The sequence below is a fragment of the Shinella sp. NM-101 genome, assembly GCF_021401195.1.
Lineage (GTDB): Bacteria > Pseudomonadota > Alphaproteobacteria > Rhizobiales > Rhizobiaceae > Shinella.
Genome location: NZ_JACBFT010000001.1, coordinates 111,645 through 166,931, shown reverse-complemented (window position 1 = coordinate 166,931; position 55,287 = coordinate 111,645). Strand labels below are relative to the sequence as shown.

Here is a 55,287-nt window from a genome sequence, read left to right as displayed (position 1 = left end):
CCGCTCGCCGTTCCCGCCGCTCTCGCGCGCGCCGCCGCCGCCGTCCTGGCGTCGAGCCGGGCGCTGGAGGTGAAGCCCTTCACGGCCCATCGCGTCGGCCTCGTCGCCACTGTTCTGCCGACCCTCAAGGTTTCCGTCATGGACAAGACGCGGCGGCTCCTCGAACAGCGCCTGTCGGCGTCCGGCAGCCGGCTGGCGGGCGAGATGCGCGTGCCGCACCGGGCGGACGCCGTCGCCGATGCCGTCCGGCGCTCCGCCGAAGAGAACGACCTTGTCGTCGTCTTCGGCGCTTCGGCCGTGACCGATACGAACGACGTGATCCCCGCCGCGATCCGCGCGGCCGGCGGCGTGGTCGAGCATGTCGGCATGCCGGTGGACCCGGGCAACCTGCTGGTGCTGGGGCGGATCGGAACGGTGCGGGTGCTCGGTGCGCCGGGCTGCGCGCGCAGCCCGAAGGAAAACGGCTTCGATTGGGTTCTCGCGCGCATCTTCGCCGGAGAGAGGCCGGGGGCGCGGGAGATCACCGGCATGGGCGTCGGCGGTCTTCTTGCAGAAATTCCGGGCCGGCCGCAGCCGCGCGACATGCGTATGCCGGAGCGGGCGCTCTCCGTCGCGGTGCTGGTCCTGGCGGCCGGCCGCGCCAGCCGCATGCAGGGCAGCCACAAGCTGCTCGCCGCCTTCGACGGCAAGGCGCTTGTCCGCCGCTCGACGGAGGCGGCGCTGGCGGCAAGGCCCGCGCGGGTCCTCGTCGTGACCGGGCACCGCGCCGGGGAGGTCGAGGCGGAGCTTGCCGGGCTCGGCTTGGAGGTGGTGCGCAATCCCGATCATGCGCAGGGCATGTCGACCTCGCTGCGGGCCGGCATCTCGGCGCTCGGGCCGGGCTGCGACGGGGTCATGGTGATGCTGGCGGACATGCCCCATGTCACCGCGGCGGACATGCGCCGCCTGCTCGATGCCTTTGTCGCGGCCGGCGGGCATGCCATCGTGCGTGCGGTCTCGGGCGGCAAGCGGGGCAATCCCGTCGTGCTGCCGCGCTCCACGTTTCCGGCCGTCCTCCAGCTCGAAGGCGATGTCGGCGCGCGGCATATCGTCGAGAGCGCCGGACTTGACGTGGTGGACGTGGAGATCGGCGATGCGGCGCATATCGACGTGGATACGCCGGAGGCGGTCGTCGCCGCCGGCGGCGTGCTGAGGGGGTAGGCATGGATCGGGACGCGATCGAGGAGATGTTTCAGGCGCTGGGGCCGGTCACGATCAGGCGCATGTTCGGCGGCAAGGGCATCTATCACCAGGGCCGCATCCTGGCGCTCGAACTGCACGGCGAAATCCTCTTGAAGGCCGACGCGCAAAGCGGACCGGCTTTCGAAGCCGCCGGCAGCCGGCAATGGTGCTATGAGGGCCGGAACGGGAAGCCGGTGAAGATGCCCTACTGGTCGATCCCGGACGAGGCCTTCGACGATCCGGACGAGATGGGCGTCTGGGTGCGGCGGGCCTACGAGGCGGCGTTGCGGGCCAAGTGACGCGCGCCAAGGGCACGCACGGCATCGGCGGCGAATCGCGAGAGCGGCGAGGGCAGGGCACCGAGCGGGAACCAGCCGAATTCCGGCAGCTTTTCCGGCTCCATCACGCGCGGTTCGCCGGCAAAATCCTCGGTCACGTAGATGAGCGAGAGCCAATGCTGGCGCTCCTCCTCGATGATCTGTTCGGAAACGCACAGCAGATCGACGGCGCCGATGGCGAGGCCCGATTCTTCCTCCGCCTCGCGTCGGGCGGAGTGGGCGGCGCGCTCCATATGGTCGACCTTGCCGCCGACGATGTTCCAGGAGCCGGCTTCCGGCGCGCGCAGGCGCCGGTAGAGCAGAAGCCTGCCCTCACGCAAAATGGCCAGGCCGCAACCGAGGCCTGGCACGTCGATGCCGGGAATGGACACGGATGCGGATCAGGCCTTGCCGGCGATCAGCATGAAAGCCGGGACCTCGTCGCCGAAGCCGAGCGGCGTCGGGCCGTCATCGTCGTCGCGGCGGTAGCGGTTGCGACGGTCGCGGCTGTCGTCGTTGGCCGGACGCGGCGCGGCATGGTTTGCGGCGCGCGAATTGCGGGCGGGAGTCTGCGGCCGCCCTTCCGCCTTGCGTTCAGCTTTCACGGCTTCCACCTTCTCTTCGGTCTCGCTGGTCTCGATGCGGGGTTCTGGCGCACGGGTCTCGCTCTTGCGGCCGCGGGAACGATCGCGGTCGCGGTCACGACCGCCGCGATCGCGGCCGCCGCGCGGGCGTTCGCGCTCTTCGCTCTCGGCCTGCTGCGGCAGGTCCTCGATACCGCCGTTCAGCCATTCGATCTTCATATCGATCAGCTTCTCGATGGCATCGACGAATTTTCCGTCGCGCTTGGATACCAGGGTGAAGGCGGCGCCCGAGCGGCCGGCACGGCCGGTGCGGCCGATGCGGTGGACATAGTCCTCGGCATGGATCGGGACGTCGAAGTTGAAGACGTGGCTCACGTCCGGGATGTCGAGCCCGCGGGCGGCGACGTCGGATGCCACGAGGAGCGTCAGCTTGTTTTCCTTGAAGTTGGCCAGCATCGTCGTGCGGGCCCGCTGGTCCATGTCGCCATGCAGCGCGCCGACGGAGAAGCCGTGGCGGTCGAGCGAGCGGAAGAGATCGGCGACGTCGACCTTGCGGTTGCAGAAGATGATGGCGTTCTTCAGGTCGTCCTGCGCGCGGATGAGGTCGCGCAGCGTCGCGCGCTTCTCGTAGTCCTTGCCGTGCGTGGCGACGAAGCGCTGCGTCACGGTCTTGGCGGTGGAGGAGGGCGGTGCCACCTCGATCCGCTCCGGGTTCTGCAGGAAGCGGTCGGCCAGCTTCTGGATTTCCGGCGGCATGGTGGCCGAGAAGAAGAGCGTCTGGCGCGTGAAGGGGATGAGCTTGGCGATGCGCTCGATGTCGGGAATGAAGCCCATGTCGAGCATGCGGTCGGCTTCGTCGATGACGAGGATTTCCACGCCGGTCATCAGCAGCTTGCCGCGCTCGGTGTGGTCGAGCAGGCGGCCGGGGGTGCAGATCAAGACGTCGGCGCCGCGCTCCAGCTTGCGGTCCTGCTCGTCGAAGGAAACGCCGCCGATGAGCAGCGCCACGTTGAGCTTGTGGTTCTTGCCGTATTTCTCGAAGTTCTCCGCGACCTGCGCGGCCAGTTCCCGCGTCGGCTCGAGGATCAGCGTGCGCGGCATGCGGGCGCGGGCACGGCCCTTTTCGAGCAGCGTGAGCATCGGCAGCACGAAGGAGGCGGTCTTGCCGGTGCCCGTCTGGGCGATGCCGAGGATGTCGCGCCGGGCGAGCGCCGACGGGATGGCGCCAGCCTGGATGGGAGTCGGGATCGTGTATCCCGCATCGGTGACGGCGGACAGGACTTTCGGGCTCAGGCCAAGATCAGCAAAAGTGGTCAAAGGGGAAACAGTTTCCGTTCCGGTTCTTGCGAACGCAATGGGTTGCAACGGCCAGATCGCCGCCAGGATGCAGCGCACATATGCCGAAAGTGCCGGAAAGTCAAGGAAATCAGCGAATTTGGTAAAACGGCAAACGATTTGAAGCGCCTGGCGGGCAAATTTGCCGCACCGGGGGCATCGTCCTTGCGTTGCGTCAATCCATGTAGGTCGTCAGCTTCATGCCGGCGGTGAGGAAGCGCATGGGGTCGATCGCCTTGCCGTTCCGGCGCACTTCGTAGTGCAGGTGCGGGCCGGTGGAGCGGCCCGTCGTGCCGGAAAGGCCGACCGGATCGTTGATCTCCACATGGTCGCCGGGCTTGACGAGCACCTGCGAGAGGTGGGCGTAGCGCGTCGTCACGCCGTCGCCGTGGTCGATCTCAACCATGTTGCCATAGCCGCCGGTGCGGCCCGCGACCAGCACCGTGCCGGCGCCCGTGGAGCGGATCTGCGTTCCGGAACTCGCGCGGAAATCGATGCCCGCATGCAGCGCGAGACGGCCGAGGAACGGATCGGTGCGGTTGCCGAAGCGGCTCGTGATGCTGCTGCCGGGCAGGGGATTGCCGAAGGGCAGCTTGCGCGCCGTCCGGCGCGCACTGTCGAGGCGCTCCAGCGCGAAATCGAGGTCGTTGATCGATTCCTCGAAGGCATTCGTGGCGCTCATCGGCTCCACGAACGGGCCGCCGATCGCGCTGTCCGAATCGTTTTCGGGCGGTGCGTTCTCGGCGACCTCGAAACCGGTGCGGCGCAGGATGGTCTGGATCGCATCCGCCGTTTCCGAGGCGCCGGCGGTCAGCGACTGGATGCGGTCGAGCTGCTCGTGCTCGAGGTCCTTCAGCGAGAGCGTGACCTTGGAGAACAGCCGGTCGGCGCGGTCGGCGACCGATTCGCCGGTCGAGGCATAGGCAAGCCCGGTCGTCTTGCGCGGTGCGATGCCCATGATGGCGTCGATCGCGCCGGCCGCATCGGCACGCCGGCCGTCCACGACAGGCTTTTCGCCGGGCAGGGGCACGCCGTCGGCGCCTTCGATGCCGCTGTCTTCCGCGCGGTTGAGCAGCGCATCCAGCTTGCCGTGGCGCTCGGAAAGGGCGAGCTGCTGCTGCATCAGCTTCTCCACCTTCTCCTCCACGACCTGCTGGTCGAGAAGCTGGCGGCTGGTGACGCGGTCGACCTGGGCGCGAAGGGCGGAGATGCGGTCTTCGTAATCGTGCTGCATGCGGGCCTGGCGCGCCATGGTGGCGCCGATCAGGTCGTCGCGCAGCACGAGGTAGGAAGTGGCGGCGAGGTAGCCGACCGTGAACATGCCGGCAAAACAGAACGTGACGGCGGCCATCCAGGGACGGATGGTCATGTGGCGGATCTTGTCGCCGCTCGCCAGGATCACGACATGCTGCTGCGCGCGCTTTCCGAAGATGCGGTTTTCAGGACGCTCCGCCACTTAAGACTCCCCGACCGATTCTGTGGTCTCGTATGGGAGCAATTACACATTGTTAGGGTTAACAAAGCCTTTCGGCGGGCGGGTTTTTCGCCCGAATATCAGCTCTGGCTCACGGAAACCAGCGAGCGGTAGAAGGACGGCGTCAGCCCGGCTTCGGCACGCGCGATGTCGTTGAAGGGCGGCTTCAGCGGCGAGCGGAAGTTGGTGCGCACCAGTTCCCTGAAGGTTGCGGACGGGTCCTTCTTCTCGCGGGCGCACAGGAAGCGGAACCACTTGGCGCCCACCGCCACATGGCCCTTCTCGTCGTTGTAGATGATATCGAGGATGTCGGCGCTCGCATGATCGCCCGTCTCGCGCATCTTCGCCTGCAGCGTCGGCGTCACGTCGAGGCCGCGTGCCTCGAGGATGAGCGGCACGACCGCAAGCCGGGCCGTCAGGTCGTTGCGGGTATCGTGCGCGGCCTGCCAGAGCCCGTCATGCGCCGGCAGGTCGCCGTATTCCGCACCGAGATCGCGCAGGCGATCGCGGATGAGGCGGAAGTGCCTGGCTTCCTCGAACGCCACCTGCATCCACCCGTCGAAGAAGGAATGCGGTACGCGCTCGGTCGTGAAGCGGGCGACGATGTCGAGCGCGAGGTCGATGGCGTTGAGCTCGATATGGGCGAGCGCGTGGAGGAGGGCGATGCGGCCCTTCTGCGTATGCAGCGAGCGCTTTTCCATGTGTTTCGGCGGAATGAGCTCCGGCTTTTGCGGTCGCCCGGGCCGGGCCGGCAGCGCCGGATCGCGGGGCGAGCGCATCGAAAGCGTGCGGGCGAACCAGCGCCGGGCCGTCTCCTGCGCCAGCGCGGTCTTCAGGTCGAGGTCGGCGGCGGCGATTGCCGCCGTGGTGCCGCCGCGCAGGCTTTCGATATGGGGAAGTTCCGTCATTCCAATGCCTTGCTGTTGAAATCTAAAGCTTCTTCGCGGCTTCGAGAACAGCCTCGACATGGCCTTTGACCTTCACCTTCGGCCAGATTTCGGCAATCCTGCCCGCCGCGTCGACGAGCACGGTCGTCCGCTCGACGCCCATATAGGTGCGGCCGTACATGCTCTTTTCCTTCCATACGCCATAGGCTTCCAGCGTCGTGAGCGCCTCGTCGGAGGCGAGCGGGACGGCGAGATCATGCTTCTGGACGAACTTGTCGTGCTTCTTGACCGGGTCGGGCGACAGGCCGATGAGCGCGACGCCGGCTGCATCGAAATCGGGTCTGGCGGCTGTGAAATCCTTGGCTTCCATGGTGCAGCCCTCCGTATCGTCCTTCGGATAGAAGAAGAGGACGACGGGCCGCCCGCGGAACTGCGAGAGCGAAATGGTGCCGCCTCCGTCGCGCGGGAGGGTGAAATCGGGCGCTTCGGCACCAGGAACCAGTTCTGCCATGGGATTTCCTTTCTTTGGCCGGCTTTTTGAGTCAGGGACACGGCTTCCCGATATATAGTGACAGGCAGAATCGTCCAGCGTCGAGCGGGCGATGCGCGGCAATTGCGTGGGATAACGCGGCGCAAGGGGCAGAGGAAAAAGACGCGAGATGGGAGAGATCCGCGGCGAGAAAGTCGTGTTCCGCAAGCAGGACATCGTTCCGCTGCACGAACTGCCGTCCGCGCAGGCGCATGACCCGATCCTCCTGCATGCGGTCTCGGCGAGCCGCACCGGCATTCTCTGCCGCATCGCCGCTGCCGCCGTCGCCCTCGTGCTGTTCCTCGGCGCCGTGGCGGTCGGCCTCGTCGAGGCCGGGGTGTTCGACAGCACGCTGAACGCCCGCGCCGTCACCGCGCTCAACCAGGCGCTTGGGCCGCGCTACCGGGCCTCCGTCGACCATACGGTCGTGCGCCTTGCCGGTTTCAGCGGCTTTGCGCTGAAGGCGGAGGACGCGCGCATCATCGAGGTCGAATCGGGCAAGGAGCTGGCCAGCACCCAGGCCGTCGGCATCGTGCTCGATCCCTGGGCGCTCGCCACCGGCCATATCGCCGTCTCGCGGCTCGACGTGGACGGGGTGACGTTCAACGCGGCGCTCCTGCCGAAGAGCAAGCCGCTCGATCTCGCGGGCCTGCGCATTTCCGACGTGCCCGACTATCTGCGGACGACCTTCGAGCGACTCGACGGCGTTAATCGCCTGATCGACGTCAACGGGATGCAGACGGTCAGCATCTCCGATCTCGGGGCAACCTTCGAGGGGCCGGCCGGCCGGCCCCTGGTGCTGTCGATCGCAAGCCTGAAGTTCTCCCGCGACGATGCGGGTACGATGTCCATCGCGGGAACCTTCGAGCTCGACGGCAAGGAGGGCCAGATCGACCTGAAGGCGGCGACCGGCGGCGGTTCGGTGCATTCCCTCGAAGGGGCGATCCGCGACATCGCGCTCGGCGACCATTTCCTCAGCCACACGCCCGAAGGCGAGGTGCATGCGGGCCTCGACACGACGGTGGACGTCGCCGTCCGGGCGCGCCGGGAGGACGAGGGCGTGAAGCCGGAACTCGCGCTCGACGTGAAGTTCGCCGCCGGCGCGATCTATGGCGACGGCGAAGCGGCCGAACTGCGCCCGTCCTCGATGCAGGCGGTCTACAATTTCGACAAGGGATCCATCGAGCTCGCCTCGAAGGACGCCAGCGTGGGCGTTTCGCACTTTCCCTTCACGGGCGGGCTCATCGATCTCGACCGCGTGTCCGACAAGCCGGACAAGGGCTTTGCCATCGACCTCGTCTTCAGCAACGCCGTCAGCCGGCCCGTGGACTCCAGCGAGGAGCCGATCCGCTTCGACGCCAAGGTCAGCGGCTACTACCTGCCGGCGGCCCGGAAGCTTCTCTTCGAGGAGATGGCGGTGTCGAGCGAGAAGGGCAACGTCGCCGGCTCGCTCGCCATGAAATTCGGCGATCGCGAACCGGAGGTCAGCTTCGTCATGCTGGCCAGCGAGCTGCAGTCCTCGGCGGTCAAGCAGTTCTGGCCGTTCTGGATGGGCAAGACGGCGCGTAGCTGGGTTATGAAGAACATCTTCGGCGGCACCATCACCAACGGCCGCATCGAATTCTACCTTGCCGAGGGCCGCCCGCGCGAGCCGGGCGTGCCCATGCACCTGGCGGCGGACGAGCTGAAGATCGATTTCGACATCGAGGGCGCGCGGATGAATGTCGCGGGGGAAATCCCGCCGCTGCGCGATACATCGGGAACGTTCCGCCTGCGCGGACCGCGCACGGAAATCGCGATTACCGGCGGCACGGCCTATTTCCCGTCGGGCCGCGGCGTGGCGCTGACCGGCGGCACCTTCGTCCTGCCCGACAACTACACCAAGCCGCTGATGGCGGACATGGACATCGACGTTTCGGGCAATGCCGATGCCATCGCCGAGCTCGTCACCTACAAGCCGATCCGCGCGCTGCCGGCCACCGGTTTCGTGCCGGAGGATTTCAGCGGGCTCGTGAAGGCCAAGGTGAAGGCGCATTTCGGCGTCATCGCCACCCACAATCCGCCGCCGCCCGAATGGACCGCCGCATTGACCCTCGATAACGTGGACGTGCGCAAGCCGGTCGCCGGCCGCACCGTCACCGGGCTGCGCGGCCTCCTTGCCATCGACCCGCAGGTCGCCGACCTCGACGCCAAGGCCAGCATCGACGGGGTGGCGCTCAACCTTCAATTGACCGAGCCGGTGAGCAAGACGGCGAGCCTTTCGCGCAAGACCGTGCTTTCCGGCACGCTCGGCAACAAGGACCGTCGCAAGCTTCTTCCGGGCCTCGACGACGTGCTGGAGGGCGAGGTCGCCGTGCGCCTGGAGCAGGAGGGCGACGGACCGCAGCGGGTCGAGGCCGACCTTGGCGCGGCGGCCGTTTCCGTGCCGTGGCTCGGCTGGACGAAGGGGGCCGGCATCGGCGCCAAGGTGACGCTGACGGCCGAGAAATCCGAGGGGACGACGCGCATCTCCGATTTCCGATTCGCCGGAGAGGGGTTCAGCGTCTCGGGTGACCTTGCGTTCCGGGGCGCCGCGCTGGATTCGGCGACCTTCTCCACGGTCCGCCTGTCGGCGGACGACCGGTTCCGGCTGAAGGTCGACCGCGGCAAGTCCGGCTACCGGGTGGTGGCCGACGGCGAGGCGGCGGACCTGCGCCAGGTGCTGGCGCGGCTGAAGAATGCCACCGGCAATGGCGGCGGGGGTGGCGGCGGCGAAAAGCAGAACGTGAGCGTGGAGGCCAACCTGTCGCGGGCGGTCGGTTTCAACGGCGAGAGCCTTTCAGGCGTGAACTTCCGTTATTCCGCCACGGGGGAGCGCATATCGTCCGTGGATCTCTCCGCCGTGACGAGCGGCGGGGCGCCCGTCGTGGCGAAGCTTGCCAACAACGGCGCGGTCGACGTCATCCAGTTGACGAGCGGCGATGCGGGCGCGATCGCGCGCTTTGCGGACGTCTACCGCCACATGCGCGGCGGCCTCCTGAATGTCCGCCTCAGCCAGAGGGCGAACGGCGGCTGGCTCGGTTCGGTCGACATCCGCAACTTCTCGCTGGTCGGGGAGGAGCGGCTGCGCTCGCTGGTCTCCACGCCGGCCGGCGACGGCGGCCGCAGCCTCAACGACGCCGTCCGCCGCGAGATCGACGTGAGCGCCGTCAAGTTCTATCGCGGGTTTGCCCAGGTGCGCGTCGGCAACGGGGCGCTGGCCCTCGAAAACGGCGTGGTGCGCGGCGAGATGGTCGGGGCGACCTTCCAGGGCACCGTGCGCGACGCCAACGGCCAGACAGACATGACCGGGACGTTCATGCCGGCCTACGGCCTCAACCGGCTGTTCGCCGAACTGCCGATCATTGGCATCATCCTCGGCAACGGCAACGACCGGGGCCTGATCGGCATCACCTTCAAGCTGTCCGGCGCCTTCGACCGGCCGAACCTCACCATCAACCCGCTGTCGATCATCGCGCCGGGCGTCTTCCGCAACATCTTCGAGTTCCAATGAAAAAGGCCGCCCGGAGGCGGCCTTGATCTTGGAGCGCGTCCGGCCGCTCAGGCCTGGCGGACGAGGATGTGCTTCTTCTTGCCGAGCGAGAGCTTGATCACGCCGTCGGCGGAGACGTCGGACGTGCCGATGGCGCGGCGTTCGTCCGAGACGGCGACATCGTTGATGCGCACCGCGCCGCCCTGGACGTGGCGGCGTGCCTCGCCGTTCGAGGCGGCAAGGCCGGCCTTCACGACGAGCGTCAGGAGACCGATTCCGGCTTCGAGCTCACCCGCGGCGACATCGATCGACGGCAGGTTATCGGCAATCGCGCCTTCCTCGAAGGTCTTGCGCGCGGTTTCGGCGGCCTGTTCAGCCGCCTCGCGGCCGTGCAGCATCGCCGTCACTTCCGTGGCGAGGATCTTCTTCACCTCGTTGATCTCGGCGCCGCCAAGTGCGGAGAGGCGGGCGATCTCGTCCATCGGCAGCGTCGTGTAGAGCTTCAGGAAGCGCGAGACGTCGGCGTCCTCGGTGTTGCGCCAGTACTGCCAGAAATCATAGGCCGAGAGCATTTCCGGATTCAGCCACACCGCGCCGGAGAGCGACTTGCCCATCTTGGCGCCCGAGGCGGTGGTCAGCAGCGGCGAGGTGAGGGCGTAGAGCTGCGGCGTGCCCATGCGGTGGCCGAGGTCGATGCCGTTGATGATGTTGCCCCACTGGTCCGAGCCGCCCATCTGGAGACGGCAGCCGTAGCGCTTCGACAGTTCGACGAAGTCGTATGCCTGGAGAATCATGTAGTTGAATTCGAGGAACGACAGGGAGTGTTCCCGGTCGAGCCGCGTCTTGACGCTGTCGAAGGCGAGCATGCGGTTGACCGAGAAATGCCGGCCGACATCGCGCAGGAATTCGAGGTAGTTGATGCCGAGCAGCCAGTCGGCATTGTTGATCATCAGCGCGTCCCTGGGGCCTTCTCCGTAGGTCAGGTAATTTGAGAAGACCTTCTTGATGCCGGCGATGTTGGTGCCGAGCGTTTCCGGCGTCAGGAGCTGGCGCGCCTCGTCCTTGAAGGACGGGTCGCCCACCATGCCGGTGCCGCCGCCCATCAGCGAGATCGGCCGGTGGCCGGTTTTCTGGAACCAGTGCAGCATCATGATCTGGATGAGCCCGCCGGCGTGGAGACTGGGCGCCGTCGGGTCGAAGCCGATATAGGCCGTCACGGTTTCCTTGGCGAGGAGGTCGTCGAGGCCGGTTTCATCGGAGATCTGGTGGATGAAGCCGCGCTCTTTCAGCGTGCGAAGGAAATCGGATTTGAATTCGGACATGGCCTGTCTCTCTGGTGGGATCATGCTGGATCGGGAAGATTTTCCCGCGGACCGCCGGGCGTTTAGCATCGTTTGCGCGCATAATCACTTCAAAAGTGATTCTGGAGTTGCGGCATGGCGGGGATGTTGACGGCGATTGGCCTGATGAGCGGCACGAGCCTCGACGGCATCGACGTGGCGCTGCTGCGCACGGACGGCGAGGCGGTCGTCGAGCGCGGCCCGTCGATGGCGTCGCCCTACGACGCCGCCTTCCGCCGCCGGCTGCAGGGCGCGCTGGAGACCGCCAAATCCATCGGCGAGCGCAGCGAGCGGCCCGGCGATCTTGCGCAGATCGAGCGGGAACTGACGCTGCGCCACGGCGAGGCGGTCCGCGCTTTCCTCGCGGAGAACGGCCTCGAACCTTCCGGGATCGATGTGATCGGCTTCCACGGCCAGACGGTGCTGCACCGGCCGGACCAGGCGCTGACCGTGCAACTGGGCGATGGAAGGCTTCTCGCCGGCGCAACCGGCATCGACGTCGTCTGCGACATGCGGGCGAACGACATGGCGCATGGCGGGCAGGGCGCGCCGCTCATCCCGGCCTATCACGCAGCGCTCGCCGCCGGCCTCTCCCGCGCCTCCGGCAAGGCCGTCGTCTTCGTCAATATCGGCGGCATCTCCAACATCACCTTCATCGGCAGCGGCGGCGAGATCGTCGCCTTCGACAGCGGCCCGGGCAATACGCTGATCGACCAGTGGGTCGAGGCCCATGCCGGCATTCCCTATGACCAGGGCGGCATGATCGCCTCGGAGGGGAGGGTCGATGCCGGGCTTGCCGGGCGTTACCTCGACCAGGCCTTCTTTACCGATCCCGTGCGCCGCTCGCTCGACCGCAACGATTTCCGCCCGCCGGAGGGGAGGGATGCGAGCCTGGAGGACGGCGCGCGCACGCTGGCGCATGTCACCGCCGCGGCCGTGCTGCGCTCGGCGCGCCACCTGCCGGAGCGGCCGAAACTCTATGTCGTGAGCGGCGGCGGCCGGCTCAACCGGGTGATCATGAACGACCTTGCCGCTCTCGCCGGGACGGAGGGCGCGGAGGTCGTCGCGGCGGAGGCGGTGGGCCTCGACGGCGACAGCATGGAGGCCGAGGCCTGGGCCTATCTCGCCGTGCGCGCCCTGCGCGGCCTGCCGCTCACCTTTCCGGGAACCACCGGCGTCAAGGCGCCCGTCACGGGCGGCCTATGGTGGAAAGCAGCCGTCTCCGGTTAACGCTTTCTTCGCCGGCGCTGCCTAGGATCGCCGCCGGTCGTTCCCGTGCGCTTGCACGGTCCGGCCGTTGTATCTTGCGTAAGGTGGCCAATGAGTGGCGCGGGCTTCCTGCTGACGGTGAACTTCCTCATCGCGCAGTGTTTCTGCATGTTCTTCCTGGCGGTCTCCGCCCGGAGCCGCAACCGTGCAGCCGCCCGCTGGTTCGCCGGCTGCTTCGCCGTCGCCTCGCTGTCGACGGTCTTCGAGCTTCTCGTCGCCTATGTTCCGCCGCCGATGCCCTGGGCCATCCTGGCCTTCGCCTCGGTGCTGGGCGGCATGTTCATGCTGCGCGTCGGCATCGGCCATCTCTATGACCTGAAGACCAACCGCGCGCTGCTGGCGGCGATCTTCTGCGCCTTCGTGCTGCTCGACTGCATGATCTACGACCTGCCGCGCGGCACGCTGCTGCATGCGCTGCCCTACCAGATGCCCTTTGCGGTCGTGCTCGGCATGAGCGCCTGGGCCGCCTGGCGGGCGCGGGTGAAGACCTTCGTCGACCGCGCGCTGGTCGTGCTGCTGGCCCTGACGAGCGCCCATTTCGTGGTGAAGGCCTTCGCCGCCGTTCTTGCCGGTTCGGGCACCACGGCGAGCGGGTATATCAACAGCCAGTTCGCCCTGCTTTCGCAGAGCATGAGCGCGGTGCTGATCGTTGCCGTCGGCCTCATGCTGCTGTGCGTTCTCGTGCTGGAAATCGTCGCGGACGAGAAGGTCAACGCCGAGGTGGATCCGCTGTCCGGCCTGCTCAATCGCCGGGGCTTCGACAACCGTATCGACGCGTCGATGGCGGGGCCTGGGCCGCACAGCATCGTGCTGTGCGACCTCGATCACTTCAAGTCGGTCAACGACACCCATGGCCACCAGGGCGGCGATGCTGCCATCCGGGCTTTCGGCGAGACCTTGCGGGCGGCTGCGCCGAAGGGTTCGCTTGCCGCGCGCATCGGCGGGGAGGAATTCGTGTTGTTCCTGCCGGGCACCGGCAGGGAGGCCGCGCTGCTCTTTGCGCACGCGCTCCGTGCGACCCGCGCCGTTTCGCCCATCCCCGGCCTGCCGCAGTCCGCGCGCGTCACGGCGAGCTTCGGCGTCTCGGAAATCGGGGAGAGGGAACCGTTGCGCCTGGCCATGCGCCGCGCCGACGACGCGCTTTATGCCGCAAAGAATGCCGGTCGCGACTGCGTGCGCGAAGCGGAACCGCCGGCCGTCGTTCTCGATGTCGTCAGGCGGGCGGCTCACGGCAATGAAAAAGCCCGGCGGCGGGGCCATCGGGCTTGATTGTCCAGGCTTTCGGCCGGTCAGCGGATGCGCTTGGCGGCCGGCTCCGGCGTCAGTTCGCCGGCAAGGCGGCGGTCGAGGTAATCCTCGCATTCGGCCATCAGCGTCTCGGTCTGGCCGTTGAAGAAGTGGTTGGCGCCCGTCACGGTCTTGTGCGTGATCAGGATGCCCTTCTGCGTCTTCAGCTTCTCGACGAGCCCGTTGACGTCCTTCTCCGGCGCGACCTTGTCGGCATCGCCGTTGATGATGAGGCCGGAGGACGGGCAGGGCGCGAGGAACGAGAAGTCGTAGATGTTCGGCTGCGGGGCGATCGACATGAAGCCCTCGATCTCCGGGCGGCGCATCAGGAGCTGCATGCCGATCCAGGCGCCGAAGGAATAGCCGGCGACCCAGCAGCTCTTGGAATCGGGATGCAGGCTCTGCACCCAGTCGAGCGCCGAGGCGGCGTCTGACAGCTCGCCCGCGCCGTGGTCGAATTCGCCCTGGCTGCGGCCGATGCCGCGGAAGTTGAAGCGCAGCGTCGTGAAACCGCGCTTCTGGAACATGTAGAAGAGCTGGTAGACGATCTGGTTGTTCATGGTGCCGCCGAACTGCGGATGCGGGTGCAGCACGATGGCGATGGGGGCGTTCTTCTGCTTGGACGGCTGGTAACGGCCCTCAAGGCGACCGGCGGGTCCGTTGAAGATGATTTCGGGCATTCTTACTCCGGCACGTTCGCGTTCGGACATGGATTCTTGTCAACTCAAGTCTTGACGAAAGCACTCAGCTTTTCTAGAACCCAGTTTAGAACTGTTCGAAACTGTTTGGGCGCATCGGGCGCTATGAAGCTGGTGTCATAAGGCAAGCCCGCCGGAAATTACAAGAAAAATGCACGCCGCCTTGAACTTGCCGGGCACGCACGGATAACGAATGACGAAGATGCCGCGCACATATCTGGACTGGAATGCCACGGCGCCGCTTCTGCCGGCGGCGCGCGAGGCCGTGGTCGCCGCGCTCGACATGGTCGGCAACCCGTCTTCCGTCCACGGCGAGGGCCGGGCGCTGCGCATGCTGGTGGAAGCCGCGCGCCGCGACGTCGCCGCGCTGGTCAATGCGGCGCCGGCGCATGTCATCTTCACGAGCGGCGCGAGCGAGGCGGCGAACCTCGTCCTGACGCCCGGCTATCGCATGGGCCGCACGCCGCTTGCCATCGGCCATCTCTATGTGTCCGAGATCGAGCATCCGGCGCTCCGCGAGGGCGGGCGCTTTCAGCGCGAGGCGGTGACGAGCGTTCCGGTGACACGCGCCGGCGTGGTGGACCTCGATGCGCTCGATGCGCTGCTCCAGGGCCACGACAAGGCCGCAGGCCTGCCCATGGTCGCGATCATGCTGGCCAACAACGAGACAGGCATCGTCCAGCCGGTGAAGGCTGCTGCCGAGATCGTGCGCCGCCATGGCGGGCTCCTCGTCGTGGATGCCGTGCAGGCCGTCGGCCGCATGCCTGTCGATATGGAGGCGCTGGACGCGGACTTCCTCGTCATCTCCTCGCACAAGCTCGGCGGCCCCAAGGGCGCGGGCGCGCTGGTCTCGCGCGGCGAGGTGCTGATTCCCGCGCCGCTCATCCGCGGCGGCGGACAGGAGAAGGGGCATCGCTCCGGCACGGAAAACCCCGCCGCGCTCGCCGGCTTTGCCGCGGCAGCCCGCGCTGCGGCGACCGACATGGCCGCGCGCAATGCGGGGATCGCCGCGCTGCGCGACGCCCTGGAGGCGGGCATGCGCGCAGTGACGAACGACATCGTCATCCATGGCGGTGAGGTCGAGCGCGTCGCCAACACCTCCTTCTTCAGCCTTCCGGGCCTCAAGTCCGAGACGGGGCAGATCGCCTTCGACCTCGAAGGCATCGCGCTCTCGGCGGGCTCGGCCTGCTCGTCCGGCAAGGTCGGGCAGAGCCATGTGCTGACGGCGATGGGCTTCGATGCCACGCTCGGCGGCCTTCGCGTTTCGCTCGGGCCGGGCTCGGTGCAGGCGGATGTGGATCGATTTCTGGCGGCTTTCTCGCGCATCGCCTCGCGGCGGCGCGTGACCGGGAACGCGGCCTGAGCGGAATCTTGCGGAAACGCGAGTTTTTGCTTGCCAAAAGGTGGGAAAAGCCGCCTTTGGCGCTTACATAACCGGCGGTAGACCCGCCACACGTTAACAAGCTGCCGGACCTTGTCTCCGGCAAGATTGGAGAACGATATGCCTGCGGTGCAGGAAACGATCGATCAGGTCCGTCAGATCGACGTCGACCAGTACAAATACGGCTTCGAGACGAAGATCGAGATGGACAAGGCGCCGAAAGGCCTGTCCGAGGACATCATCCGTTTCATCTCGGCCAAGAAGAGCGAGCCCGAATGGATGCTCGAATGGCGCCTCGAGGCCTATCGCCGCTGGCTGACCATGGAAGAGCCCACCTGGGCGCGCGTCGACTATCCCAAGATCGACTTCAACGACCTTTATTACTATGCCGCTCCGAAGAACCAGAGCGGCCCGAAGTCGCTCGACGAGGTCGACCCGGAGCTGCTGCGGACCTACGAGAAGCTCGGCATTCCGCTGCGCGAGCAGGAAATCCTCGCCGGCGTCGAAAAATCCAAGATCGCCGTCGACGCCGTCTTCGATTCGGTCTCGGTCGTCACGACCTTCAAGGAAGAGCTGAAGAAGGCCGGCGTGATCTTCATGTCGATCTCCGAGGCCATCCGCGAGCATCCTGATCTCGTGAAGAAGTATCTCGGCACCGTGGTGCCGGCGACCGACAACTTCTATGCGACGCTCAATACCGCGGTCTTCACCGACGGCTCCTTCGTCTTCGTGCCGAAGGGCGTTCGTTGCCCGATGGAACTGTCGACCTATTTCCGCATCAACGAGAAGAACACCGGCCAGTTCGAGCGCACGCTGATCATCGCGGAAGAGGGGGCCTATGTCTCCTATCTCGAAGGCTGCACCGCGCCGCAGCGTGACGAGAACCAGCTTCACGCCGCCGTGGTCGAGCTCGTCGCGCTGGACGATGCCGAGATCAAGTATTCCACCGTCCAGAACTGGTATCCGGGCGACAAGGAAGGCAAGGGCGGCATCTACAACTTCGTGACGAAGCGCGGCGATTGCCGCGGCAAGAACTCGAAGATCTCCTGGACGCAGGTCGAGACCGGCTCCGCCATCACCTGGAAGTATCCGTCCTGCATCCTGCGCGGCGACGGTTCGCGCGGCGAGTTCTACTCGATCGCCGTTTCCAACGGCCACCAGCAGATCGACAGCGGCACGAAGATGATCCATCTCGGCAAGAACACGTCGAGCCGCATCGTCTCCAAGGGCATTTCCGCGGGCTTCTCCAACAACACCTATCGCGGCCAGGTCTCGGCCCACCGCAGGGCGGAGAACGCGCGCAACTTCACCCAGTGCGACTCGCTGCTGATCGGCGACAAGTGCGGCGCGCACACCGTGCCCTATATCGAGGCGAAGAACGCGACCGCCCAGTTCGAGCACGAGGCGACCACCTCGAAGATTTCCGAGGACCAGCTGTTCTACTGCCTGCAGCGCGGCATCCCGACGGAAGCGGCGATCGCGCTGATCGTCAACGGCTTCGTCAAGGAAGTCATCCAGGAACTGCCGATGGAATTCGCCGTCGAGGCGCAGAAGCTGATCGGCATCTCGCTGGAAGGCTCGGTCGGCTGACCTTCGCCCGTTGATCATCCGGGCGCGCGAAAACCCGCGCGCCGCCAAACGAATTCGTCCGAAAAGGATATGTCCATGCTTGAAATCAAGAACCTGCACGCCCGCATCGCCGAAGACGGCACCGAGATCATCCGCGGCCTGAACCTCACCGTGAAGGCCGGCGAAGTCGCCGCCATCATGGGCCCGAACGGCTCCGGCAAGTCGACGCTCTCCTACATCCTCTCCGGCCGCGAGGACTACGAGGTCACCGAGGGCGACATCCTCTATAACGGCGAGAGCATCCTCGAGCTCGACCCGGCCGAGCGCGCTTCCAAGGGCATCTTCCTCGCCTTCCAGTACCCGGTCGAAATCCCGGGCGTCGCCACCATGCAGTTCCTCAAGGTCGCGATGAACGAACAGCGCAAGGCGCGCGGCGAGGCCGAGCTGACGACGCCGGACTTCATGCGCCGCGTCAAGGAAGCTTCCGCCGAACTCAAGATCGCGCCGGAAATGCTGCGTCGTCCGCTGAACGTCGGCTTCTCCGGTGGCGAGAAGAAGCGCGCCGAGATCCTGCAGATGTCGCTGCTGGAGCCGAAGCTGTGCATCCTCGACGAGACCGACTCCGGCCTCGACATCGACGCGCTGAAGATCGTCGCAGACGGCGTCAACGCACTGCGCTCGCCGGACCGCGCGGTCGTCGTCATCACGCACTACCAGCGCCTGCTCGACTATATCGTGCCGGATACGGTCCACGTCCTCTACAAGGGCCAGGTCATCAAGTCCGGCGACAAGACGCTGGCGCACGAGCTGGAAGCCAACGGCTATGCCGACATCATCGATGCTGCCGCCTGACGGCACGGTGAAGGAGTGATCCCATGAACATGCAGACAGGCAAGACGCTTTCGGTCGCCGAGACCGCGCTATGCGAAGCCTATGACCACGCCATCGGCGAGCTGCCGGGCGACGGCGCGGTGCTGGCCGCCCGCGACACGCTGATCAGCGACTTCAAGGACGCCGGCCTTCCGACGCGCCGCGTGGAAGCCTGGCACTACACGGACCTCAAGGCGCTGCTGCGCGCCGTGCCCGCCTTCGATCCGGCGGCTTCGGTCGCCAAGGTCGCCCCTCTCGTCGAGGGTTCCACCGTGCTTGCGGTCGCCAATGGCATCGCCGATGCCCGCGCGAGCGCCGACGGCGTGACGGTAAGCACCTTCAAGGACGCACTTGCCGACGGCACCGCCGCGGCCGGCCTTGCTGCCCGCGACGGCGACGACGCGATCGGCCGCATCAACGGCGCCTTCGTACGCGACGGTTTCGTGCTCGACGTGCCTGAGGGCACGGCGCTGGACGCCCCGCTCGAAATCCAGACGATCCAGAATGCCGGCCAGACACATACGCGCTTTACGGCGACCTTCGGTGCCAACACCAAGGCGACGGTCGTCGAGCGCCACATCGCGGCCGGCGAGAACGCCGCCTTCGTGACGACCGTCAGCGACATCGCGCTTGCCGACGGGGCGGACATCACCTGGATCATCCTCCAGGCGCAGGGGGCCGCGGACACCCATCTCGGCCAGATCCGCATCACGCTCGGCACCGATACGAAACTGCGCCTCTACGTGGTCAATGCCGGCGGCAAGCTCGTGCGGCAGGAAATCCATGTCGTGGTGGCGGGCGAGGGTTCGGACCTCAGGCTGCGCGGCATCAACCTCATCGGCGGCGAGACGCACAACGACGTGACCTTCACGGTCGGCCACGACGTTCCAAACACGACGTCGACGGAAGTCATCCGCAACGTGATCTTCGATCGCGCGCGCGGCGTCTTCCAGGGCCAGATTCGCGTTGCACCGGATGCCCAGAAGACCGATGCCAAGATGTCGTGCAACACGCTGCTGCTCTCCGACGAGGCCGATTTCTCCGCCAAGCCGGAGCTGGAGATCTTCGCCGACGACGTGCAGTGCGGCCACGGCGCCACCGTGATCGACATCGACCACACGCAGCTCTTCTACCTGATGGCGCGCGGCATCCCGGAAAACAAGGCGCGCGGCATGCTGGTCAACGCCTTCGTGGCCGAGATCGTCGAGGAGCTGGAAGACGAGCCGCTGGTCGAAGCGCTGGAAGGCGTCGTCGCCGCCTGGCTGGAAAAGCACGCCTGACAGGGCGCGCGGGATAGGAAACCGAGATGGAACACGCACCCGCACTGGCCTACGACGTCGAGGCGATCCGCAAGGATTTCCCCATCCTGTCGAAAACGGTCTATGGCAAGCCGCTGGTCTATCTCGACAACGGCGCCTCTGCGCAGAAGCCGCAGGTGGTGATCGACGCGGTCTCGCATGCCTATTCCAACGAATATGCAAACGTGCACCGCGGCCTTCATTTCCTGTCGAATGCCGCAACGGACGCCTATGAGGCGGCGCGCGAGAAGGTGCGCCGCTTCCTGAACGCCTCGTCGGTCGACGAGATCGTCTTCACGAAGTCCTCGACCGAGGCGATCAACACGGTTGCCTACGGCTACGGCATGCCAAAGATCGGCGAGGGCGACGAGATCGTCCTTTCGATCATGGAGCACCATTCCAACATCGTGCCTTGGCATTTCATCCGCGAACGGCAGGGGGCCAAGCTCGTCTGGGCGCCCGTCGACGAGACCGGCGCGTTCCATATCGAAGACTTCGAGAAGTGCCTGACCGAGCGCACCAGGCTCATCGCCATCACGCATATGTCGAACGCGCTCGGCACCATCGTGCCGGTCAAGGAGATTTGCCGCATCGCCCGCGCGCGCGGCATTCCGGTGCTGGTGGACGGGTCGCAGGGCGCGGTGCACATGCCGGTCGACGTGCGCGACATCGATTGCGACTGGTACGTGATGACCGGCCACAAGCTCTACGGTCCCTCGGGCATCGGCGTGCTCTACGGCAAGATGGATCGCCTTCGCGAGATGCGTCCCTTCCAGGGCGGCGGCGAGATGATCGTCGATGTCACCGAGGACATCGTCACCTACAACGACCCGCCGCACCGCTTCGAGGCCGGCACGCCGCCCATCGTGCAGGCGATCGGCCTCGGCTATGCGCTGGACTATATGGAAACGATCGGCCGCGCGGCGATCTCCGCCCATGAGGCGGACCTGCGCGACTATGCCCATGAGCGGCTGTCGGCAATCAATTCGCTGCGCATCTTCGGCACGGCGCCCGGCAAGGGCTCGATCTTCTCCTTCGAGCTGGAAGGCATCCATGCCCATGACGTCTCTATGGTGATCGACCGGGCAGGGGTGGCGGTGCGCGCCGGCACCCATTGCGCCCAGCCGCTCTTGAAACGCTTCGGCGTCACCTCCACATGCCGGGCATCGTTCGGCCTCTATAACACGCGTGCAGAGGTCGATGCCCTGGCCGACGCGCTCGACCACGCCCGCAAGTTCTTTGCCTGAGGAGTAGGCCCATGTCCCTCGATGCAACGGAAGACAAGATCGACGTCCGCGACGGCATCGTTCATTCGGCGATCCCGGAAGACGAGCTGGCGCGCCTCAGCGACGACATCATCTCGGCGCTGAAGACGGTCTACGACCCGGAAATCCCCGCAGACATCTTCGAGCTCGGCCTGATCTACAAGATCGACATCGAGGACGACCGCATGGTCAAGATCGACATGACGCTGACCGCGCCCGGTTGCCCCGTCGCCGGCGAGATGCCGGGCTGGGTGGAGAACGCCGTGAGCGCCGTCGAAGGCGTGTCCGGCGTCGAGGTCAGGATGACCTTCGATCCGCCGTGGACGCCGGACCGCATGTCGGAAGAGGCGCAGGTCGCCGTCGGCTGGTACTGATTTGGCGCGGCTGGCGTTTGCCGCTTGCCCCGCACCCTAACCCTCTTCCCGCAAGCGGGGAGAGGGGACGTGCTCCACGGAGCGCGGGAGAGGCTGGTAAACGGTGCGGCATACTTCCTTCTCCCCGCCTGCGGTGAGAAGGTGCCGGCAGGCGGATGAGGGGCTTTTCCCGCTGGGCGACTTGATCCGTCGACCCGCCCTCACTAGATTCGGATTCGAAACCGTCGGGCCTTGAACCCGTCAGGCGAAGGAGAAAATGCCCATGGCCTTTGCAGTCATGACACTGACCGATGCGGCGGCGAACCGCGTCAAGGCAATCGTCGCCAATGCCGGCGAGGATGCCAGGGGCATCCGCGTCGGCATCAAGAAGGGCGGTTGCGCGGGCATGGAATATTCCATCGATCTCGTGACGGAGCCCAATGCCAGGGACGACCTGATCGAGCTGAACGGCGCCCGCGTCTGGGTCGCGCCGGAAGCCGTGCTCTACCTTCTCGGCACGCAGATGGATTTCGAGGTGACGACCCTGCGCTCCGGCTTCACCTTCCACAACCCGAACCAGACGTCCGCCTGCGGCTGCGGCGAATCGGTCGAGCTGAAGCCCGCCGACCTCGCGGCGCTTGCCGCCGCCGGCCAGCCGACCGTCCGCGCCTGACGCCAGTGAAGCGGGAACCGCGGTTCCCGTGCCTTTCCTTCGCGGGCGGTTTTGCCTAGTCTGCGGCGCGCGGCATGAATATCGTGCCGGCGTGATCGCCAGGGAGGGGGCGCGAGCAATGACCGGCTTTGCCGCGGCACTTTACGAAAACCTGCCGTTTCCCGTCCTCGTCGTCGATGTCGAGGCGCGCGTGGTTTCCCATAACGAGGCCGCTGCCCGCACGTTCGGCTGGAATCGCGACGGCCGGCTTCCGGCCGCAGCGGCCGTCATCGACGGCGCGAACCTCGCCCGCCACGCATCGCAGGGGCGCGAGAACACGCACGCCCTTTCCTTCCGTCACGAGAACGGCTCGTCCTTCGAAGCGTCGGCGCATGTGATCGCGCTGCCGGACGAGGGGACGGGCGTACATTATGCGCTGCTCCTGCGCAGCCTGCTCAGCGGCGGCAGCCACGGCGAGCAGATCCTGCTCGGCCAGCGCATCGCCGCCGCGCTCGACACCATGACCGAGGGCTTTGCGATCTTCGACCCGGAAGAGCGCCTAGTCCTGTTCAACCGCTCCTACAAGGAGCGGTGCGGGGAAGCCGGCGCGCATGTGCGTGTCGGTGCGACGCTGGAAAGCATCGTTCGCGGCAATATCCGCTCCGGCATGTTCCCGGGTATCAGGGAGGGGACGCCGGAGGCCGAGGCGCTGGTGCGCGAGCGCCTGCGCGACCATCGCTCTCCCGACAGCGAGGGGTCCGTCTTCCCGTTCGGCGAGGATCTCTGGATCCGCGCGGAAAGCCATATCGCCGAGACCGGCGACGTCGTTGCGCTGCGTGTCGACGTCTCCGACTTGAAGCGCACGGAGGCCGCGCTCGAGGAGAAGCGTCGCGACTATCTCTCGCTGCTGCAGATCCTGCCGGACATGATCCTGCGCTTCGACCGCGACCTGACCATCCGCTTCGCCAACGACAAATATGCCGCCCATGTCGGCTCGACCACCGATGAGCTGATCGGCCGCTCCCTGCCGGATGTCGCCTGCGCGCCGGAGCAGGCCGCCGCCCTGATCGACATAGGCGGCTATACGCGTGACGAGCCGGTTCGCACGATGGAGATCTGCATCGACGGGCAGGATGGCCGGGAGATGTGGATGCTCTGGACGGCCGTTGCGATCTTCGACGACGACGGGTTGAGCGAGGTCGTGAGCGTCGGGCGCGACATCACCGAGACCAAGCGCCAGCAGCGGCAGGTGGAGGCGCAGACCAGCGAGCTGCGCCGCAAGAACGAGGCGCTCGACCAGTTCACCGCGACGGTCTCGCATGATCTCAAGGCGCCGCTGCGCCACCTGTCCATGTTCGCCGAAATGATCTCGGAGGACCTGCACCGCGGCGAGTTCGACGAACTGCCGCACTACGCCGACCATGTGCGCAAGAGCGCGGCGCGCATGCGGCGCATCATCGACAGCTTGCTGGAATTCTCGCAGATCGCCTATCGCATCGCCGTGCCGAAGCCCGTGGCGCTGTCCGGCGTCGTCAGGGATGCGCTGGCGCTGCTCGAAAGCCATGTCGAGGAGAGCGGCGGCACGATCGACGTCCAGCCGATGCCGGAGATCATGGGCGATCCGGAGCTTTTGAAGCGCCTTGCGCAGAACCTCATCGGCAACGCGCTGAAATACCGCCGGCCCGGCAAAGCGCCTGTCGTGCGGGTCTATTGCCGGCAGCGCCCGGCGGGGATCGATTTCGTCGTCGAGGATGACGGGATCGGCATCGACCCCCAGCATGTCGGGCGGATCTTCGAGGTTTTCCAGAGACTTCACCGGGACGAGACGGTCTACCAGGGCACGGGCGTCGGGCTTGCGCTGGCGCGCCGGATCGTCGAGAGCCACAACGGCTCGATAGCGCTTGACACGAGCTATGGTCCGGGCGCACGCTTCGTGGTGACGTTTCCGCAATCCATAAGATCAAGGGGGAACGAGCGTGGAAGGTTCGGCTAGAAGGCTGATCGTCGTCGACGACGATCCGGTGGACGTGCGCTTCGTCATGCGCGCCTTCAGCGATGCCGGAAGCCCGCTCGAAATCACCCATGCCGCCGATGCCGAGGTCGCCAGCGACCGGCTCGATGCGGAAGCCTTCGACTATATCCTGCTTGACATCAACATGCCCGGCATCAGCGGCATGGAACTTCTCAAGCGCCTGCGCGGCCGGGCGCGCACGGCGGTGACGCCCGTCATCATGCTGTCATCGTCGTCGAACACCGCGGATGTGAGCCGCGCTTACGAGAACGGTGCCAACGCCTATGCCGTCAAGCCCTCGACGCTGAGCGGCTATCGTGCGTTCGCCGAGGGCTTCACCCGCTTCTGGGTGGACGTCGCCGTCGCACCCTGATCCAGTCCCTGCCCGCAATGGAAAACCCCGGCCGATGGCATCGGCCGGGGTTCGTTCGATGTGGCGCCCGCTTCCTTCTCCGCCGTCATCCTCGGGCTTGACCCGAGGATCCACATTCGCTGCTTGCCGGTGGATGGATGGTCGGGTCGAGCCCGACCATGACGAGGGAGAGGTGGGTGGACCTGAGATCGGCCCGGATTTACTCGGCCGCTTCCGCGTAATCCTCCAGCGGCGGGCAGGAGCAGACGAGATTGCGGTCGCCGTAGACATTGTCCACGCGGTTGACAGGCGACCAGTACTTGTCGACCCGGAAGGCGCCCGGCGGGAAGCAGGCCTGTTCGCGCGAATAGGGGCGGTCCCATTCGCCGACGAGGTCCTCCACCGTGTGCGGGGCGTTCTTGAGCGGGTTGTTCTCCCGGTCCATGCGACCTTCCTCGATGGCGCGCGCTTCCTCGCGGATCGCCAGCATGGCGTCGCAGAAGCGGTCGATCTCGGCCTTCGTCTCCGATTCCGTCGGCTCGATCATCAGCGTGCCGGCCACCGGCCAGCTCATGGTCGGGGCGTGGAACCCGCTGTCGATCAGGCGCTTGGCGACGTCGTCGACGGTGACGCCGGCGCTTTCGGCGAGCGGGCGCATGTCGATGATGCATTCATGCGCCACGCGGCCTTTTGCGGACTTGTAGAGCACATCATAGGCGCCCTTGAGCCGGGCGGCGATGTAGTTGGCGTTGAGGATCGCCACCTTGGTCGCCTGCGTCAGCCCTTCGCCGCCCATCATCAGGCAGTAGCTCCAGGAGATCGGCAGGATGGAGGCCGAGCCAAAGGGGGCCGCCGAGACGGCGCCGGCCTCGCCGGTCGTCGGGTTTGCCGGCAGGAAGGGCGCAAGATGCGCCTTGACGCCGATCGGCCCCATGCCGGGACCGCCGCCGCCATGCGGGATGCAGAACGTCTTGTGGAGGTTGAGGTGCGAAACGTCGCCGCCGATGTCGCCCGGCCGGGCAAGGCCGACCATGGCGTTCATGTTGGCGCCGTCGATATAGACCTGGCCTCCATGCTTGTGGACGATCTCGCAGATCTCGCGCACGTTCTCCTCGAAGACGCCGTGCGTTGAGGGGTAGGTGATCATGCAGCACGAGAGGTTTTCCGCATACTGCTCTGCTTTGGAACGGAAATCCTCCATGTCGATGTCGCCGTTGTCTGACACTTTCACGACGACCACCTTCATGCCGGCCATCTGAGCGGAGGCCGGGTTGGTGCCGTGCGCGGAGGTCGGGATCAGGCAGACGTCGCGATGGGTGTCGCCATTGGCGAGGTGATAGGCACGGATCGTCAGCAGGCCGGCATATTCGCCCTGCGCGCCGGAATTCGGCTGCATGGAGACGGCGTCGTAGCCGGTGATGTCGCAGAGCTTCTGCGACAGGTCCTCGATGAGGTGCCGGTAGCCCTGCGCCTGGTCGGCGGGAACGAAGGGATGGATCTCCGCAAATTCCGGCCAGGTGATCGGCAGCATCTCCGCCGTGGCGTTGAGCTTCATCGTGCAGGAGCCGAGCGGGATCATCGCGCGGTCGAGCGCGAGGTCGCGGTCGGAGAGCCGGCGGATGTAGCGCACCATCTCGCTTTCGGCGCGGTTCATGTGGAAGATCGGATGCGTCAGGTATTCGCTGGTGCGCAGCAGGTCTTCCGGCAGGCGGTAGCCCGGCTCGAACTCGGCCACCTCGAAATCGCCGCCGAAGGCGCGCCAGACGGCTTCCAGCGTGACGGGGCGCGAGCGCTCGTCGAGGCTGATGCCGATGCGGTCGTCGCCGATCTTGCGAAGATTGACCTCTTCCGCGACGGCCGTCTTCAGGATGATGCCCTGCAGCTTGCCGACATGGACGGTGATCGTGTCGAAGAAGACGTCCGGCTCGACGGTGTAGCCGAGCTTTTCGAGGCCCTCGGCCAGGCGAACGGTCTTCTGATGAACGCTCTGGGCAATCGCCTTCAGGCCCTGCGGACCATGGAAGACGGCATACATCGAGGCCATGACGGCGAGCAGAACCTGCGCGGTGCAGATGTTCGACGTCGCCTTCTCGCGGCGGATGTGCTGCTCGCGCGTCTGGAGCGACAGGCGATAGGCGCGGTTGCCGCGGGCATCGATGGAGACGCCGACGAGGCGGCCGGGCATGGAGCGCTTGTAGGCGTCCTTGACGGCCATGTAGGCCGCGTGCGGGCCGCCGTAGCCGACCGGCACGCCGAAGCGCTGGGTGCAGCCGATGGCGATATCCGCGTCCATGTCGCCGGGCGACTTGAGGAGCGCGAGCGCCAGCGGATCGGCGGCGATGACGGCGATGGCGCCGGTCTGGTGCAGGCGGGCGACGAGGCCGGTGAAGTCGCGCACATGGCCGTAGGTGCCGGGATACTGGAAGATCGCGCCGAAGACGTCGACCGGATCGAGGTCGGTGAAGGGATCGCCGACGATGATGCTCCAGCCGAGCGGCTCGGAACGGGTCTTGAGGAGTGCGATGGTCTGCGGGTGGCAGTTCTCGTCGACGAAGAAGGCGGTCGCCTTGGACTTCGCTACGCGCTGCGCCATGGCCATCGCCTCGGCGGCGGCGGTCGCCTCGTCGAGCAGCGAGGCGTTGGCGACGTCGAGGCCGGTGAGGTCGCAGACCATGGTCTGGTAGTTGAGCAGCGCTTCGAGGCGCCCCTGGCTGATTTCCGGCTGATAGGGCGTGTAGGCCGTGTACCAGGCGGGGTTTTCCAGGATGTTGCGCTGGATGACCGGCGGCGTGATCGTGCCGTAATAGCCCTGGCCGATCAGCGAGACGAGCTTGCGGTTGCGGTTGGCGGTCTCGCGCAGCTTGTCGAGCGCCTCGCGCTCCGTCATCGGCGCGCCCCATTCGAGCGGCTTTTCCTGGCGGATCGATTTCGGCACGGTGTCGTCGATCAGCGCATCGAGGCTGTCATAGCCGATCACGGCCAGCATCGCCTCCATCTCCTTCGGCGAAGGGCCGATATGGCGACGGTTTGCGAAGTCGTAGGGCTGGTAATCGGTGAAGGCAAAGTCCTTGGGAAGAGACATCAGCCGACAAGCTCCTTGTAGGCGGCCTCGTCCATCAGCGCATCCGCATCGGCGGGGTTGGCGAGCTTCAGCTTGAAGAACCAGCCGGCGCCCTGCGGGTCGCTGTTGACGAGGGAGGGATCAGCCGTGATGGCCTCGTTGATCTCGACGATCTCGCCGTCGAGCGGACAATAGACGTCGGAGGCTGCCTTGACACTCTCGACGGTGGCCGCATCGCCGCCCTTGTCGAAGGTTGCGCCGACTTCCGGTAGTTCGACGAAGACGAGGTCGCCGAGCTGTTCGGCCGCATGCGTCGTGATGCCGACGGTCGCAACGCCGCCTTCGATCTTCAGCCACTCGTGTTCTTCGGTGAATTTCAGCATGTTGGTTCCTCTCTTTGGTCGGGTTTTGCGGGAGCCCCCTCATCCGGCCCTTCGGGCCACCTTCTCCCCGCAGGGAGAAGGGACGGGCGCCGGTGCCGTGGTGTGCGGATGAGGGGGCGACGCGCGTTCATGGGATCAGCGCTTGAAGGTGTTCTTGACGAAGGGCATGGCCGATACGGTGACGGGCAGGAATTTCCCGCGAACGCCCGCATAGAGCTGGGTGCCGACGGCGGCGGAAGGCCTGGTGACGTAGCCCATGGCGACGGGGCCATCGACATTGGGACCGAAGCCGCCCGAGGTGACCGTGCCGACGACGTCCTCGCCCTCGGGATCGGTCGCCAGCACCGCGCCGGCGCGCACGGGCGCGCGGCCTTCGGGCTTCAGGCCGACGCGGCGGCGGTCGGCGCCGTTTTCGAGCTGGTCGAGAATGACGGAAGCGCCGGGGAAGCCGCCTTCACGCTCGCCGCCCTTGCGGCGAACCTTCTGGATGGCCCATTCGAGCCCGGCCTCCACCGGCGTCGTGCCGGTGTCGATGTCGTTGCCGTAGAGGCAGAGCCCGGCCTCCAGGCGCAGCGAATCGCGGGCGCCGAGGCCGATCGGCAGCACGTCCGGATGGTCGAGCAGGCGGCGACAGACGGTTTCGGCAAGCGCGGCCGGGATGGAGATCTCGAAGCCGTCCTCGCCGGTATAGCCCGAGCGCGAGACGATGCAGTCGGCGTCGTGCAGGTCGCAGGCGCGCACGTCCATGAAGCGCATGGAGGAGACGTCCGCCCACAGTTCGGCGAGCACGGCCTGGGCGTGCGGGCCTTGCAGGGCAATGAGGGCGCGGTCGTCGTGCAGCGTCAGCTCGCAGGTCTCGCCGATCTTCGCCTGCATGTGCGCGAAGTCCGCATCCTTGCAGGCGGCGTTGACGACCACGTAGAAGTGGTCGCCGCGATTGGCGATCATCAGGTCGTCGAGGATGCCGCCTTCGTCATTGGTGAAGAGCGCATAGCGCTGGCGGCCTTCGCCGAGGCCGACGATATCGACCGGCACCAGCGTTTCGAGCGCCCGGGCCGCATCGGCATTGACGCCGGAGCGGGCGCGTACCGTGACCTGGCCCATGTGGGACACGTCGAACAGGCCGGCGGCGGCGCGCGTGTGCAGGTGTTCCTTCATCACGCCGGCCGCGTACTGCACCGGCATCTCGTAGCCGGCGAACGGCACCATGCGGGCGCCGAGCGACAGGTTCAGCGCGTGAAGCGGGGTTTTCTTGAGTTCAGACGTTCCGTCCAAAAGGCGCCCTCCAGTCCTTGGGCGCCCCTGTTGCCTCGGGCGCCGGCTCATAAATCCAGGCGCATCTGCGCCGTTCTCCTGAGCCCCCTCTGTCCCTTCGCCTGAGATTGTTATCCCTTCGGCGAGCGCTCTCGCGCTTCTCTCCAGAGTTCCGACGGCACCTTGCTGGTCCTTTTGCCTGAGAGTTTCCGGGGCGGTTGCTCCTTCGGCACCGGCCATCCCTTTCGAGCGGGCGGCCGGTTTCTCCCAGCGAGGTCGGTTCCAGATAACGACCTTGCCTGCGCTTTGGCAAGAGGCGGCGTCGCTGACGAGCAAATTTTTGTCGTAGGGCGAAGAGGACAGGAAAAAGGCCCCGAAGCGGGGCCTGCAAGGTGGAGGAGGGTGGTCTTGCCTGGGATGTCAGACGGCGTCCGGTGGCAGCGGTTCGCCGTTCTCGTCGTAGACGCGCTGGGCTTCGGCCATCGTCACCTGCGGCGTGCCGGTCGGCGCCGTCAGGAGGGCGAGCGCGAGGGCCGGGGGATGAATGACGTTGAGGACGGCCACCGTGCGTGCATCGCCCCGCACCCTGGCATCCTCGCTCCAGCGATGGATGCGCTCCTCGAACAGCGTGCCGGTGCGCGTCTGCAGCTTCGTGCCCTGCGATGCATAGGCGGCCGTGGCCGGCGAGACTGTAACGATCTGGGTCATGGTGTTTTCAACCGTTGTTCGGTCGTGGGAATCTAGCAGGCGCGTCTTTCGCGGATATGAATATCAGCGGTTGCATTTTCATCGAATCTTAACGGCAGTCGCGAGTTTCGGCCGGCCTTGCCTTTGCCGGGGAAATTCCGTCATAAGGGATGGCGAACGCCGCCGGAGTCGGCGGCCCGGCCGGGGCTGGCGCGCATGCGACCGGAACCGTGCCGAGACGATCAGATGCCGCCGATGGCGCGGGAGGACCGATGAAGCCGATTTTCGTGCAATTGCAATGCGCTCCGGGCAAGACCTATGAGGTTGCGGACGCGCTTTACGCTACGGAACTCCTCTCGGAGCTCTACTCCACCAGCGGCGAATACGATCTCCTCCTGAAGGTCTATGTCGACAGCGAGGAGGACATCGGCAAGTTCATCAACGACCATGTCGCCTCCATCCCCGGCATCGTGCGCTCGCTCACGACGCTCACCTTCCGCGCCTTCTAGACGGTTCCCCTTGGCCTGTTCTTGCGCTAAGAGCGGCGCAACGAAAGAAGGCGCACATGGCAGGCATCGAACACAGGCAGGTGGACAACGACGAGGCGGGCATGCGCCTCGACCGGTGGTTCAAGGTCCACTATCCGGGCCTCGGCTTCGGCCAGCTTCAGAAGCTGCTGCGCTCCGGCCAGGTGCGCGTCGATGGCGGCCGCGCCAAGAGCGATACGCGCGTGCAGCCCGGCCAGACCGTCCGCATCCCGCCGATGGAGGTCGATGCCAAGGCGCCGAAGTCCGGCCCGATCGCCGGCCGCGACCTGAAGCATTCCCCCGATGGCGAACTGCTTGCCCGCATGCTGCTGCATGAGGACGACAAGGTCTTCGTGCTCAACAAGCCGGCCGGCATCGCCGTGCAGGGCGGCTCGGGCGTCACGCGGCATATCGACAAGATGCTGGAGGCCTGGACCAGCCAGAAGGGCGAGAAGCCCCGCCTCGTGCACCGCCTCGACCGCGACACATCGGGCGTCCTCGTCATCGCCCGCACGCGCGGCGCGGCGCAGAAGCTCACCGCCGCCTTCCGCGAGCGCGACACCAAGAAGACCTACTGGTCCGTGGTCAAGGGCGTGCCGAAGAAGCGGGAGGACAAGATCTCCACCTGGCTGGTCAAGGAGCAGACGCCGGACGGCGACCGCATGCGGATCGCGAGGCACGGCGAGGACGGCGCGGACCACGCCGTCTCCTTCTACCGCGTCGTCGAGCAGGCCGGGCAGAATTTCGCCTGGCTGGAGATGGAGCCCTATACCGGCCGCACCCACCAGCTTCGCGTCCATGCCGTCCATATCGGCCACCCGATCCTCGGCGACCCCAAATATTTCGACGCGGACGTCAACTGGAACTTCCCGGGCGGCGTGCAGAACCGGCTGCATCTCCATGCCCGCCACATCGACATTCCGCATCCCTCCGGCGGGCGCCTGCGCGTCACCGCGCCGCTGCCGCCGCACATGGTGCAGACCTGGAACCTCTTCGGCTTCGACCAGAGCACGGCGGACGGGGAAGACGACTGATGCGGCTCGTTCTTTTCGATTGCGACGGCACGCTGGTCGACAGCGTAAAGCTGATCCACGAGGTGATGGCGCGCACCTTCGTCGATTTCGGCCATGCCCGGCCGGACGTCTCCGAGACCAAGGCGATCATCGGGCTCACGCTCGACATCGCGATCGCCCGCATGCAGGGCAAGCCGCATGTCGATGACGAGGCGCTGGCGATGACCGCGCATTACAAGGCGATATTTACCGGCGTGCGCGCGGAGGCAGGCTTCCAGGAACCGCTCTTTCCCGGCATCGGCGCCATGATGGCGCGGCTGGAGCGGGAGGACGACTTGATCCTCGGCGCCGTCACCGGCAAGTCGCGCCGCGGCCTCGACCTCATTCGTGCCACGCACGGCTTCGAGAAGACCTTCTTCGTCTCGCGCACGGCGGACGATTGCCCCTCCAAGCCGCACCCCGCCATGGTGACGGAATGCTGCAGCGAGGCGGGCGTCGATTCTGCCCGGACGGTTGTCATCGGCGATGCGATCTACGATATGCAGATGGCGAAGGCGGCCGGCGCCAGGGCGATCGGCGTTTCCTGGGGCTATGCCTCCGTGCCCGAGCTGGTCGAGGCCGGCGCGGATCACATCCTGCGCACGCCCGCCGACCTTCTCGAATGGCTGGAGATTTCCGATGCGTGACATCCTGAGCGACCTTTCCGAGGCGATGAGCGATCCCGATCCGGTTCGCCGCGCGCAGATCCAGATGAAGCGGCCGCTGCCGAAGCGGTTCTACAAGGCGGTCTCGATCGACAGCACGGACGAGGGCCACCGCATCCTGCTCGACGGCCGTCCCGTGCGCACGCCCGGCAAGAAGCTGCTCGCCGTGCCGGCCCCCGCCATCGCCGAGCGCCTGCGCGCCGAATGGGACGGGCAGGGCGAAGAGATCGATCCCGCGAAGATGCCGGTGACGCGCCTCGTCAACACGGCCGTCGACGGCGTCGCGGATAATCTCGATGCCGTCTTCGAGGAGATCGTGCGCTTCGCCGGCACGGACATGCTCTGCTACCGCGCGGATTCGCCTGATGGCCTCGTCCAGCGGCAGCGCGAGGGCTGGGACCCGATCATCCGCTGGGCGGCCGACGCCAGGGGCGCGCGCTTCATCCTCGTCGAAGGCGTGATGCACCAGGAACAGCCCGTACAGGCCATCGCCGCCTTCTCGGATGCGCTGTCCGCCTGGCGCGATCCGCTGGCGCTCGCCTGCCTGCATACGGTGACGACGCTGACCGGCTCGGCGCTGCTGGCGCTGGCGCTGGCCGAAGGCGTGGTGGATGCCGATCGGGCCTGGTCGCTCGCCCATGTCGACGAGGACTGGCAGATCGATCAATGGGGCACCGACGAGGAGGCCTTCCGCCGCCGCGAATTGCGGCGCGGGGAGATGGACGTCGCCGCCGCCGTGCTTGCCGATCTCCCGCGCTGACCGTCTAAGACCATCTATGTAGGGCGATCCCCTTCAAGCCCCCGGTTCCGCATGCTAATCCGTTGTCACAAACGGGAGGAACCGAGGGATCATGAAGGAAATTCTCCACGAACTCGAAGTCCGGCGCGAGCGCGCCCGCATGGGCGGCGGACAGGCGCGCATCGAGGCGCAGCACAAGCGTGGCAAGCTGACGGCCCGCGAGCGCATCGAGGTGTTTCTCGACGAGGGATCGTTCGAGGAGTTCGACATGTTCGTCGAGCATCGCTCGACGGATTTCGGCATGGAGAAGAGCAAGATCGCCGGTGACGGCGTCGTCACCGGATGGGGCACGGTCAACGGCCGCACCGTCTTCGTCTTCGCCAAGGATTTCACCGTCTTCGGTGGCTCGCTTTCCGAGACCCATGCCCAGAAGATCATGAAGGTCCAGGACATGGCGCTGAAGAACCGCGCGCCGATCGTCGGCCTCTACGATGCGGGCGGCGCGCGCATCCAGGAAGGGGTCGCCGCGCTCGGCGGCTATGCCGAGGTGTTCCAGCGCAACGTGCTCGCCTCCGGCGTCATCCCGCAGATCTCGGTGATCATGGGGCCGTGCGCCGGCGGCGACGTTTATTCCCCGGCCATGACCGACTTCATCTTCATGGTGCGCGACACGTCCTACATGTTCGTGACCGGCCCCGACGTCGTGAAGACGGTGACGAACGAGACGGTGACGGCCGAGGAGCTCGGCGGCGCCTCCGTCCACACGACGAAATCCTCGATTGCCGACGGCGCCTACGACAACGACGTCGATGCGCTGCTTCAGGTGCGCCGGCTCATCGATTTCCTGCCGCAGTCCAATACCTCGCCCGTGCCGGAGATCGATTGCTTCCAGTCGGTCGAGGCGGTGGACGAATCGCTCGACACGCTCGTTCCGGCCAATGCGAACAAGCCCTACGACATCAAGGAACTGATCGCCAAGACCGTCGACGAGGGCGATTTCTTCGAGATCCAGGAAAGCTTCGCCCGCAATATCGTCTGCGGCTTCGGCCGCATCGAGGGCGCGACGGTCGGCTTCGTCGCCAACCAGCCGATGGTGCTGGCAGGCGTGCTCGATTCGGATGCCAGCCGCAAGGCGGCGCGCTTCGTGCGCTTCTGCGACTGCTTCAACATCCCGGTCGTCACCTTCGTCGACGTGCCGGGCTTCCTGCCGGGAACGGCGCAGGAATATGGCGGCCTCATCAAGCACGGCGCCAAGCTGCTCTTCGCCTTCGCCGAGGCGACCGTGCCCAAGGTGACGCTCATCACGCGCAAGGCCTATGGCGGCGCCTATGACGTCATGGCGTCGAAGCACCTGCGCGGCGACATCAACTATGCCTGGCCGACGGCGCAGATCGCCGTGATGGGCGCGAAAGGGGCGGTCGAGATCATCTTCCGCAAGGACATCGACGATCCGGACAAGATCGCCGCGCATACGAAGATGTACGAGGACCGGTTCCTCTCGCCCTTCGTAGCGGCCGAGCGCGGCTATATCGACGAGGTGATCATGCCGCATTCGACGCGCAAGCGTATCGCCCGGGCGCTGCGGCTGCTGCGGAACAAAGATCTGGAAAATCCGTGGAAGAAGCACGATAACATACCCCTTTGAACCGGAAGGGGAGTGCAAGGCATGTTCGACCGTTTGTCCGCCTGGCGGCCGCAGGCGCTGGCCGTGCTCCGCATCATGGCCGCGCTGCTCTTCATCGAGCACGGCACGCAGAAGTTCTTCAATTTTCCGCCCGCCGAACAGCCGTTCGGTGACCTGATGAACCTCATGGGCGTGGCGGGCACGCTGGAGGTCGTCGGCGGGATCCTGATCCTGGTAGGGCTCTTCACGCGGCCCGCGGCCTTCGTGCTCTGCGGCTTCATGGCGGTCGCCTATTTCATGGCCCATGCGCCGCAGAGCTTCTTCCCGGTCAACAATCACGGCGACGCCGCGATCCTCTTCTGCTTCGTGTTCCTCTACCTGACGATCGCGGGGCCGGGCGCCTTCGCGCTCGACAACCGTCGCGGCTAGGCGACGAACTTCAGGCCGAGGATGCCGGTGACGATGAGGGCGATGCAGCCGAGGCGCATGGCCGTGACCGGCTCGGCGAAGAGGACGATGCCGAGGATGACCGTGCCGACCGTGCCGATGCCGGTCCAGATGGCATAGGCCGTGCCCATGGGCAGCGTCTTCACGGCGAGGCCGAGCAGCACGATGCTGACGAGCATGGAAGCGGCGGTCAAAGCGGTGGGAACGATCCGCGTGAAGCCGTCGGTATATTTCAGGCCGATGGCCCAGCCGATTTCGAAGAGACCTGCGAGGGTAAGAAGGATCCAGGGCATTGCACCTACTCCGTTTCAAGGGAGCGAGGCCGTCCCCGCGATCGTGACCGGATGCCTTCCGGCGGTAGCCGTCTACCGGCGCGGACTATTGCGCATCGGCAAGGCAAGAGCAAGGGCAGGGGCGGCATGTCAGCCATGCACCCCCGCCATATCCGGCCTCAGCCGAGCCGCTCGGCGTGCCACTTCAGGTGATCATCCATGAAGGTCGAGATGAAGTAGTAGGAATGGTCGTAGCGCTCGTGCATGCGCAGCGTCAGCTCGATGTCGGTATCCTTGACCGCCTCCTCGAAGAGCCAGGGACGCAGGCCGTTTTCGAGGAAACCGTCCGCCTTGCCCTGGTCGATCAGGAATTCCGGGAAGCGGGCGCCGTCGGCGACGAGCGCGCAGGCGTCATATTCCCGCCATTTCACCTTGTCGGCGCCGAGATATTTCTCGAAGGCCGGGACCGACCAGTCGGCGGTGGAGGGCTCGACGATGGGCGCGAAGGCCGAGCAGCTCCTGAAGCGGTCCGGATGCTTGAGCGCGATCGTCATGGCGCCGTGCCCGCCCATCGAGTGGCCGAAGATGCCCTGGCGGCTCATGTCCATGCGGAAATGCTGGCGGAGGAAGTTCGGCAGCTCTTCCGTCACATAGCTGTACATCCGGAAGTTCTCGGCCCAGGGCTCCTCGGTGGCGTCGAGATAGAAGCCCGCGCCCTTGCCCATCTGCCAGTTGGTGATCTCGTCCGGCACGTCGTTGCCGCGCGGGCTGGTGTCCGGGCAGACGATGATGAGGCCGAGCTCGGCGGCCATGCGGCGGTACTCGCCCTTTTCCATCACATTGGCATGGGTGCAGGTGAGGCCGGAGAGATACCAGAGCACCGGGCGCGGCTCCTGGATCGCCTGCGGCGGCACGAAGACGGCGAAGGTCATCTCGCATTTGCAGGCTTCCGAATCGTGGGCGAAGACACCCTGCATCCCGCCGAAGGCGGTGTTCTGGGAAAGCACTTTCATGGAAAACTCCGATCGGTTTCAGGAGGCGAGCGCCACGGCCGCATTGACAGCGGCGGCGACCAGCACCGTGTTGAAGAAGAAGGAAACGACGGCATGCAGCAGGTTGACCCTGCGCATAGCCGTCGAGGTGATCGCGACGTCCGAGGTCTGTGCCGTCATGCCGATCACGAAGGCGAAGTAGAGGAAGTCGTAGACGCCGGGCTGGGTGTCGCCGGGAAAAGCAAGGCCTCTGTCCTTCCGCGCCTTCGCGCCGCCCGGCCGCCAGTAGATATGGGCGTAGTGAAGCGCCGCCATGGTGTGGATGGTGAGCCAGCCGAGCGCGACCGAGGCGAAGGCGAGAACGAATTCCAGGCCGGTCGCCGCCGGCCGGTTCAGGACGACGAAGAGCGACCCCGTCGCCACGGCGGCGGCGGCAAAGGTGACGGCGAAGATGATGGCGACCGGCTCGTCCGTATCCGTCGCATAGTGCTCGAGATAGGCGGCCGTCAGGTGCGGCAGGCGCCAGGCTGTCAGCAGCAGGTAGCACAGGAAGAAGGCGATGGCCGCAACGGCAACGGCGAAGTCCGGCTTCAGCCAGAGCGCGCCCGCAAGGCCGAGCGCCGCCGCGCCGATGCCGACATAGAAGGGCACGTGCCGGCCATAGACCTTGGGCCCGGGTTTTGCCGTCATGATGGCGATCCCGCCCGTTCATTCTTCGCGCGGCGGCACAGGCGGTCGAGCGTTTCGAGAAACGTCGAGCGGTCGCGCGGCGAGAAGGCCGCGTTGTAGCCCTTGCTCTCCCCGGTTTCGCGCAGATGCGCGCCGAGGTCGCGCATGGCGCTCGCCATGCCGATGTTCGACTTGTCGAAGAGCCGGCCGGTCGGGCCGGTGACATGCGCGCCCTTGGCGACCGTGCGCCCTGCCAGCGGCACGTCCGCCGTGACGACAATGTCGCCTTGCTGCACATTCTCCGCGATCCAGTCGTCCGCCGCATCGAAGGCGCCGGAGACGATGACGTTCCGCACCATCGGATCGCGCGAAGGCCGCAGGCCCGAATTGGCGACGAAGGTCACCGCCAGGCCGTGGCGCTCCGCCACCTTGAGGATCTCAGGCTTCACCGGGCAGGCATCCGCGTCGACATAGATGGTGGGCATTGCGTCAGTCATCGAAGTAACGGTGGTAATCCCTGGCGGCGTTCAGGAGGCGGATGAGTTCTATGCCGGTGCCGTCGGCAAGCGCGGCATAGAGTATGATATAGCGTCGAAAGGGGAACATGCGCATGTCGGGATAGCGCGGAAAACGCTGTGGTCCCACAAGCGGATTGTCCGAAAGCATGCGATAGCGCCATTCGAGTTCGAAAACGAAGGTATCCGCACGGTCCTCGCTGTCTCTCGCGATGAAATCCCATACCCCATGCGAAGGTCTTCGAGGAATTGCGGGCGACGGAGGATGCGTCCCAAGGCCGCCTATCTCCGCCGCCGGAACGTCGCGACCAGGCTTTGCGCCGTTTCCATCTCCGCTGCATCGCCGCTTGCAAGCCCGCTTTCGATAGCGTCTTCGATATCGGCAAGGAACCTTGCCGCCTCGCGCTCGCGCTCCTCCAGGAGCCGGAGCCCCGTCGACACGACATCATTCGTGCCGTCGAAACGGCCGGAACGCACCAGACGGTCGACGAGCGCCTGTTGCTCCTTCGTCAGCGATACGGCGGGTCCTTGCGGCATGGCGGCTTTCCATAGAACGGTCTGGCGGTCAGTGTAGCAATTCCCGGCCGGCGAGAACAGGTCAAAGCGGGGTCGATCGGCGCATGTCGATATGCGGTATGCTGTCCTCGACATATTCCTCCGATGTCGGGGAAAAGCCGAGGGAGCGGTAGAATTGCAGCAGATAGCTCTGCGCGGAAAGCTCGATCGGCATGCCGGGAAAACGGGTTTCGCAGGCGCGGATCGCTTCCCGCATCAGCGCTTCACCCAGCTTCTTGCCGCGATGACCCGGCGAAACGAGGACGCGGCCGATGCGTGGCGCGGCATTTTCGGGCCGCCAAATGCGGGCATAGGCGGCGGTTTCGCCATCGACCAGCAGGCGAAGATGGAGGGCGTCCGCGTCCTTGCCGTCCAGCTCCGGATAGGGGCAGGCCTGCTCGACGACGAAGACGTCGACGCGCAGTTTCAGCAATGCGTAGAGCTCGACGGCGGAGAAGGATTCCATCCTCCGCACGTCGACGCCGTAGGCGGTTGCCGTCATCAGTAGACGACCACGCCGCGGATGCTTTCACCCTTGTGCATCAGCTCGAAGCCGTTGTTGATGTCTTCCAGCGGCATGGTGTGGGTGATCATCGGGTCGATCTGGATCTTGCCGTCCATGTACCAGTCGACGATCTTCGGCACGTCCGTGCGCCCGCGCGCGCCGCCGAAGGCCGTGCCCATCCACTGGCGGCCGGTGACGAGCTGGAACGGACGCGTCGAGATTTCCTGGCCCGCGCCGGCAACGCCGATGATGACCGACTTGCCCCAGCCGCGATGGGCCGATTCGAGCGCCTGGCGCATCACCTTGGTGTTGCCCGTGCAGTCGAAGGTGTAGTCGGCGCCGCCGATCAGGTCGCCGTTGCGCTTCGTCAGGTTGACGAGGTAGGGCACGATGTCACCCTCCACCTCCTTCGGGTTGACGAAATGCGTCATGCCGAACTTCTCGCCCCATTCCTTGCGGTCCGGGTTGATGTCGACGCCGATGATCATGTCCGCGCCGGCAAGGCGCAGGCCCTGCAGCACGTTGAGGCCGATGCCGCCGAGGCCGAAGACGACGGCCGTCGAGCCGATCTCGACCTTGGCCGTGTTGATGACGGCGCCGATGCCGGTCGTCACGCCGCAGCCGATGTAGCAGATCTTGTCGAAGGGCGCGTCCGGGTTGACCTTGGCCAGCGCGATCTCCGGCAGCACGGTGTAGTTGGCGAAGGTCGAGCAGCCCATGTAGTGGTGAATCTTGTCCTTGCCGATGGAGAAGCGGGACGTGCCGTCGGGCATCAGGCCCTGGCCCTGCGTGCCGCGGATGGCGGTGCACAGGTTCGTCTTGCGCGACAGACAGGAATAGCACTCGCGGCATTCGGGCGTGTAGAGCGGAATGACGTGGTCGCCCTTCTTGACCGAGGTGACGCCCGGGCCGACATCGACGACGACGCCCGCGCCCTCATGGCCGAGGATGGCGGGGAACAGGCCTTCCGGGTCGGCGCCGGAAAGCGTGAAGTCGTCCGTATGGCAGATACCCGTCGCCTTCACCTCGACCAGCACTTCGCCGGCCCTCGGGCCTTCGAGCTGTACGGTCATGATTTCAAGCGGTTTTCCAGCCTGAACGGCTACGGCGGCGCGTACGTCCATTTTCGTCTCCCTTATGCGGATTCTGTTTCGGGCCGACCATTGCAGAGCCGGTCCGGCGTCTCAAGTGCGGCCAATGGAAAAATGTCAGCCCTGATCTTTTTTGATCAAACGAGCGATCTCGGCCTCAAGCGCCGCGATCGCCTTGCCCGTCTCGTCGTGAAGGCGCTGGACCGCCTGAAGCTGGCGCATGAGCGGGTGCGGGTCCTCCTCGCCGTCCGGGTCAGCCGGGGCCGCGCCGATGCCGGCGATCAGCCAGGAGGGGGAGACCGAGAGCACGCCGGCCAGCATGAAGAGGGCCTTGGTGTCGGGTTCGGCATGGTCGCGTTCCCAGCCGCCGACCGTTTCCTCGGGCAAGCCCAGCCGCGCGGCGAGGCCTTCGAGCGACAGGTCCAGCGCATCGCGCGCCCGCCAGATGCGGCCGCCGAGCGTGTCGCCGTCGGCGCGGCCCGAAGGGAAGGGGATGGTGTTGTTCTCGCCGGGGAAGGTCATGGCGGCCTCCATTGCCTTTCGGTCAGTCTACAGGCAGCGGGGCACCGCCTTCTACCTCAATTGCGCCGCTTCGCGCCGCCTGCGCAATGACAGATTTCCGGCATTGCCTGCCGGCCGAAAAGCGGTATGCAGGGGCGAGCGAGGGAGACACGCATGAACGCGACGGCCGGAACCAGCGATCGACAGGGCGGCAACACGATGCAGGGCGTGATCCTGATGGCCGCCGCCATGCTGATGCTTCCCGGCATGGACGCGATCGCCAAGTACATGGCGACGTTCGCCGGCATGTCGCCGGGGCAGGTGACGTTCTACCGCTTCTTCTTCCAGATCGTCTGCACGATCCCGCTGATCTTCACGGCGGCCGGCAGCGCGACGCTGCGGCCGAAACGGCCATGGCTCAACCTGCTGCGCGGCGCGATCCACGGCGCGGCGAGCCTCCTGTTCTTCGCGGCCGTGAAATACATGCCGCTGGCGGACGTCTTCGCGATCTACTTCGTCGAGCCCTTCATCCTCACGGCCATGTCCGCGGTCTTCCTCGGCGAGCGCGTCGGCTGGCGGCGGTGGCTCGCCATCATGGTCGGCTTCGGCGGCGCGCTCATCGTCATCCAGCCGAGCTTCATCCTCTTCGGCTGGACGGCGCTGCTGCCGGTCGCCTGCGCCTTCCTGTATTCCATCTACCTCTTCATGAACCGCGCCATCGGCGAGGCCGATTCCCCGCTCACCATGCAGACGATCGCCGGCTTCGGCGGCACGCTCTTCATGGGCGCGGCGCTTTTCCTCGGGGGGGCGGCGGGCATCGCCGATTTCGCGCCCTCGCTGCCGCCCTCGCTCTTCACCCTCGTCCTGCTTTTGATCCTCGGCGCGCTGTCGGGCTATGCGCATATCCTCGTGGTGCGGGCGTTCCGTCTGGCGCCGCTCTCGCTCCTCGCGCCGTTCCAGTATTTCGAGATCATCTCGGCGACCGTGCTCGGCTACGCGATCTTCGGCGACTTCCCGACGCCCTCCAAGTGGCTCGGCATCGCGATCATCGTCGGCTCGGGCCTCTTCATCATCTGGCGCGAGCAGAAGAACCGCAGGGTCGAGGCCGACATCGCCTTCGACTAAAGTGTCCTGCGCCCTGCCGTTGAACCGATGCGGCCTTGTGTCTACAACTCCGCAAGCAGACTGCGGGGAGGAAAGCATGTTCAAGAAGATCCTGATCGCCAATCGCGGCGAGATCGCCTGCCGCGTGATCAAGACGGCACGCAGGATGGGCATCGCCACCGTCGCGGTCTATTCCGATGCGGACCGCGACGCGCTGCATGTTGAGATGGCCGACGAGGCCGTGCATATCGGCCCGGCGCCGGCCGCCGAAAGCTACCTCGTCGCCGAGAAGATCATCGCGGCCTGCAAGGAGACGGGCGCCGAAGCGGTGCATCCGGGCTACGGCTTCCTGTCCGAGCGGGCGAGCTTCTGCGAGGCGCTGGAGGCGGAAGGCATCGTCTTCATCGGCCCCAAGCCGAAGGCGATCCGCGCCATGGGCGACAAGATCGAATCGAAGAAATTCGCCAACGCGGCGCAGGTCTCGACCGTTCCCGGCTTCCTCGGCGTCATCGAGGATGCCGGCCATGCCGAGCGCATCGCCGGCGAGATCGGCTATCCCGTGATGATCAAGGCCTCGGCCGGCGGCGGCGGCAAAGGCATGCGCATCGCCTGGAGCGAGGCGGAGGTGCGCGACGGCTTCGAGCGCGCCCGCTCCGAGGCGAAGAGCTCGTTCGGCGACGACCGCGTCTTCATCGAGAAATACATCGTCGAGCCGCGTCATATCGAGATCCAGGTCCTCGCCGACGCGCACGGCAACGCGCTCTATCTCGGCGAGCGCGAGTGCTCGATCCAGCGCCGGAACCAGAAGGTCGTGGAAGAGGCGCCGTCGCCCTTCCTCGACGAGGCGACCCGCCGCGCCATGGGCGAGCAGTCCGTCGCGCTCGCCAAGGCCGTCGATTACCAGAGCGCCGGCACGGTGGAGTTCATCGTCGACCGCGACCGCAACTTCTACTTCCTCGAAATGAACACCCGCCTGCAGGTCGAGCATCCCGTGACGGAACTCGTCACCGGCATCGACCTCGTCGAACAGATGATCCGCGTCGCCGCCGGCGAGGCGCTGTCGCTGGCGCAGGCGGACATCAGGTTGAACGGCTGGGCCGTCGAAAGCCGGCTCTACGCGGAGGACCCCTACCGCAACTTCCTGCCGTCCATCGGCCGCCTGACGCGCTACCGCCCGCCGGCGGAAGGCACGAATGGCGAAGCGGTCGTGCGCAACGATACCGGCGTCTACGAAGGCGCCGAGATTTCCATGTACTACGACCCGATGGTCGCGAAGCTGTGCACCTGGGCGCCGACGCGCCTTCAGGCCATCGATGCGATGAGCGATGCGCTCGACGGCTTCGTGGTCGACGGCATCGAGCACAATGTTCCGTTCCTCGCCGCGCTCATGCGCCATCCGCGCTGGCGGGAAGGGCGGCTTTCCACCGGCTTCATCGCCGAGGAATATCCCGACGGCTTCGCGCCCATGGCGCCGATGGAGGCGGAGGCCGGCATCCTGGCGCGGATCGCGCTTTCGGCGCATCTCGTCGACGCCGCGCGGCGCTCCAACCATCTCGACCGCCTGCGCCCGGCAACGCAGCACCGCAACGACTGGGTGGTGAAGATCGGCGATGCCTATCACGCGCTTTCGGCGGAGGAGGCGGTGGAGAGCGACTGGAAGCCGGGCGAAGCCGTCTGGCGCGGCACCGTCGCCGGGCGCGGCGTGACCGCGCAGCTCCGCCCGTTCCCGAACGGCATGCGGATCGACTGGCAGGGGCTTTCCGTGCGCACGCGCGTCTTCACGCCGCGCCTTGCCGCGCTCGATGCGCTGATGCCGGTGAAGCTGCCGCCGGACACCTCCAGGATGCTGCTCTGCCCGATGCCGGGCCTCGTCGTCTCCATCGCGGTCAGCGAGGGGCAGGAGGTGAAGGCGGGCGAGACGCTGGCCGTCGTCGAGGCGATGAAGATGGAGAACGTGCTGCGCGCCGAGCGCGACTTGACGGTCGGCCCGATCCGCGCCAAGCCCGGCGAGAGCCTTGCCGTCGACGCCGTGATCATGGAATTCGCCTGAGGCCGGGTCTTAACATTTGTTAGGACGTTGCCGCTAACGTTGCATTCGCCTGCCATGATGGTCGGGGAGGGTGCATGTCGACGTGGCTTTCGGTGATCCTGCTGCTGGCGATCAATCTTGGCCTGATCTGGCTGTTGATCGCCGCGCCCGTCGGGCGCCGCACCCTTCATCTGACCCGCGTCTTCCCTGCGCCGCCGGGCCGGATCGCCGCGCTCGTCAGTCCGCTCGGCGCGGAAGCCGACTGGCATCCCTCTGTCCTTGCCAGCGAGCGGCTTTCGCCGGGCCGCGTCCGGCAGACCTTTTCCCATCCCGACCGGCGCGGCAACCCCATCACGCGCACTTTGGCGGTGCACGAGGCGGCGGATGCGGACGGCATTGCCTGCGAGACGCGGGTGGTCGAGGACAGCGCGCTCGACGCCTCCTTCTGGCGGAACTATGTGGAGCGGCGGTTCCTCCGCCCGGTGCCGGGCGGCACCGCGCTGACGGTCGAGCAGACCGACCGCTACCGCGGCATTGCCTTTCTCCTCTTCCGCTACATCCAGCTCCGCCGGGAGATGAAGGCGCTGGACCAATGGCTGGAGACGGGCAGCGGCGAGGTGCGAGGCATACTGGAGCGTCCGGTGACGCAGGCCGGCCTTGCGGTACTTTCGACGCTGCTGCTCTGGCCGTTCTTCGGCCTTACCGCGCGCGGGCTCCTGCTGTCGACGCTGCTCACGCTCGTCATCGTGCTGCATGAATTCGGCCACATGGCCGCTTACCGGGCCTTCGGGCACCAGAAGGTGCGCATGATCTTCGTGCCGCTGCTCGGCGGCATCGCCGTCGGCGGGCGGCCGTACAATTCGCGATTCGAGGTGGCGGTCTGCGCTCTGATGGGCGCGGGCATGTCCGCCTTCCTCGTGCCGCCGCTGATCGCGCTGCACGATGTCTGCGGGCAAGCCGCGGGCACCGTCATTCTTGTCTTCCTGCTGATTCTCGGCGCCTTCAACCTCTTGAACCTCCTGCCGATGCACCGGTTCGACGGCGGGCAGGTGCTGCGGCAGGTCTTTTCAAGCCGGACCGCCCTTCTCGCGGCGAGTTTCCTGGTGACGCTGGCCATCCTGTGGGTGGGCTGGCGGATCGGCGTGCCGGTGCTGCTGCTCATCGCCGGCCTTGCGGTCTTCACGGTGCTCAGCCTCATCGGCGCTGGCGGGGTGAAGCCGCGCCGGGCGCTCGATCCGATGACGGCACCGCAGCGGCTGCTCGCCGGCTTCGGCCTCTACGCCGCCATCGCCCTGCACGGCCATGCGATCGTCTATGCCTGCGAAAGGCTTTTCGGCTGACAGTCCACGTCGGAGACGGTGGGCCCGAAGACGCGCTCGAAGGAGGAGCGGATGCGGACATCCACGTCGCTCATCATCACGGGCAGGCCGAGGTCGACGAGGCTCGTCACGCCATAGCCGCGGATGCCGCAGGGCACGATGCCCGAGAAATGCTCGAGGTCCGGCTCGACATTGAGCGAAAAGCCGTGGAAGCTCACCCAGCGGCGCAGGCGGATGCCGATGGCGGCGATCTTGTCCTCGGCCGGCGACCCGTCCGGCAGCGGCGGGCGCTCCGGGCGGCGCACCCAGACGCCGACGCGGTCCTCGCGCCGCTCTCCGCGGATGTTCATGGAATCGAGCGTGTCGATCACCACGGCCTCCAGCGCGGCCACGAAGGCGCGCACGTCCTGCCGGCGCCGCTTCAGGTCGAGCATGACATAGACGACCCGCTGTCCCGGCCCGTGATAGGTGTACTCGCCGCCGCGGCCGGTGGAAAATACCGGGAAGCGGTCCGGCGACACGAGGTCGTCGGGAACGGCGCTCGTTCCGGCCGTATAGAGCGGCGGATGCTCGACGAGCCAGACGAGCTCGTCGGCGTCGCCGCGGGCGATGGCCGCTGCCTCGCTTTCCATGGTTTCGACCGCCACGTCATAGGCAACGAGCCCCGGTGCCACGCGCCAGCGCACCGGCGGCGAGCCGGGCACTGCGAGAAGGGATGCGGAAATGTCCTGCCGCTGCATGGTGACCGTCCTTTTTGCATTCGTTGTGCCAGATATAGGGGCGATCATGCAAGGATTTCAGGGGTTTCCGGGAGTTCTCGAAGGGGCTGTTGAAATTGTTTCGCTTTCCGTCATTTTTCTTCCCGCGCGGCCTTGTGCACCCCAAATCCTTTTGCTACATGCACCCCCGTCGCCGCAAGACGACGCCTACCACGATGCGGTCGTGGCGGAATTGGTAGACGCGCAGCGTTGAGGTCGCTGTGGGGCAACCCGTGGAAGTTCGAGTCTTCTCGACCGCACCAAGAACCCGGCTTTCAGCCGGGTTTTTTGTTTTTGGCATCCTTTCGGATGGGATGCGGGGAGGTTTCGGATATGCGTCTTCTTGCTCTTTCCTCGCTGCTGTTCCTGGCCTCCTGCATGCCGCGGATACCGGATCATGTTCTCGACGCCGAATGGTGCAGGAGCATGGAGGCCGCGAAGACCGATGCGGACGAGCGGGGACGGCGCAATCTCTCCCATGCCATGAAGACGCACCGTTGCGAGGCCAAGCTCGCAGCCGCGGCGGGGCGGGCCTGATCCGGCGCATTGCCAAAGGAAACCCGCCTTGCGGCGGGTTCCTCGGTGGATGAATGATCTGCCGTCAGTTCATGGACGACCATTCCTTGCGCACTTCATCCGCATCCTTGTTGAGGTGCACATGCGCATCGACATGGTCGACCCAGTCGAGCGGGATGAGGTGGTGGCGGCCGTCTTCGGAATCGTTCTTGGTGAGCTTGATCCGGCTGTCGCCCTCCATGTGGTCCACCGTGCCGATATGACGGCCGTCGGCGGCGCGCACTTCCATATGTTCGCGAATCTGCGTTGCTGCGACCATGGGATTTCTCCTTTCCTCGGGTTGGGATAGGTCCTGAACGCCGCAAGCTGCCCGTGGTTCCGTTATGTCCCCGCCTTCCGGAACTTCCTGACGATGCGCTCGCGCTTCAGGCGCGAGAGCCGGTCGATCCAGAAAATGCCGTCGAGCTGGTCGATTTCGTGCTGCAGGCAGACGGCGAGCAGGCCTTCCGCTTCCTCCGTATGGGTGCCTCCGGAAAGGTCCTGATAGGTGACGCGGACGCGGGCAGGGCGCTCCACCTCGTCGGTGACCCCGGGCATGGAGACGCTGCCTTCCACATGGCGCTGTGTTTGCGACGAGGCCCATTCGATTGCGGGATTGACGTAGACGCGCTGCGAGGCCGGGCCGTCCAGTTCGATCACCGTCAGCCGTTCGGCAATGCCGACATGGGCGGCGGTGATGCCGATGCCGGGCGCGGCGCGCATCGTCGCCGCAAGGTCGTCGGCCAGCGCCGCAAGACGCCCGTCGAAGGTCTCGACCGGCTTGCAGGGCGAACGAAGGTGCGGATCGGGGTAGCGCAGGATGGGAAGGATTGCCATGGTCGCTCCGTCTGTCGGTCAGATCGGTTTTTCCTAGCCTTTTTGCGGCATGTGGAAAATGCCGGCCGTGCGGCGAGCCTCGCAAAACCTGCGATTTTCATGAATTTGCAACAGCTTGCGATTTTTTTATCCGCCGCGGGCTTTTGCCGCTTTCGGCAATGGACCGGCCGGGCGCTTTGCTTTAGCAGGAGGGAAGGCGAAGCCCTGCAAATCGGGTGCTTTGCGAGGAACCCTGCAAGCAATCCCTGTCGTTTCCGCTCGGCCGGCGCGCCGCGCCGGACGATCCCGATACAAGGAGCGGCCCGATGGAAGACACCGGCGACGACGACCGTATCCATCAGGGGCAGGCGGAGCACAGTCCCTTCGCGGGCGAGGATATCTATGCCGAGGACGGGTCCGTCCGCTCGGATTTCCTCATGCATGTCGGCGCGGCCATCGCCGACCGCGACCTCCTTTACCTGCGCCGGCACGTCGCGCGGCTGCACGAATCGGAAATGGGCGACCTCCTGGAGGCGATCCAGCCCGAGCAGCGCCGCCAGCTCGTCTCGCTGCTCGGCGCGGACTTCGACCTTGCCGCGCTGACGGAAGTCGACGAGGCGATCCGCCTCGACATCGTCGAGCACCTGCCGAACGAGCAGATCGCCGCCGCCCTCGGCGAGATGGATTCGGACGACGCCGTCTACATCCTGGAGGACCTCGACCAGGAGGACCAGGACGAGATCCTCGCCAAGCTGCCGTTCACAGAACGGATCCGCCTGCGCCGCTCGCTCGACTATCCCGAGAGCACGGCCGGCCGGCGCATGCAGACCGAGTTCGTCGCCGTGCCGCCGTTCTGGACGGTCGGCCAGACGATCGACTACCTGCGCGAGGACGCCGACCTGCCGGAGAGCTTCTCGCAGATATTCGTCATCGACCCGACCTTCCGCCTGCTCGGCGCCATCGATCTCGACCGCCTGCTGCGCATGGCGCGCGGCACGAAGATCGAGGCCATCATGCGGGAGACGAACCATCCCATCCCGGCCGAGATGGACCAGGAAGAGGCCGCGCAGCTCTTCGAGCAGTACGACCTTCTCTCCGCCGCCGTCGTCGACGAGAACGGCCGGCTCGTCGGCGTGCTCACCATCGACGACGTGGTCGACGTCATCCAGGAGGAGGCGGAGGAGGACCTGATGCGTCTCGGCGGCGTCGGCGACGAGGAACTGTCCGACACCACCTTCGAGACGGTCCGCTCGCGTGCGCCGTGGCTGCTCGTCAACCTCCTGACGGCATTCCTCGCAGCGTCCGTCATCTCGATGTTCGAGGCGACGATCGAGGAGATCGTGGCGCTCGCGGTGCTGATGCCGATCGTCGCCGGCATGGGCGGCAATGCGGGCTCCCAGACCATGACCGTGACGGTGCGGGCGCTCGCCACCCGCAATCTCGACATCCACAACGCCTGGCGCGTCGTGCGCCGCGAGGCCGGCGTCGGCCTGATGCACGGCGTCGCCTTCGGCCTGATGATCGGCCTCGTCGCCGGCATCTGGTTCCACGATCCCAATATCGGCGGCGTGATCGCGACCGCCATGCTGATCAACATGACGGCGGCGGCGCTTGCCGGCATCGCCATTCCGCTCTTCCTCGACCGGGCAGGGGCCGACCCGGCGGTGTCGTCCGCCGTCTTCGTGACGGCCGTCACCGACATCGTCGGCTTCCTTGCATTTCTGGGAATCGCGACCTGGTGGTTCGCGGTTCGCTAGGGAAAAATTGACTTATACGTAAAAGTCAATAAAATGCGCCGGTAGACGAGATCGGAGCAGGCGTGGACAAGTTTTATACCATAACCGAGCTGACGCGCGAATTCGGGGTTTCCACCCGCACCTTGCGCTTCTACGAGGACGAGGGCCTGATCAATCCGGAGCGCCGCGGCCGTACCCGCCTGTTCCGCCCCGCAGACCGCCGCCTGATCCAGGAAATCCTGCGCGGCCGGCGCATCGGCTTCACCATCGCCGAAATCCGCGACATCATCCGCGTCTACAAGGACCCGCCGGGAGAGGTCGGCCAGCTCGAGCTGCTGATGACGAAGGTCAGCGAAAAGCGCGAGGAGCTGCGCCAGAAGCGGCGCGACATCGAGGAGACGCTTGCAGAACTCGACAATGTCGAGGAAGCCTGTCTCACGCGCCTTGCCGAAATCGGCGTCGGCACCTGACGCCGTCCTTCTTACGCTTTCATATCCAGCGCGTGGTTCCGTAGCAGTAGCGCTCGAAATCGATTCCGAAGCGCGAGAGCAGATGCAGCTCCTCGCGGCGGATCGCGACGATGCTCGTGACGGCGGCCGCGGCGATGGCCGTCAGGATGCACCAGGGATTGAGCATCGCAAGGCCGATGCCGGCGGTCGTCAGCGTGTAGCCAAGATAGATGGGATTGCGCGTGTAGCGGTAGGGGCCCGACGTCACCAGGTAGGTCGAGCAGCGGTTCGGCAGGATCGTCGTGTGGCAATCGATGAGCGTGCGCATCGCCCAGACGTCGAGAACGATGGCCGACGCGATCAGGACGCCGCCCGCCGCCCGGGCATACCAGATATTCGTCGGCGCGACCGCGAGCGGAAAATATGCCTGGAGCAGGAATGCTGCCGCTATGGCCGCGCCGTAGACCAGCGGCGGCCAGGGAAAGGCGAGTGGCTTCATGCGATAGGCATTCATGATCCTACTCCTTCAGGTCGCTCCCCGCTTCGGCATTCGCCGTGCATTGCGAGGAGATCGTTGCAATGCGTTCGTCCGTCGTGACATCGATCGCGCCGCGGTTCAGGTCGGCGAAAAGGTTATCCCCCACTAGCCTCTCCAGCGTGCAGCCGCAGAAGCTCTGGCAGAAGCCGGCATCGCGCTCGTTTGAACAGGCGCGCATGCAGCTCTTCGTGTAGCCGGCCGCGGGATCCGCCGCAGGTGGCGGAACCACCAGCGAGAAGCCGTAGACCAGTGCGATCAGCACCGGCTGGTGGATAAGGTAGATGGCGAGACTGTGGCGGCCGGCCTTTTCCAGCAGGCTTTTCCACCAGCCTTTCGTCGCAGTGCCGAAACCCGCCAGCCGCTCCGGCAACGGGCTCGCCACGAAGAGGCGGGCGGCGGCGATGCCGAGCAGCACTGGCGCCAGCCAGGGCAGCAGCGGCACATAGTCGTTCGAGCGCGGCGGGTTCGGGGAAAGACCCACCCACCAGAGCGCCGGGTGGTCGAAGACCGGCGCGCGCAGATAGAACGGCGCCGTGACGACGGCCGCCGCCACCAGCAGCGTGACGGCGACCGGCAGGCGCAGGAAGAGAAGGCCGATCAGGCTTGCCGCGGCGATGGCATGCAGGATGCCGAAGAAGATGAAGGTCTGCGGAAAGGCGAACCAGGTGGCGATGGTGATGGCCGCCGCCGCCAACGCGATCTTGCCGAAGCGCAGGAGGAACGGCCACATGTGAAAACCGTTGCGGTGGCCGAGGACGAGGCTGAAGCCGACGAGGAACAGGAAGCTGCCGGCGATCGCCCGTGCGAAGAGACGCCAGCCGCCGGTGGTCGCGGTCTCCGGATCAATATAGCCGAAATAGCCGAGGTCCCAGGTGAAGTGGTAGATCGCCATGGCGATCAGCGCGACGCCGCGGGCCTGGTCGATCAGCGGAATGCGCGGCAGGCGGCGCCTCGTGCCGCCGTCTCCTGCCACATTGCCGTCAATCACCGTCGTCGTCATGGTTCGGGTTCGCCGCATTGCTTTGGTCCATGGCATCGTGTCACGCCAAGCTTGCGCCGGGCGGATGGCCGAAAGGTGGCCTTCGGGGAGGGATCAGTCGAGGCGTTCGAGCACGCCGAGGCGCGCTTCCGAATAGAACTGCCGGCGGACGAGCACGACGATGATGCCGATGGTCGTCAGGATGAAGAGGTAGGGGCTGACGAACCAGCCGAGATAGCCGATCGACAGGAAGATGGCGCGAAGCCCCTTGTTGAAGTGCTTGGCCGCCAGGATGTTCATGCGGATCACCTTGTCGGCGGCAAGGTCGGCGCCGGCCGGGTCCTTGTGGATGTCGCCGCTCATCGGCATCGCGCCGAGCAGGATCGTGCAGTAGTTGAAGAGGCGGTAGGACCAGCCGAACTTGAAGAAGGCATAGCCGAAGATGATGGCGAGGCCGCCGACCTTCATCTCGAAGCCGGTGCGGCTTGCGCGGAAGACCTCCGGCAGGTCGTTGAGGATGGTGAAGACCTTGTCCGTGGCACCGAGCAGCGCAAAGCAGCTTCCGAGCGCCAGGAGGGACGTCGAGGCGAAGAAGGCCGTGCCGTTCTGGAGGCCGGCCATGATCTGCGTGTCGATCATGCGCAGGTCCCGGTGCATGGCGTTACGGATCCAGATCGCGCGCTGCGAGCTCATCGCCCGCGTCAGGCTCACGCGGTCGAAAAGCCTCGCCCGGTCGGTGATCCAGGAATACCCGATCCACAGGGTGACGAAGACGGCGAGGGCGGCGATGTCCGGGATGTTCATGATCGAGCGTTTTGCCACGAATCCGGCATTTTGCAAGCGGTGACGATACGGCTGCAAGGCTCCGTTAATAGCTGGGGCGGAAAGAGGGCGCCATGGCTCTTGCGCCGCACTCTCGCAACCGGCTGATTTTGCGACACGTCATGCGCTGGACGCGGGGCACCTATGACCGCGCTGCCTTGGTTCCGCCATTTTTCGCGATTGCGGTTTCATGAATTCTTCATTAAAGAGGGCGCCATGCAGCGCCGATCACGGCCGCTGCGGCGACATGTTCCATCGGGGAAATCATGGAAAGCACTGTTCAGAAATCCTGCTGGGGCGTCACCGCCCGCGCAGTTCTCGGTTTTGGCGCGGTTCTGATCATCGCCTATCTCTTCGGCGGCATCTGAAAACATCCGGCCGCCGTCCCTACATTAACAGCGCGCTCCGCGGAGACGCGCTGTTTTTGTTTCAGGGCATGTCGCGTTGGTAAAATCCCATGTCGGGAGATCGCCTTGGACGCGACGCGTGATAGCGTACCTTCAAGGATTAAAGCGCGGCCTGCCGCGGCAAGGAGAAGTCCGGGAATGTTTCTTTCGGTTTTTGATGTCTTCAAGATCGGTATCGGGCCGTCGAGCTCCCATACGATGGGGCCGATGTCGGCGGCGAACCGGTTCCTGGACCTGATCCTGTCGGACGACTGGCCGCGGCCGGCCGGAGCCCGGGTCACCGCGATCCGCATGAGCCTGCACGGCTCGCTCGCCTATACCGGCGTCGGCCATGGCTCCGACCGCGCCGTCATCCTCGGCCTGATGGGCGAGCGGCCGGATTCGGTCGATCCCGACCGGATGGACGCGATCGTCGCCGAGGTCGAGCATAGCGGCCGCATCACGCCGCCCGGCCATCCCGGCTACGCCTTCCAGCCGAAAACCGATCTTATCTTCGACAAGAAGAATCCGCTGCCCGGCCATGCCAACGGCATGACCTTCAGCGCCTACGACCGCGACGACCGGCTGCTTCTCAAGCGGATCTACTATTCCGTCGGCGGCGGATTCGTCGTCACGGATACCGAGCTGGAGCAGATGCGCACCAGCAAGGCGCGCTCCAGCGACAAGAAAGTGCCGTTCCCCTTTTCCTCCGCCAGGCAGATGCTCGACATGGCCGAGCGCGCCAACATGACGATCGCGCAGATGAAGCGCGCGAACGAGGAAGCCTCCATGTCGCGCGAGGAACTGAATGCCGGCCTCGACCGCATCTGGGAGGCTATGAAGAGCTGCATCGACCGGGGCCTGAAGAACGAAGGCATCATGCCGGGCGGCCTGAAGGTGCGCCGCCGCGCCCGCTCGATCCACGACAAGCTGCAGGAGGAGTGGCGCTCCAACAAGGCGAACCCGCTGCTCGCCAACGACTGGCTGTCCGTCTACGCCATGGCGGTCAACGAGGAGAATGCCGCGGGCGGCCGGGTCGTTACCTCGCCGACCAACGGGGCTGCCGGCGTCGTGCCCGCCACGATCCGCTACTACCTGCATTTCCACGAGGATGCCGACCAGGACGGCATCCGCGACTACCTGCTGACGGCCGCCGCCGTCGGCGGCATCATCAAGCACAACGCCTCGATTTCCGGCGCCGAGGTCGGCTGTCAGGGTGAGGTGGGGTCCGCCTCGGCCATGGCCGCCGCCGGCCTTGCCGCCGTCATGGGCGGCTCTCCGGAACAGGTGGAGAATGCCGCGGAAATCGCGCTGGAGCACCATCTCGGCATGACCTGCGACCCGATCGCCGGCCTCGTGCAGGTGCCCTGCATCGAGCGCAACGCGCTCGGCGCGGTGAAGGCGGTGACGGCTGCCTCGCTCGCCCTCAAGGGCGACGGCAAGCATTTCGTGCCGCTCGACGCCTGCATCGAGACGATGCGCCAGACCGGCGTCGACATGAACGAGAAGTACAAGGAAACCTCCACCGGCGGCCTTGCCGTCAACGTGGTGGAGTGCTGAAGCCCTCGTCGTTGCCTGTGGGTGCGACGCGGCGGCCCCTTGACCCGGCCGCCGCAAGGGCGTTCAAAGACGCATGGCCCTTCATCTCATCAAACTCTGTGTCGGCGCGGACTCGATCGAGGACCTGCGCGAATGGGTGTCCGAACGTTCGCTGATCGCGATGGCGGCGGGCATGGAGCCGCATTCCAGCCACGTCACCCGCATGATCCCCAAGCGTGACCGCGAACTGCTCGATGGCGGCTCGCTCTATTGGGTCATCAAGGGGCAGGTGCAGGCCCGCCAGAAATTGCTCGACATCAAGTCCTTCACGGATGGCAACGGCATTTCGCGCTGCGAGCTGGTGCTCGGGCCGGAGGTCGTCGAGACCGAGTTCCAGCCCCGCCGCGCCTTCCAGGGCTGGCGCTACCTCACGGAAGACGACGCCCCGCGCGATCTCAAGAACATGGGCGAGGGCACCGCGGACCTGCCGCTCGAACTGCGCCGGGAACTGGCCGAACTCGGCCTGCTCTGAAAAAAGCCGCGTCCGGCGTCCTGAATCGTGTTTCAGGTCTCTTTCTCCCGCTGTCCCGCGCATTCCGGCCTCGTTCAACCAACGAGGTCCCCATGCTCAAGTCGCTTTTCTGCGCCGCGGCGCTGCTTGCCGCCTTCACCATCCCTGCCAATGCCGAACGGATCGGCGTTCGCGACCTCAAGGTTGCCCAGTCGGCGAACGGACGCGCCTTGAATGCCGTCGTCTGGTATCCGACCGAAGACGATGGAAAGACCGAGGCAGTCGGCGAAAACCCGGCCTTTCTCGGCGTGCCGGCCATCCGCAACGCATCGCCCGGGGACGGGCCGCATCCGCTGGTCGTGCTTTCCCACGGCTATGGCGGCAGCTGGCGCAATCTTAGCTGGCTTGCGGGCGAGCTGGCAGCGAAGGGCTATGTCGTCGCTGCGACCGACCATCCCGGCACGACGACCTTCGACCGGAGCAAGGCGGAAGCCGCAAGACTGTGGGAGCGCCCGCGCGACCTCAGCCGCCTGATCGACGCCGTGCTTGCCGACAAGGGCCTCGGGCCACGGACTGACGGGAAGCGGATCGCGGCCATCGGCCATTCGCTCGGCGGATGGACGGTGATGGCGCTTGCGGGCGCGCGGGTCGATGCGGCGCGTTTCCTGGCGGATTGCAAGGCGAAGACCAGCCCGCGGGCCTGCGCGCTGTCCCATGAGCTGGGGCTGGACGGCACGGGCGATGCAAGGGCGGCGCTCGAAGGCGACCTCGGCGATCCGCGCATCGGCGCCGCCGTGTCGCTCGACCTCGGCCTTGCGCGCAGCTTCTCAACCGAAAGCCTTGCCGCAGTCCGCGTCCCGGTCCTGATCTTCGGCGCGGGAATTGACGCCGGCGGCCTGCCGGCGGAGGCGGAGTCGGGCTACCTCGCGGCGGGCCTGCCGATGTCGATGCGCGACTATGTGGTCGTGCCGGATGCGATGCATTTCAGCTTCATGCAGCTCTGCAAGCCCGGCGCGGTCGCGATGATCGAGGCGCGGTCGCCCGGGGATGGCGTCGTCTGCAAGGATGGTGGCACGCGCGGCCGGGCGGCGATCCACAGGCAGGTCGCCGACCGCATCGCCACCTTCCTCGGCGCTACCCTGCCATAGCGGCGCGGCGGAAGTCGCTGGGACTGCAGCCGGCCGTGCGGAGAAATTCGCGGTTGAAGTTCGACTTGGTCTGGAAACCGCATTCGAACATGACGGCCGTGACCGGCATGCCGGTTTCCGACAGCAGGCGCTTTGCCGCCTCGATGCGGTAGCCGTTGACCAGTTGCGAGACGTTCCGTCCCTGCAGCCGGTTGACGGCGCCGGAAATCTGCCGGGCCGGGATGCCGGCCCGGCGCGCGATCCGGTCCAGGGTGAGGTCGGGATCGCGAAACAACTGCCGCTCCTGCATGAGGCGGTCGACCGTGTCGACGATACGCGCATCGGCCTCGCCGGAGACCTCCGGCTTTGCCGTCTCGCCGGCATCGTCCGCCGGCGTGCTCCTGCCGATCACCGCGACGGCATAGGCAAGCACCGGCAGGACCAGGAGGTTGCCGGCCGTCACGATGCCCCCGGCGTGAGATCCCCGATAGAAGCCGAAATCCGCCGCGATGAGCAGGTCCACGAAGGCGGATGTCATCAAGAGCGCGCCTGCCGCAAGGGTGGCCTTGCGGGCGCCGGCCACATCGCTCAGTCGCGTCGTCACGAAGCTGTCCGGCCCGGCGATCGCCAGACGCAGGAGCGCTGCGCCATAGCCGAAGTAGAGCAGAGCGAGCACGAGATCGACGGGCGAGTGCCAGAGCGGCCAGAGCGCCGACAGGATCAGCACGAGCAATGGCGGCAGCAGATGAAGCCAGCGGCGGTTGCCGCGCCCCGCGGTGAAACACAGCCAGGCGATCGGCGGCAGGCCGGATGCGAGGACGGGCTGGAGGAATCGTACGAAAGGCCAATCGAACGTCCACCGTGCGCCGACGATGGC

General features: G+C 66.2%; 56 protein-coding genes, 1 tRNA gene, 1 pseudogene and 1 riboswitch (2 of these 59 running past the window's edge). Of the genes and pseudogenes, 31 read left to right on the top strand and 27 right to left on the bottom strand.

The features are described 5' to 3' along the window. Both L0976_RS00820 and L0976_RS00815 read left to right on the top strand, forming a co-directional pair. Positions 1-1,200, top strand: the 3' portion of a protein-coding gene (locus tag L0976_RS00820; protein ID WP_234185620.1) for an NTP transferase domain-containing protein. It extends 411 nt beyond the left edge of the window; 1,200 of the gene's 1,611 nt are visible here — the last part of the coding sequence; its start codon lies off the left edge, out of view; it ends in the stop codon at positions 1,198-1,200. Positions 1,201-1,202: 2 nt separating this feature from the next. Next, positions 1,203-1,520: a TfoX/Sxy family protein gene (locus L0976_RS00815; RefSeq protein WP_203319019.1), complete on the top strand. Its 318-nt coding sequence runs from the start codon at positions 1,203-1,205 to the stop codon at positions 1,518-1,520. Here L0976_RS00815 and L0976_RS00810 read toward each other — a convergent pair. From L0976_RS00810 to L0976_RS00790, 5 genes are all read right to left on the bottom strand, one after another. Then, positions 1,493-1,930, bottom strand: a complete 438-nt coding sequence (locus L0976_RS00810; protein WP_234185619.1) for an NUDIX domain-containing protein — start codon at positions 1,928-1,930, stop codon at positions 1,493-1,495. The genes L0976_RS00815 and L0976_RS00810 overlap by 28 nt on opposite strands. 9 nt (positions 1,931-1,939) lie before the next feature. Beyond that, positions 1,940-3,439, bottom strand: a complete 1,500-nt coding sequence (locus tag L0976_RS00805; protein ID WP_203319017.1) for a DEAD/DEAH box helicase — start codon at positions 3,437-3,439, stop codon at positions 1,940-1,942. Between the two features lie 193 nt (positions 3,440-3,632). Then, on the bottom strand, positions 3,633-4,913 hold the full coding sequence (locus L0976_RS00800; RefSeq protein ID WP_234185618.1) for a M23 family metallopeptidase: 1,281 nt from the start codon (positions 4,911-4,913) through the stop codon (positions 3,633-3,635). Between the two features lie 98 nt (positions 4,914-5,011). Then, positions 5,012-5,839 (bottom strand): ferritin-like domain-containing protein, encoded by an 828-nt coding sequence (locus L0976_RS00795; protein WP_234185617.1) that lies wholly within the window; start codon positions 5,837-5,839, stop codon positions 5,012-5,014. Between the two features lie 22 nt (positions 5,840-5,861). Next, positions 5,862-6,329, bottom strand: a complete 468-nt coding sequence (locus L0976_RS00790; protein ID WP_203319016.1) for a peroxiredoxin — start codon at positions 6,327-6,329, stop codon at positions 5,862-5,864. Positions 6,330-6,477: 148 nt separating this feature from the next. On the opposite strand from L0976_RS00790, the gene L0976_RS00785 reads away from it, so the two are divergent. Then, entirely contained in the window at positions 6,478-9,879 is a 3,402-nt protein-coding gene (locus L0976_RS00785; protein WP_234185616.1) for a DUF3971 domain-containing protein, read from the top strand. A gap of 47 nt (positions 9,880-9,926) precedes the next feature. Here the strand turns inward: L0976_RS00785 and tyrS are convergent, their stop codons facing one another. Then, positions 9,927-11,180, bottom strand: coding sequence for a tyrosine--tRNA ligase (tyrS, locus tag L0976_RS00780; RefSeq protein WP_234185615.1), 1,254 nt, complete (start codon positions 11,178-11,180; stop codon positions 9,927-9,929). A 114-nt stretch (positions 11,181-11,294) separates the two neighbouring features. Between tyrS and L0976_RS00775 the strand changes: the two genes are divergently transcribed. Together L0976_RS00775 and L0976_RS00770 are read left to right on the top strand one after the other, a co-directional pair. Continuing rightward, positions 11,295-12,428, top strand: coding sequence for an anhydro-N-acetylmuramic acid kinase (locus L0976_RS00775; protein WP_234185614.1), 1,134 nt, complete (start codon positions 11,295-11,297; stop codon positions 12,426-12,428). A 90-nt stretch (positions 12,429-12,518) separates the two neighbouring features. Further along, on the top strand, positions 12,519-13,736 hold the full coding sequence (locus L0976_RS00770) for a GGDEF domain-containing protein (protein WP_234185613.1): 1,218 nt from the start codon (positions 12,519-12,521) through the stop codon (positions 13,734-13,736). Between the two features lie 20 nt (positions 13,737-13,756). On the opposite strand, the gene L0976_RS00765 is transcribed toward L0976_RS00770, so the two are convergent. Beyond that, a complete protein-coding gene (locus L0976_RS00765; RefSeq protein WP_203319011.1) occupies positions 13,757-14,434 on the bottom strand; it encodes an alpha/beta hydrolase in 678 nt (225 codons plus the stop codon). A 211-nt stretch (positions 14,435-14,645) separates the two neighbouring features. Between L0976_RS00765 and L0976_RS00760 the strand changes: the two genes are divergently transcribed. The 9 genes from L0976_RS00760 to L0976_RS00720 all read left to right on the top strand — a co-directional run bounded on the left by L0976_RS00760 (position 14,646) and on the right by L0976_RS00720 (position 24,224). After that, complete coding sequence (locus L0976_RS00760) at positions 14,646-15,815, top strand: cysteine desulfurase family protein (RefSeq protein ID WP_370643541.1); 1,170 nt, start codon at positions 14,646-14,648, stop codon at positions 15,813-15,815. 138 nt (positions 15,816-15,953) lie between these two features. Further along, positions 15,954-17,423 carry a Fe-S cluster assembly protein SufB gene (gene sufB / locus L0976_RS00755; RefSeq protein ID WP_234185612.1) on the top strand — a complete coding sequence of 490 codons (1,470 nt, stop codon included), beginning with the start codon at positions 15,954-15,956 and terminating at the stop codon, positions 17,421-17,423. Between the two features lie 75 nt (positions 17,424-17,498). Then, a complete protein-coding gene (gene sufC, locus L0976_RS00750) occupies positions 17,499-18,254 on the top strand; it encodes a Fe-S cluster assembly ATPase SufC (protein WP_234185611.1) in 756 nt (251 codons plus the stop codon). 23 nt (positions 18,255-18,277) lie between these two features. Next, positions 18,278-19,552, top strand: a complete 1,275-nt coding sequence (sufD, locus tag L0976_RS00745) for a Fe-S cluster assembly protein SufD (protein ID WP_234185610.1) — start codon at positions 18,278-18,280, stop codon at positions 19,550-19,552. Positions 19,553-19,578: 26 nt separating this feature from the next. Continuing rightward, a complete protein-coding gene (locus tag L0976_RS00740) occupies positions 19,579-20,817 on the top strand; it encodes a cysteine desulfurase (protein WP_234185609.1) in 1,239 nt (412 codons plus the stop codon). An 11-nt stretch (positions 20,818-20,828) separates the two neighbouring features. Then, the gene (locus L0976_RS00735) at positions 20,829-21,209 is read left to right on the top strand and encodes an SUF system Fe-S cluster assembly protein (RefSeq protein ID WP_203319005.1); all 381 of its coding nucleotides are present in this window, start codon (positions 20,829-20,831) and stop codon (positions 21,207-21,209) included. 262 nt (positions 21,210-21,471) lie between these two features. After that, the gene (gene sufA / locus L0976_RS00730; RefSeq protein ID WP_203319004.1) at positions 21,472-21,861 is read left to right on the top strand and encodes a Fe-S cluster assembly scaffold SufA; all 390 of its coding nucleotides are present in this window, start codon (positions 21,472-21,474) and stop codon (positions 21,859-21,861) included. Positions 21,862-21,979: 118 nt separating this feature from the next. Next, a complete protein-coding gene (locus tag L0976_RS00725; protein ID WP_234185608.1) occupies positions 21,980-23,833 on the top strand; it encodes an ATP-binding protein in 1,854 nt (617 codons plus the stop codon). Beyond that, positions 23,817-24,224 carry a response regulator gene (locus tag L0976_RS00720; protein ID WP_234185607.1) on the top strand — a complete coding sequence of 136 codons (408 nt, stop codon included), beginning with the start codon at positions 23,817-23,819 and terminating at the stop codon, positions 24,222-24,224. Before L0976_RS00725 ends, L0976_RS00720 begins: the two co-directional genes overlap by 17 nt. A 199-nt stretch (positions 24,225-24,423) precedes the next feature. Here the strand turns inward: L0976_RS00720 and gcvP are convergent, their stop codons facing one another. The 4 genes from gcvP to L0976_RS00700 form a co-directional block, all read right to left on the bottom strand. Next, a complete protein-coding gene (gene gcvP / locus L0976_RS00715; protein ID WP_234185606.1) occupies positions 24,424-27,285 on the bottom strand; it encodes an aminomethyl-transferring glycine dehydrogenase in 2,862 nt (953 codons plus the stop codon). Beyond that, on the bottom strand, positions 27,285-27,647 hold the full coding sequence (gene gcvH, locus L0976_RS00710; RefSeq protein ID WP_203319000.1) for a glycine cleavage system protein GcvH: 363 nt from the start codon (positions 27,645-27,647) through the stop codon (positions 27,285-27,287). The genes gcvP and gcvH overlap by 1 nt, the downstream gene beginning before the upstream one ends. A 135-nt stretch (positions 27,648-27,782) precedes the next feature. Further along, positions 27,783-28,922 carry a glycine cleavage system aminomethyltransferase GcvT gene (gene gcvT / locus L0976_RS00705; RefSeq protein ID WP_234185605.1) on the bottom strand — a complete coding sequence of 380 codons (1,140 nt, stop codon included), beginning with the start codon at positions 28,920-28,922 and terminating at the stop codon, positions 27,783-27,785. A gap of 156 nt (positions 28,923-29,078) precedes the next feature. After that, a riboswitch (glycine riboswitch) is annotated at positions 29,079-29,181 on the bottom strand. Between the two features lie 140 nt (positions 29,182-29,321). Continuing rightward, the gene (locus tag L0976_RS00700) at positions 29,322-29,609 is read right to left on the bottom strand and encodes a hypothetical protein (protein ID WP_234185604.1); all 288 of its coding nucleotides are present in this window, start codon (positions 29,607-29,609) and stop codon (positions 29,322-29,324) included. Between the two features lie 251 nt (positions 29,610-29,860). On the opposite strand from L0976_RS00700, the gene L0976_RS00695 reads away from it, so the two are divergent. The 6 genes from L0976_RS00695 (at position 29,861) to L0976_RS00670 (ending at position 34,624) form a co-directional block, all read left to right on the top strand. After that, positions 29,861-30,097, top strand: a complete 237-nt coding sequence (locus tag L0976_RS00695) for an Lrp/AsnC ligand binding domain-containing protein (RefSeq protein WP_234185603.1) — start codon at positions 29,861-29,863, stop codon at positions 30,095-30,097. A gap of 56 nt (positions 30,098-30,153) precedes the next feature. Beyond that, positions 30,154-31,149 carry an RluA family pseudouridine synthase gene (locus L0976_RS00690; protein ID WP_234185602.1) on the top strand — a complete coding sequence of 332 codons (996 nt, stop codon included), beginning with the start codon at positions 30,154-30,156 and terminating at the stop codon, positions 31,147-31,149. Continuing rightward, a complete protein-coding gene (locus L0976_RS00685) occupies positions 31,149-31,814 on the top strand; it encodes an HAD-IA family hydrolase (protein WP_234185601.1) in 666 nt (221 codons plus the stop codon). Before L0976_RS00690 ends, L0976_RS00685 begins: the two co-directional genes overlap by 1 nt. Continuing rightward, positions 31,807-32,592, top strand: coding sequence for an ATP12 family chaperone protein (locus L0976_RS00680; protein ID WP_234185600.1), 786 nt, complete (start codon positions 31,807-31,809; stop codon positions 32,590-32,592). Before L0976_RS00685 ends, L0976_RS00680 begins: the two co-directional genes overlap by 8 nt. A gap of 91 nt (positions 32,593-32,683) precedes the next feature. After that, positions 32,684-34,216 (top strand): acyl-CoA carboxylase subunit beta, encoded by a 1,533-nt coding sequence (locus tag L0976_RS00675; protein WP_203318994.1) that lies wholly within the window; start codon positions 32,684-32,686, stop codon positions 34,214-34,216. A 21-nt stretch (positions 34,217-34,237) separates the two neighbouring features. Then, complete coding sequence (locus L0976_RS00670; protein ID WP_234185599.1) at positions 34,238-34,624, top strand: DoxX family protein; 387 nt, start codon at positions 34,238-34,240, stop codon at positions 34,622-34,624. Here L0976_RS00670 and sugE read toward each other — a convergent pair. From sugE to L0976_RS00625, 9 genes are all read right to left on the bottom strand, one after another. Further along, positions 34,621-34,935 (bottom strand): quaternary ammonium compound efflux SMR transporter SugE, encoded by a 315-nt coding sequence (sugE, locus tag L0976_RS00665; protein WP_203318992.1) that lies wholly within the window; start codon positions 34,933-34,935, stop codon positions 34,621-34,623. The two genes, L0976_RS00670 and sugE, sit on opposite strands and share 4 nt — an antisense overlap. Before the next feature lie 158 nt (positions 34,936-35,093). Beyond that, entirely contained in the window at positions 35,094-35,927 is an 834-nt protein-coding gene (gene fghA / locus L0976_RS00660) for an S-formylglutathione hydrolase (protein WP_234185598.1), read from the bottom strand. 18 nt (positions 35,928-35,945) lie between these two features. Beyond that, a complete protein-coding gene (locus L0976_RS00655) occupies positions 35,946-36,596 on the bottom strand; it encodes a DUF1345 domain-containing protein (protein ID WP_234185597.1) in 651 nt (216 codons plus the stop codon). Beyond that, the gene (locus L0976_RS00650; RefSeq protein ID WP_234185596.1) at positions 36,593-37,060 is read right to left on the bottom strand and encodes a YaiI/YqxD family protein; all 468 of its coding nucleotides are present in this window, start codon (positions 37,058-37,060) and stop codon (positions 36,593-36,595) included. The genes L0976_RS00655 and L0976_RS00650 overlap by 4 nt, the downstream gene beginning before the upstream one ends. A 4-nt stretch (positions 37,061-37,064) precedes the next feature. Then, a complete protein-coding gene (locus L0976_RS00645) occupies positions 37,065-37,304 on the bottom strand; it encodes a type II toxin-antitoxin system RelE/ParE family toxin (protein WP_234186185.1) in 240 nt (79 codons plus the stop codon). Positions 37,305-37,372: 68 nt separating this feature from the next. Beyond that, positions 37,373-37,627 carry a type II toxin-antitoxin system ParD family antitoxin gene (locus tag L0976_RS00640; RefSeq protein WP_234185595.1) on the bottom strand — a complete coding sequence of 85 codons (255 nt, stop codon included), beginning with the start codon at positions 37,625-37,627 and terminating at the stop codon, positions 37,373-37,375. Between the two features lie 61 nt (positions 37,628-37,688). After that, positions 37,689-38,147, bottom strand: a complete 459-nt coding sequence (locus L0976_RS00635) for a GNAT family N-acetyltransferase (RefSeq protein ID WP_234185594.1) — start codon at positions 38,145-38,147, stop codon at positions 37,689-37,691. Continuing rightward, positions 38,147-39,274 (bottom strand): S-(hydroxymethyl)glutathione dehydrogenase/class III alcohol dehydrogenase, encoded by a 1,128-nt coding sequence (locus tag L0976_RS00630; protein WP_234185593.1) that lies wholly within the window; start codon positions 39,272-39,274, stop codon positions 38,147-38,149. The genes L0976_RS00635 and L0976_RS00630 overlap by 1 nt, the downstream gene beginning before the upstream one ends. 84 nt (positions 39,275-39,358) lie before the next feature. Then, complete coding sequence (locus L0976_RS00625; protein WP_234185592.1) at positions 39,359-39,763, bottom strand: helix-turn-helix domain-containing protein; 405 nt, start codon at positions 39,761-39,763, stop codon at positions 39,359-39,361. A gap of 198 nt (positions 39,764-39,961) precedes the next feature. On the opposite strand from L0976_RS00625, the gene L0976_RS00620 reads away from it, so the two are divergent. The 4 genes and pseudogenes from L0976_RS00620 to L0976_RS00610 all read left to right on the top strand — a co-directional run bounded on the left by L0976_RS00620 (position 39,962) and on the right by L0976_RS00610 (position 44,215). Then, positions 39,962-40,867, top strand: coding sequence for a DMT family transporter (locus L0976_RS00620; RefSeq protein WP_370643563.1), 906 nt, complete (start codon positions 39,962-39,964; stop codon positions 40,865-40,867). Positions 40,868-40,943: 76 nt separating this feature from the next. Continuing rightward, positions 40,944-42,230, top strand: a pseudogene (locus L0976_RS00615) (acetyl/propionyl/methylcrotonyl-CoA carboxylase subunit alpha); the annotation flags it as partial. A 3-nt stretch (positions 42,231-42,233) separates the two neighbouring features. Beyond that, positions 42,234-42,896 (top strand): biotin/lipoyl-containing protein, encoded by a 663-nt coding sequence (locus L0976_RS28715; RefSeq protein ID WP_370643561.1) that lies wholly within the window; start codon positions 42,234-42,236, stop codon positions 42,894-42,896. A 74-nt stretch (positions 42,897-42,970) separates the two neighbouring features. Then, positions 42,971-44,215, top strand: a complete 1,245-nt coding sequence (locus L0976_RS00610; protein WP_234185589.1) for a hypothetical protein — start codon at positions 42,971-42,973, stop codon at positions 44,213-44,215. On the opposite strand, the gene lipB is transcribed toward L0976_RS00610, so the two are convergent. Beyond that, on the bottom strand, positions 44,188-44,934 hold the full coding sequence (gene lipB / locus L0976_RS00605; RefSeq protein WP_234185588.1) for a lipoyl(octanoyl) transferase LipB: 747 nt from the start codon (positions 44,932-44,934) through the stop codon (positions 44,188-44,190). The genes L0976_RS00610 and lipB overlap by 28 nt on opposite strands. A gap of 196 nt (positions 44,935-45,130) precedes the next feature. On the opposite strand from lipB, the gene L0976_RS00600 reads away from it, so the two are divergent. Continuing rightward, positions 45,131-45,215 (top strand) — tRNA-Leu (locus L0976_RS00600). A 70-nt stretch (positions 45,216-45,285) separates the two neighbouring features. Beyond that, a complete protein-coding gene (locus L0976_RS00595; protein WP_234185587.1) occupies positions 45,286-45,489 on the top strand; it encodes a hypothetical protein in 204 nt (67 codons plus the stop codon). Between the two features lie 64 nt (positions 45,490-45,553). Here L0976_RS00595 and L0976_RS00590 read toward each other — a convergent pair whose 3' ends face one another. Both L0976_RS00590 and L0976_RS00585 read right to left on the bottom strand, forming a co-directional pair. Next, positions 45,554-45,787 carry a DUF2171 domain-containing protein gene (locus L0976_RS00590; RefSeq protein ID WP_203318981.1) on the bottom strand — a complete coding sequence of 78 codons (234 nt, stop codon included), beginning with the start codon at positions 45,785-45,787 and terminating at the stop codon, positions 45,554-45,556. 62 nt (positions 45,788-45,849) lie between these two features. After that, complete coding sequence (locus L0976_RS00585; RefSeq protein WP_234185586.1) at positions 45,850-46,344, bottom strand: peptide deformylase; 495 nt, start codon at positions 46,342-46,344, stop codon at positions 45,850-45,852. Positions 46,345-46,649: 305 nt separating this feature from the next. On the opposite strand from L0976_RS00585, the gene mgtE reads away from it, so the two are divergent. Together mgtE and L0976_RS00575 are read left to right on the top strand one after the other, a co-directional pair. Continuing rightward, positions 46,650-48,080: a magnesium transporter gene (mgtE, locus tag L0976_RS00580; RefSeq protein ID WP_234185585.1), complete on the top strand. Its 1,431-nt coding sequence runs from the start codon at positions 46,650-46,652 to the stop codon at positions 48,078-48,080. A gap of 62 nt (positions 48,081-48,142) precedes the next feature. Next, positions 48,143-48,529 (top strand): MerR family DNA-binding transcriptional regulator, encoded by a 387-nt coding sequence (locus L0976_RS00575; RefSeq protein WP_203318978.1) that lies wholly within the window; start codon positions 48,143-48,145, stop codon positions 48,527-48,529. Between the two features lie 19 nt (positions 48,530-48,548). On the opposite strand, the gene L0976_RS00570 is transcribed toward L0976_RS00575, so the two are convergent. From L0976_RS00570 to L0976_RS00560, 3 genes are all read right to left on the bottom strand, one after another. Beyond that, positions 48,549-49,022, bottom strand: a complete 474-nt coding sequence (locus L0976_RS00570) for an isoprenylcysteine carboxylmethyltransferase family protein (protein WP_203318977.1) — start codon at positions 49,020-49,022, stop codon at positions 48,549-48,551. 4 nt (positions 49,023-49,026) lie between these two features. Further along, the gene (locus tag L0976_RS00565; protein ID WP_234185584.1) at positions 49,027-50,046 is read right to left on the bottom strand and encodes a DUF1624 domain-containing protein; all 1,020 of its coding nucleotides are present in this window, start codon (positions 50,044-50,046) and stop codon (positions 49,027-49,029) included. A 93-nt stretch (positions 50,047-50,139) separates the two neighbouring features. After that, positions 50,140-50,829 carry a DUF599 domain-containing protein gene (locus L0976_RS00560; protein ID WP_203318976.1) on the bottom strand — a complete coding sequence of 230 codons (690 nt, stop codon included), beginning with the start codon at positions 50,827-50,829 and terminating at the stop codon, positions 50,140-50,142. Between the two features lie 563 nt (positions 50,830-51,392). Here L0976_RS00560 and L0976_RS00555 point away from each other — a divergent pair. The 3 genes from L0976_RS00555 (at position 51,393) to L0976_RS00545 (ending at position 54,431) form a co-directional block, all read left to right on the top strand. Further along, positions 51,393-52,793 carry an L-serine ammonia-lyase gene (locus tag L0976_RS00555; protein ID WP_203318975.1) on the top strand — a complete coding sequence of 467 codons (1,401 nt, stop codon included), beginning with the start codon at positions 51,393-51,395 and terminating at the stop codon, positions 52,791-52,793. Between the two features lie 73 nt (positions 52,794-52,866). Then, the gene (locus L0976_RS00550) at positions 52,867-53,304 is read left to right on the top strand and encodes a DUF1489 family protein (RefSeq protein ID WP_234185583.1); all 438 of its coding nucleotides are present in this window, start codon (positions 52,867-52,869) and stop codon (positions 53,302-53,304) included. A 92-nt stretch (positions 53,305-53,396) separates the two neighbouring features. Continuing rightward, complete coding sequence (locus L0976_RS00545) at positions 53,397-54,431, top strand: alpha/beta fold hydrolase (RefSeq protein WP_234185582.1); 1,035 nt, start codon at positions 53,397-53,399, stop codon at positions 54,429-54,431. On the opposite strand, the gene L0976_RS00540 is transcribed toward L0976_RS00545, so the two are convergent. Beyond that, a protein-coding gene (locus L0976_RS00540) for an AraC family transcriptional regulator (RefSeq protein ID WP_234185581.1) crosses the window boundary here: on the bottom strand, positions 54,418-55,287 show its 3' portion. It continues 129 nt past the right edge of the window; only the last 870 of its 999 coding nucleotides appear in the window; the start codon falls outside the window, past its right edge — the gene reads right to left on this strand; the stop codon is at positions 54,418-54,420. The two genes, L0976_RS00545 and L0976_RS00540, sit on opposite strands and share 14 nt — an antisense overlap.

Excerpts from the sequence above, each read along its gene's own strand:
- sufA (WP_203319004.1), top strand. The coding sequence starts at position 21,472 with ATGGCCTTTGCAGTCATGACACTGACCGATGCGGCGGCGAACCGCGTC.
- L0976_RS00555 (WP_203318975.1), top strand. The coding sequence starts at position 51,393 with ATGTTTCTTTCGGTTTTTGATGTCTTCAAGATCGGTATCGGGCCGTCG.
- L0976_RS00545 (WP_234185582.1), top strand. The coding sequence starts at position 53,397 with ATGCTCAAGTCGCTTTTCTGCGCCGCGGCGCTGCTTGCCGCCTTCACC.
- L0976_RS00770 (WP_234185613.1), top strand. The coding sequence starts at position 12,519 with ATGAGTGGCGCGGGCTTCCTGCTGACGGTGAACTTCCTCATCGCGCAG.
- L0976_RS00560 (WP_203318976.1), bottom strand. The coding sequence starts at position 50,829 with ATGAACATCCCGGACATCGCCGCCCTCGCCGTCTTCGTCACCCTGTGG.
- L0976_RS00690 (WP_234185602.1), top strand. The coding sequence starts at position 30,154 with ATGGCAGGCATCGAACACAGGCAGGTGGACAACGACGAGGCGGGCATG.
- sugE (WP_203318992.1), bottom strand. The coding sequence starts at position 34,935 with ATGCCCTGGATCCTTCTTACCCTCGCAGGTCTCTTCGAAATCGGCTGG.
- lipB (WP_234185588.1), bottom strand. The coding sequence starts at position 44,934 with ATGCAGCGGCAGGACATTTCCGCATCCCTTCTCGCAGTGCCCGGCTCG.
- L0976_RS00650 (WP_234185596.1), bottom strand. The coding sequence starts at position 37,060 with ATGCCCACCATCTATGTCGACGCGGATGCCTGCCCGGTGAAGCCTGAG.
- L0976_RS00655 (WP_234185597.1), bottom strand. The coding sequence starts at position 36,596 with ATGACGGCAAAACCCGGGCCCAAGGTCTATGGCCGGCACGTGCCCTTC.
- L0976_RS00630 (WP_234185593.1), bottom strand. The coding sequence starts at position 39,274 with ATGGACGTACGCGCCGCCGTAGCCGTTCAGGCTGGAAAACCGCTTGAA.
- L0976_RS00625 (WP_234185592.1), bottom strand. The coding sequence starts at position 39,763 with ATGACCTTCCCCGGCGAGAACAACACCATCCCCTTCCCTTCGGGCCGC.
- tyrS (WP_234185615.1), bottom strand. The coding sequence starts at position 11,180 with ATGTCCGAATTCAAATCCGATTTCCTTCGCACGCTGAAAGAGCGCGGC.
- L0976_RS00620 (WP_370643563.1), top strand. The coding sequence starts at position 39,962 with ATGCAGGGCGTGATCCTGATGGCCGCCGCCATGCTGATGCTTCCCGGC.
- sufD (WP_234185610.1), top strand. The coding sequence starts at position 18,278 with ATGAACATGCAGACAGGCAAGACGCTTTCGGTCGCCGAGACCGCGCTA.
- L0976_RS00725 (WP_234185608.1), top strand. The coding sequence starts at position 21,980 with ATGACCGGCTTTGCCGCGGCACTTTACGAAAACCTGCCGTTTCCCGTC.
- L0976_RS00735 (WP_203319005.1), top strand. The coding sequence starts at position 20,829 with ATGTCCCTCGATGCAACGGAAGACAAGATCGACGTCCGCGACGGCATC.
- L0976_RS00815 (WP_203319019.1), top strand. The coding sequence starts at position 1,203 with ATGGATCGGGACGCGATCGAGGAGATGTTTCAGGCGCTGGGGCCGGTC.
- L0976_RS00550 (WP_234185583.1), top strand. The coding sequence starts at position 52,867 with ATGGCCCTTCATCTCATCAAACTCTGTGTCGGCGCGGACTCGATCGAG.
- L0976_RS00680 (WP_234185600.1), top strand. The coding sequence starts at position 31,807 with ATGCGTGACATCCTGAGCGACCTTTCCGAGGCGATGAGCGATCCCGAT.
- gcvH (WP_203319000.1), bottom strand. The coding sequence starts at position 27,647 with ATGCTGAAATTCACCGAAGAACACGAGTGGCTGAAGATCGAAGGCGGC.
- L0976_RS00685 (WP_234185601.1), top strand. The coding sequence starts at position 31,149 with ATGCGGCTCGTTCTTTTCGATTGCGACGGCACGCTGGTCGACAGCGTA.
- L0976_RS00590 (WP_203318981.1), bottom strand. The coding sequence starts at position 45,787 with ATGGTCGCAGCAACGCAGATTCGCGAACATATGGAAGTGCGCGCCGCC.
- L0976_RS00795 (WP_234185617.1), bottom strand. The coding sequence starts at position 5,839 with ATGACGGAACTTCCCCATATCGAAAGCCTGCGCGGCGGCACCACGGCG.
- L0976_RS00790 (WP_203319016.1), bottom strand. The coding sequence starts at position 6,329 with ATGGCAGAACTGGTTCCTGGTGCCGAAGCGCCCGATTTCACCCTCCCG.
- L0976_RS00675 (WP_203318994.1), top strand. The coding sequence starts at position 32,684 with ATGAAGGAAATTCTCCACGAACTCGAAGTCCGGCGCGAGCGCGCCCGC.
- sufB (WP_234185612.1), top strand. The coding sequence starts at position 15,954 with ATGCCTGCGGTGCAGGAAACGATCGATCAGGTCCGTCAGATCGACGTC.
- L0976_RS00785 (WP_234185616.1), top strand. The coding sequence starts at position 6,478 with ATGGGAGAGATCCGCGGCGAGAAAGTCGTGTTCCGCAAGCAGGACATC.
- L0976_RS00765 (WP_203319011.1), bottom strand. The coding sequence starts at position 14,434 with ATGCCCGAAATCATCTTCAACGGACCCGCCGGTCGCCTTGAGGGCCGT.
- L0976_RS00570 (WP_203318977.1), bottom strand. The coding sequence starts at position 49,022 with ATGAATGCCTATCGCATGAAGCCACTCGCCTTTCCCTGGCCGCCGCTG.
- sufC (WP_234185611.1), top strand. The coding sequence starts at position 17,499 with ATGCTTGAAATCAAGAACCTGCACGCCCGCATCGCCGAAGACGGCACC.
- fghA (WP_234185598.1), bottom strand. The coding sequence starts at position 35,927 with ATGAAAGTGCTTTCCCAGAACACCGCCTTCGGCGGGATGCAGGGTGTC.
- L0976_RS00610 (WP_234185589.1), top strand. The coding sequence starts at position 42,971 with ATGTCGACGTGGCTTTCGGTGATCCTGCTGCTGGCGATCAATCTTGGC.
- mgtE (WP_234185585.1), top strand. The coding sequence starts at position 46,650 with ATGGAAGACACCGGCGACGACGACCGTATCCATCAGGGGCAGGCGGAG.
- L0976_RS00565 (WP_234185584.1), bottom strand. The coding sequence starts at position 50,046 with ATGACGACGACGGTGATTGACGGCAATGTGGCAGGAGACGGCGGCACG.
- gcvP (WP_234185606.1), bottom strand. The coding sequence starts at position 27,285 with ATGTCTCTTCCCAAGGACTTTGCCTTCACCGATTACCAGCCCTACGAC.
- L0976_RS00595 (WP_234185587.1), top strand. The coding sequence starts at position 45,286 with ATGCGTCTTCTTGCTCTTTCCTCGCTGCTGTTCCTGGCCTCCTGCATG.
- L0976_RS00585 (WP_234185586.1), bottom strand. The coding sequence starts at position 46,344 with ATGGCAATCCTTCCCATCCTGCGCTACCCCGATCCGCACCTTCGTTCG.
- L0976_RS00640 (WP_234185595.1), bottom strand. The coding sequence starts at position 37,627 with ATGCCGCAAGGACCCGCCGTATCGCTGACGAAGGAGCAACAGGCGCTC.
- L0976_RS00760 (WP_370643541.1), top strand. The coding sequence starts at position 14,646 with ATGACGAAGATGCCGCGCACATATCTGGACTGGAATGCCACGGCGCCG.
- L0976_RS28715 (WP_370643561.1), top strand. The coding sequence starts at position 42,234 with ATGCGCCATCCGCGCTGGCGGGAAGGGCGGCTTTCCACCGGCTTCATC.
- L0976_RS00635 (WP_234185594.1), bottom strand. The coding sequence starts at position 38,147 with ATGACGGCAACCGCCTACGGCGTCGACGTGCGGAGGATGGAATCCTTC.
- L0976_RS00740 (WP_234185609.1), top strand. The coding sequence starts at position 19,579 with ATGGAACACGCACCCGCACTGGCCTACGACGTCGAGGCGATCCGCAAG.
- L0976_RS00670 (WP_234185599.1), top strand. The coding sequence starts at position 34,238 with ATGTTCGACCGTTTGTCCGCCTGGCGGCCGCAGGCGCTGGCCGTGCTC.
- L0976_RS00700 (WP_234185604.1), bottom strand. The coding sequence starts at position 29,609 with ATGACCCAGATCGTTACAGTCTCGCCGGCCACGGCCGCCTATGCATCG.
- L0976_RS00695 (WP_234185603.1), top strand. The coding sequence starts at position 29,861 with ATGAAGCCGATTTTCGTGCAATTGCAATGCGCTCCGGGCAAGACCTAT.
- L0976_RS00775 (WP_234185614.1), top strand. The coding sequence starts at position 11,295 with ATGGCGGGGATGTTGACGGCGATTGGCCTGATGAGCGGCACGAGCCTC.